The organism is Janibacter sp. RAF52, assembly GCF_052114035.1.
Lineage (GTDB): Bacteria > Actinomycetota > Actinomycetes > Actinomycetales > Dermatophilaceae > Janibacter > Janibacter hoylei.
Map to the genome: position 1 here is coordinate 1 of NZ_JBFRDY010000002.1, position 55132 is coordinate 55132.

Annotated in this window: 54 protein-coding genes and 1 tRNA gene; 28 read left to right on the top strand and 27 right to left on the bottom strand. The window is 71.0% G+C overall.

The features are described 5' to 3' along the window. Nucleotides 1-252 precede the first annotated feature (252 nt). The 5 genes from AB4Y78_RS02415 (at nucleotide 253) to AB4Y78_RS02435 (ending at nucleotide 6351) form a co-directional block, all read left to right on the top strand. Nucleotides 253-969, top strand: a complete 717-nt coding sequence (locus AB4Y78_RS02415) for a response regulator transcription factor (protein ID WP_441713890.1) — start codon at nucleotides 253-255, stop codon at nucleotides 967-969. Nucleotides 970-976: 7 nt separating this feature from the next. Then, the gene (locus tag AB4Y78_RS02420; RefSeq protein ID WP_441713889.1) at nucleotides 977-2464 is read left to right on the top strand and encodes a sensor histidine kinase; all 1488 of its coding nucleotides are present in this window, start codon (nucleotides 977-979) and stop codon (nucleotides 2462-2464) included. An 88-nt stretch (nucleotides 2465-2552) separates the two neighbouring features. Beyond that, a complete protein-coding gene (locus AB4Y78_RS02425) occupies nucleotides 2553-3800 on the top strand; it encodes a S1C family serine protease (protein WP_441713888.1) in 1248 nt (415 codons plus the stop codon). Between the two features lie 239 nt (nucleotides 3801-4039). Next, nucleotides 4040-6007: a DUF2339 domain-containing protein gene (locus AB4Y78_RS02430; RefSeq protein ID WP_441713887.1), complete on the top strand. Its 1968-nt coding sequence runs from the start codon at nucleotides 4040-4042 to the stop codon at nucleotides 6005-6007. Nucleotides 6008-6054: 47 nt separating this feature from the next. Then, complete coding sequence (locus tag AB4Y78_RS02435; RefSeq protein WP_007924757.1) at nucleotides 6055-6351, top strand: WXG100 family type VII secretion target; 297 nt, start codon at nucleotides 6055-6057, stop codon at nucleotides 6349-6351. A 54-nt stretch (nucleotides 6352-6405) separates the two neighbouring features. On the opposite strand, the gene AB4Y78_RS02440 is transcribed toward AB4Y78_RS02435, so the two are convergent. The 14 genes from AB4Y78_RS02440 to AB4Y78_RS02505 all read right to left on the bottom strand — a co-directional run bounded on the left by AB4Y78_RS02440 (nucleotide 6406) and on the right by AB4Y78_RS02505 (nucleotide 23694). Then, on the bottom strand, nucleotides 6406-8940 hold the full coding sequence (locus AB4Y78_RS02440; protein WP_441713886.1) for an ABC transporter permease: 2535 nt from the start codon (nucleotides 8938-8940) through the stop codon (nucleotides 6406-6408). Continuing rightward, nucleotides 8940-9680: an ABC transporter ATP-binding protein gene (locus AB4Y78_RS02445; protein WP_051987806.1), complete on the bottom strand. Its 741-nt coding sequence runs from the start codon at nucleotides 9678-9680 to the stop codon at nucleotides 8940-8942. The genes AB4Y78_RS02440 and AB4Y78_RS02445 overlap by 1 nt, the downstream gene beginning before the upstream one ends. A 124-nt stretch (nucleotides 9681-9804) precedes the next feature. After that, complete coding sequence (locus AB4Y78_RS02450) at nucleotides 9805-11460, bottom strand: alkaline phosphatase D family protein (RefSeq protein WP_441713885.1); 1656 nt, start codon at nucleotides 11458-11460, stop codon at nucleotides 9805-9807. A gap of 53 nt (nucleotides 11461-11513) precedes the next feature. Next, a complete protein-coding gene (locus AB4Y78_RS02455) occupies nucleotides 11514-12257 on the bottom strand; it encodes an SRPBCC family protein (RefSeq protein ID WP_441713884.1) in 744 nt (247 codons plus the stop codon). 10 nt (nucleotides 12258-12267) lie between these two features. Next, nucleotides 12268-13119 (bottom strand): FAD binding domain-containing protein, encoded by an 852-nt coding sequence (locus AB4Y78_RS02460; RefSeq protein WP_259912042.1) that lies wholly within the window; start codon nucleotides 13117-13119, stop codon nucleotides 12268-12270. Continuing rightward, nucleotides 13116-15632 carry a xanthine dehydrogenase family protein molybdopterin-binding subunit gene (locus tag AB4Y78_RS02465; RefSeq protein WP_441713883.1) on the bottom strand — a complete coding sequence of 839 codons (2517 nt, stop codon included), beginning with the start codon at nucleotides 15630-15632 and terminating at the stop codon, nucleotides 13116-13118. Before AB4Y78_RS02465 ends, AB4Y78_RS02460 begins: the two co-directional genes overlap by 4 nt. Beyond that, a complete protein-coding gene (locus AB4Y78_RS02470) occupies nucleotides 15629-16126 on the bottom strand; it encodes a (2Fe-2S)-binding protein (RefSeq protein ID WP_441713882.1) in 498 nt (165 codons plus the stop codon). The genes AB4Y78_RS02465 and AB4Y78_RS02470 overlap by 4 nt, the downstream gene beginning before the upstream one ends. A gap of 86 nt (nucleotides 16127-16212) precedes the next feature. Further along, a complete protein-coding gene (locus AB4Y78_RS02475; protein ID WP_441713881.1) occupies nucleotides 16213-17343 on the bottom strand; it encodes an XdhC family protein in 1131 nt (376 codons plus the stop codon). Then, nucleotides 17336-18466 carry a vWA domain-containing protein gene (locus tag AB4Y78_RS02480; protein WP_441713880.1) on the bottom strand — a complete coding sequence of 377 codons (1131 nt, stop codon included), beginning with the start codon at nucleotides 18464-18466 and terminating at the stop codon, nucleotides 17336-17338. Before AB4Y78_RS02480 ends, AB4Y78_RS02475 begins: the two co-directional genes overlap by 8 nt. Continuing rightward, entirely contained in the window at nucleotides 18463-19335 is an 873-nt protein-coding gene (locus AB4Y78_RS02485; RefSeq protein WP_007924775.1) for an AAA family ATPase, read from the bottom strand. The genes AB4Y78_RS02480 and AB4Y78_RS02485 overlap by 4 nt, the downstream gene beginning before the upstream one ends. Nucleotides 19336-19408: 73 nt before the next feature. After that, entirely contained in the window at nucleotides 19409-21043 is a 1635-nt protein-coding gene (groL, locus tag AB4Y78_RS02490; RefSeq protein WP_007924776.1) for a chaperonin GroEL, read from the bottom strand. 208 nt (nucleotides 21044-21251) lie between these two features. Continuing rightward, nucleotides 21252-21716 (bottom strand): hypothetical protein, encoded by a 465-nt coding sequence (locus tag AB4Y78_RS02495; protein WP_441713879.1) that lies wholly within the window; start codon nucleotides 21714-21716, stop codon nucleotides 21252-21254. Nucleotides 21717-21933: 217 nt separating this feature from the next. Beyond that, a complete protein-coding gene (locus tag AB4Y78_RS02500) occupies nucleotides 21934-22224 on the bottom strand; it encodes a DUF3263 domain-containing protein (protein WP_128277277.1) in 291 nt (96 codons plus the stop codon). Between the two features lie 111 nt (nucleotides 22225-22335). Further along, nucleotides 22336-23694: a pyridoxal phosphate-dependent decarboxylase family protein gene (locus AB4Y78_RS02505; RefSeq protein WP_007924779.1), complete on the bottom strand. Its 1359-nt coding sequence runs from the start codon at nucleotides 23692-23694 to the stop codon at nucleotides 22336-22338. Between the two features lie 145 nt (nucleotides 23695-23839). On the opposite strand from AB4Y78_RS02505, the gene AB4Y78_RS02510 reads away from it, so the two are divergent. The 7 genes from AB4Y78_RS02510 to AB4Y78_RS02540 all read left to right on the top strand — a co-directional run bounded on the left by AB4Y78_RS02510 (nucleotide 23840) and on the right by AB4Y78_RS02540 (nucleotide 28722). Further along, the gene (locus AB4Y78_RS02510) at nucleotides 23840-24073 is read left to right on the top strand and encodes a three-helix bundle dimerization domain-containing protein (protein ID WP_007924780.1); all 234 of its coding nucleotides are present in this window, start codon (nucleotides 23840-23842) and stop codon (nucleotides 24071-24073) included. Nucleotides 24074-24150: 77 nt separating this feature from the next. Beyond that, complete coding sequence (locus AB4Y78_RS02515) at nucleotides 24151-24828, top strand: uracil-DNA glycosylase (RefSeq protein WP_441713878.1); 678 nt, start codon at nucleotides 24151-24153, stop codon at nucleotides 24826-24828. Continuing rightward, nucleotides 24825-25637, top strand: a complete 813-nt coding sequence (locus AB4Y78_RS02520) for an SGNH/GDSL hydrolase family protein (RefSeq protein WP_441713877.1) — start codon at nucleotides 24825-24827, stop codon at nucleotides 25635-25637. The genes AB4Y78_RS02515 and AB4Y78_RS02520 overlap by 4 nt, the downstream gene beginning before the upstream one ends. An 85-nt stretch (nucleotides 25638-25722) precedes the next feature. Next, nucleotides 25723-26124, top strand: coding sequence for a TOBE domain-containing protein (locus AB4Y78_RS02525; protein WP_265230681.1), 402 nt, complete (start codon nucleotides 25723-25725; stop codon nucleotides 26122-26124). After that, the gene (gene modA / locus AB4Y78_RS02530) at nucleotides 26121-26891 is read left to right on the top strand and encodes a molybdate ABC transporter substrate-binding protein (protein ID WP_441713876.1); all 771 of its coding nucleotides are present in this window, start codon (nucleotides 26121-26123) and stop codon (nucleotides 26889-26891) included. The genes AB4Y78_RS02525 and modA overlap by 4 nt, the downstream gene beginning before the upstream one ends. Continuing rightward, nucleotides 26888-27664 (top strand): ABC transporter permease, encoded by a 777-nt coding sequence (locus tag AB4Y78_RS02535; RefSeq protein WP_441713875.1) that lies wholly within the window; start codon nucleotides 26888-26890, stop codon nucleotides 27662-27664. The genes modA and AB4Y78_RS02535 overlap by 4 nt, the downstream gene beginning before the upstream one ends. Then, nucleotides 27661-28722, top strand: a complete 1062-nt coding sequence (locus AB4Y78_RS02540) for a sulfate/molybdate ABC transporter ATP-binding protein (protein ID WP_441713874.1) — start codon at nucleotides 27661-27663, stop codon at nucleotides 28720-28722. The genes AB4Y78_RS02535 and AB4Y78_RS02540 overlap by 4 nt, the downstream gene beginning before the upstream one ends. A 31-nt stretch (nucleotides 28723-28753) precedes the next feature. On the opposite strand, the gene AB4Y78_RS02545 is transcribed toward AB4Y78_RS02540, so the two are convergent. Continuing rightward, a complete protein-coding gene (locus tag AB4Y78_RS02545; protein WP_441713873.1) occupies nucleotides 28754-29386 on the bottom strand; it encodes a PepSY domain-containing protein in 633 nt (210 codons plus the stop codon). Nucleotides 29387-29487: 101 nt separating this feature from the next. On the opposite strand from AB4Y78_RS02545, the gene AB4Y78_RS02550 reads away from it, so the two are divergent. After that, entirely contained in the window at nucleotides 29488-30648 is a 1161-nt protein-coding gene (locus tag AB4Y78_RS02550) for an acyl-CoA dehydrogenase family protein (RefSeq protein WP_282070633.1), read from the top strand. A gap of 13 nt (nucleotides 30649-30661) precedes the next feature. Here the strand turns inward: AB4Y78_RS02550 and AB4Y78_RS02555 are convergent, their stop codons facing one another. Further along, a complete protein-coding gene (locus tag AB4Y78_RS02555; protein ID WP_007924793.1) occupies nucleotides 30662-32002 on the bottom strand; it encodes an MFS transporter in 1341 nt (446 codons plus the stop codon). A 143-nt stretch (nucleotides 32003-32145) separates the two neighbouring features. On the opposite strand from AB4Y78_RS02555, the gene AB4Y78_RS02560 reads away from it, so the two are divergent. The 3 genes from AB4Y78_RS02560 to AB4Y78_RS02570 all read left to right on the top strand — a co-directional run bounded on the left by AB4Y78_RS02560 (nucleotide 32146) and on the right by AB4Y78_RS02570 (nucleotide 33665). Continuing rightward, nucleotides 32146-33066, top strand: coding sequence for a hypothetical protein (locus AB4Y78_RS02560; protein ID WP_441736839.1), 921 nt, complete (start codon nucleotides 32146-32148; stop codon nucleotides 33064-33066). After that, complete coding sequence (locus AB4Y78_RS02565; protein WP_238148205.1) at nucleotides 33063-33440, top strand: GntR family transcriptional regulator; 378 nt, start codon at nucleotides 33063-33065, stop codon at nucleotides 33438-33440. Before AB4Y78_RS02560 ends, AB4Y78_RS02565 begins: the two co-directional genes overlap by 4 nt. Nucleotides 33441-33566: 126 nt before the next feature. Then, the gene (locus tag AB4Y78_RS02570; RefSeq protein WP_265230665.1) at nucleotides 33567-33665 is read left to right on the top strand and encodes a GCN5-related N-acetyltransferase; all 99 of its coding nucleotides are present in this window, start codon (nucleotides 33567-33569) and stop codon (nucleotides 33663-33665) included. A 4-nt stretch (nucleotides 33666-33669) separates the two neighbouring features. On the opposite strand, the gene AB4Y78_RS02575 is transcribed toward AB4Y78_RS02570, so the two are convergent. From AB4Y78_RS02575 to AB4Y78_RS02585, 3 genes are all read right to left on the bottom strand, one after another. Then, nucleotides 33670-34329: a hypothetical protein gene (locus tag AB4Y78_RS02575; RefSeq protein ID WP_282070630.1), complete on the bottom strand. Its 660-nt coding sequence runs from the start codon at nucleotides 34327-34329 to the stop codon at nucleotides 33670-33672. Between the two features lie 74 nt (nucleotides 34330-34403). Continuing rightward, a complete protein-coding gene (gene folP / locus AB4Y78_RS02580) occupies nucleotides 34404-35264 on the bottom strand; it encodes a dihydropteroate synthase (RefSeq protein WP_007924826.1) in 861 nt (286 codons plus the stop codon). Then, on the bottom strand, nucleotides 35261-36217 hold the full coding sequence (locus AB4Y78_RS02585) for a glucosyl-3-phosphoglycerate synthase (RefSeq protein WP_441713870.1): 957 nt from the start codon (nucleotides 36215-36217) through the stop codon (nucleotides 35261-35263). Before AB4Y78_RS02585 ends, folP begins: the two co-directional genes overlap by 4 nt. Before the next feature lie 32 nt (nucleotides 36218-36249). On the opposite strand from AB4Y78_RS02585, the gene AB4Y78_RS02590 reads away from it, so the two are divergent. Continuing rightward, a complete protein-coding gene (locus AB4Y78_RS02590) occupies nucleotides 36250-36660 on the top strand; it encodes a hypothetical protein (RefSeq protein ID WP_441713869.1) in 411 nt (136 codons plus the stop codon). 479 nt (nucleotides 36661-37139) lie between these two features. On the opposite strand, the gene AB4Y78_RS02595 is transcribed toward AB4Y78_RS02590, so the two are convergent. Next, entirely contained in the window at nucleotides 37140-37442 is a 303-nt protein-coding gene (locus tag AB4Y78_RS02595) for a DF family (seleno)protein (RefSeq protein ID WP_441713868.1), read from the bottom strand. A 313-nt stretch (nucleotides 37443-37755) separates the two neighbouring features. On the opposite strand from AB4Y78_RS02595, the gene AB4Y78_RS02600 reads away from it, so the two are divergent. Then, a complete protein-coding gene (locus AB4Y78_RS02600) occupies nucleotides 37756-39558 on the top strand; it encodes an AAA family ATPase (RefSeq protein ID WP_441713867.1) in 1803 nt (600 codons plus the stop codon). A 53-nt stretch (nucleotides 39559-39611) separates the two neighbouring features. Here AB4Y78_RS02600 and AB4Y78_RS02605 read toward each other — a convergent pair whose 3' ends face one another. Next, complete coding sequence (locus AB4Y78_RS02605; protein WP_441713866.1) at nucleotides 39612-40697, bottom strand: DUF1152 domain-containing protein; 1086 nt, start codon at nucleotides 40695-40697, stop codon at nucleotides 39612-39614. A gap of 70 nt (nucleotides 40698-40767) precedes the next feature. On the opposite strand from AB4Y78_RS02605, the gene AB4Y78_RS02610 reads away from it, so the two are divergent. From AB4Y78_RS02610 to AB4Y78_RS02645, 8 genes are all read left to right on the top strand, one after another. Further along, the gene (locus AB4Y78_RS02610) at nucleotides 40768-41508 is read left to right on the top strand and encodes a GntR family transcriptional regulator (RefSeq protein ID WP_441736841.1); all 741 of its coding nucleotides are present in this window, start codon (nucleotides 40768-40770) and stop codon (nucleotides 41506-41508) included. 95 nt (nucleotides 41509-41603) lie between these two features. Continuing rightward, nucleotides 41604-42041 carry a plasmid replication, integration and excision activator gene (locus AB4Y78_RS02615; protein WP_368245196.1) on the top strand — a complete coding sequence of 146 codons (438 nt, stop codon included), beginning with the start codon at nucleotides 41604-41606 and terminating at the stop codon, nucleotides 42039-42041. A 230-nt stretch (nucleotides 42042-42271) separates the two neighbouring features. Beyond that, the gene (locus AB4Y78_RS02620; protein ID WP_441713864.1) at nucleotides 42272-43474 is read left to right on the top strand and encodes a hypothetical protein; all 1203 of its coding nucleotides are present in this window, start codon (nucleotides 42272-42274) and stop codon (nucleotides 43472-43474) included. Beyond that, complete coding sequence (locus tag AB4Y78_RS02625) at nucleotides 43461-43718, top strand: WhiB family transcriptional regulator (RefSeq protein WP_441713863.1); 258 nt, start codon at nucleotides 43461-43463, stop codon at nucleotides 43716-43718. The genes AB4Y78_RS02620 and AB4Y78_RS02625 overlap by 14 nt, the downstream gene beginning before the upstream one ends. Further along, a complete protein-coding gene (locus AB4Y78_RS02630; RefSeq protein ID WP_441713862.1) occupies nucleotides 43715-43978 on the top strand; it encodes a hypothetical protein in 264 nt (87 codons plus the stop codon). The genes AB4Y78_RS02625 and AB4Y78_RS02630 overlap by 4 nt, the downstream gene beginning before the upstream one ends. Continuing rightward, nucleotides 43978-45450, top strand: a complete 1473-nt coding sequence (locus AB4Y78_RS02635; protein ID WP_441736843.1) for a replication initiator — start codon at nucleotides 43978-43980, stop codon at nucleotides 45448-45450. Before AB4Y78_RS02630 ends, AB4Y78_RS02635 begins: the two co-directional genes overlap by 1 nt. A gap of 35 nt (nucleotides 45451-45485) precedes the next feature. Next, nucleotides 45486-45671 (top strand): helix-turn-helix transcriptional regulator, encoded by a 186-nt coding sequence (locus AB4Y78_RS02640; RefSeq protein ID WP_040880612.1) that lies wholly within the window; start codon nucleotides 45486-45488, stop codon nucleotides 45669-45671. A gap of 3 nt (nucleotides 45672-45674) precedes the next feature. After that, a complete protein-coding gene (locus AB4Y78_RS02645; protein ID WP_441736845.1) occupies nucleotides 45675-46895 on the top strand; it encodes a tyrosine-type recombinase/integrase in 1221 nt (406 codons plus the stop codon). Nucleotides 46896-46915: 20 nt separating this feature from the next. Here the strand turns inward: AB4Y78_RS02645 and AB4Y78_RS02650 are convergent. The 6 genes from AB4Y78_RS02650 to AB4Y78_RS02675 form a co-directional block, all read right to left on the bottom strand. Next, nucleotides 46916-46988 (bottom strand) — tRNA-Thr (locus tag AB4Y78_RS02650). Nucleotides 46989-47062: 74 nt separating this feature from the next. Next, nucleotides 47063-47788 carry a transglycosylase family protein gene (locus AB4Y78_RS02655; RefSeq protein WP_259921514.1) on the bottom strand — a complete coding sequence of 242 codons (726 nt, stop codon included), beginning with the start codon at nucleotides 47786-47788 and terminating at the stop codon, nucleotides 47063-47065. Between the two features lie 298 nt (nucleotides 47789-48086). Beyond that, entirely contained in the window at nucleotides 48087-48872 is a 786-nt protein-coding gene (locus AB4Y78_RS02660; protein ID WP_441714892.1) for a transglycosylase family protein, read from the bottom strand. 153 nt (nucleotides 48873-49025) lie between these two features. After that, complete coding sequence (locus tag AB4Y78_RS02665; RefSeq protein ID WP_259911298.1) at nucleotides 49026-50612, bottom strand: threonine/serine ThrE exporter family protein; 1587 nt, start codon at nucleotides 50610-50612, stop codon at nucleotides 49026-49028. Further along, on the bottom strand, nucleotides 50609-52309 hold the full coding sequence (locus tag AB4Y78_RS02670; protein ID WP_441714895.1) for a serine/threonine-protein kinase: 1701 nt from the start codon (nucleotides 52307-52309) through the stop codon (nucleotides 50609-50611). The genes AB4Y78_RS02665 and AB4Y78_RS02670 overlap by 4 nt, the downstream gene beginning before the upstream one ends. Before the next feature lie 64 nt (nucleotides 52310-52373). Further along, entirely contained in the window at nucleotides 52374-52802 is a 429-nt protein-coding gene (locus tag AB4Y78_RS02675) for a CBS domain-containing protein (protein WP_282070626.1), read from the bottom strand. Between the two features lie 102 nt (nucleotides 52803-52904). Here AB4Y78_RS02675 and AB4Y78_RS02680 point away from each other — a divergent pair, with 102 nt between their 5' ends. Continuing rightward, nucleotides 52905-54341 (top strand): alpha,alpha-trehalose-phosphate synthase (UDP-forming), encoded by a 1437-nt coding sequence (locus AB4Y78_RS02680; RefSeq protein WP_282070625.1) that lies wholly within the window; start codon nucleotides 52905-52907, stop codon nucleotides 54339-54341. 1 nt (nucleotide 54342) lies between these two features. Continuing rightward, on the top strand, nucleotides 54343-55095 hold the full coding sequence (gene otsB / locus AB4Y78_RS02685; protein ID WP_441714897.1) for a trehalose-phosphatase: 753 nt from the start codon (nucleotides 54343-54345) through the stop codon (nucleotides 55093-55095). The last annotated feature ends 37 nt before the right edge of the window (nucleotides 55096-55132 follow it).

The window sequence follows — 55132 nt, forward strand, 5'->3', positions numbered from 1 at the left end:
CGCCCACAGAGCCTGACTCGTCGAACACCGCCACGACCCGCGCGATAACCGCCGGCGTGACCACAACAGGCGAGCGTCTTCCCCTCGAAACGACCATGGTCCTCGCAACTCCTCAGATCGAGGTGTTGCGAGGACCATGTGAACCGAAGCCCCGGCGCCACCCCCTTCGTTGTCACTCCGTGACCCACGTCATGGGCACGCCGCCCAGCAGACGTCCAGCCCACACCCAGACAACGGGCGCACACTCGAAGGGTGAGCACGCACACCACCTCTGCCGAGACGACCCCCCACCTGCTCGTCGTCGAGGACGAGCCCAACATCCGCGAGCTGCTCGCGACCTCCCTGCGCTTCGCGGGTTTCGAGGTCGAGGTCGCGGGCGACGGGGAGAGCGCCATCGACGCCGTGCACCGCATGGAGCCCGACCTCATCGTCCTCGACGTCATGCTCCCCGACATCGACGGCTTCGAGGTCGCCTCTCGCCTGCGGGCCACCGAGCGGCACCAGCCGATCCTCTTCCTCACCGCCCGCGACTCGCTCGACGACAAGATCAAGGGCCTGACCGTCGGGGGCGACGACTACGTCACCAAGCCCTTCTCCCTCGAAGAAGTCATCGCGCGCATCCGCGTCATCCTGCGACGCACCCAGGACGCGCCCTCCGCCGACGCCGTCCTGCAGTTCGCCGACCTCGAGCTCGACGACGAGGCCCACGAGGTGCGCCGCGCCGGCCGCTCGATCGACGTCTCGCCCACGGAGTTCAAGCTCCTGCGCTACCTCATGCTCAATCCCAACCGCGTGCTGTCCAAGGCGCAGATCCTCGACCACGTGTGGGACTACGACTTCCGCGGCGAGATGGGCATCGTCGAGTCCTACATCTCCTACCTGCGCCGCAAGATCGACACCGAGGGGCTGCCCCCGCTCATCCACACCAAGCGCGGCTTCGGCTACGTGCTGCGCCTGCCCCCGGAGTGAGTCGCCGATGAGCCTGGAGCGGGTCACCGCCCCCGTCGTCCGCAAGCTCGAGGCGATGCCGCTCACCTGGCGGCTCGTCACCATCCTGCTCGTCCTGCTGCTCGCGGCACTGATGGCGACCTCGCTGGCGACCGCGTGGCTCGTCCAGCGCGACCTCAAGGCCAATGTCGACGACCAGCTGCGAGCCGTCGCCGTCCCCATCGCCGAGGACACCTCCGCCGTGACGATCGGAGGGGAGAGCAACGACGACTTCTACAGCCAGGACCTGCGCACCGGCCCGACCAACTTCTTCTTCGTGCGTCAGCCCGCCGACGGCTCCGCCTGGCAGTACCGCTTCCCGACCGGGGAGGCCTCCCGGCCCGACGTGCCCGTGCTCAGCCTCGACGACCCCCGGGTCCGCAGCGGGCAGCCCTTCACCGTCTCCTCCATCGACGGCACGACCCGGTGGCGCTTCATCGCCGGCCACTACACGACCCCCGACAACTCGACCTTCGCCGTCGGCATGCCGATGACGGGGGTCAACAAGATCATCAGCCGCTTCGCCATCGTCACGACGAGCCTCGGCCTGGCCGCCCTCGTCACCTGCGGCGTCCTCGGCTGGTTCGCCACCCGCCGGGCCTTCCGCCCCCTTCGTCGCATCGAGGACACCGCCGCCGGCATCGCGGCCGGCGACCTGACGCGACGGGTGCCGGTCCGCCACAGCCACGACGAGGTCGCGAGCCTCAGCGACTCGCTCAACGCGATGCTCGGTCAGGTCGAGCGCAGCTTCGCCCTCCAGGAGGCGTCCGAGACGCGGATGCGGCAGTTCGTCGCTGACGCCAGCCACGAGCTGCGCACCCCGCTGGCGACCGTCCGCGGCTACGCCGAGCTCTACCGGCAGGGGGCCGTGCAGGGCCCCGAGCACACGGCCCAGGCGATGGATCGCATCGAGGGCGAGGCCTCCCGCATGACCGGGCTGGTCGACGACCTGCTGCTGCTCGCCCGCCTCGACGACCAACGCCCCCTCGAGCTCACCGACGTCGACCTCGTCGTCCTCGCCGCCGAGACCGTGCACGACGCCCGTGCCCGGGCCCCGCACCGCCGGGTCCAGCTCGTCGGTCTCGACGGCGAGTTGAGCCCCGTCGTGCTGCGCGGCGACGACAGCCGACTGCGTCAGGTGCTGAGCAACCTCATCGGCAACGCCCTCATGCACACGGCCGACGACGTGCTCGTCGAGGTGCGCACCGGGCAGGTCGGCGACCGGGCGGTCGTCGAGGTCCGCGACCACGGTGCGGGCATCGAACCCGACGTCGCCGAGCGGGTCTTCGAGCGCTTCTTCCGGGTCGACAAGGCGCGCTCCCGGGCACGCGGGGGCAGCGGCCTCGGCCTGGCCATCGTCGCGGCGATCGTCGGGCAGCACCAGGGCCGGGTCCGGGTCCTCGAGACACCCGGAGGCGGAGCGACCTTCCGCGTCGAGCTGCCCGGGACGCCCCCCGAGCGCCCCGCCCACGTGTGATCGTCACAGCCAGCTGACAGGCAACACCGAGCCGGGCCCGAAGTTGACGGAGCAGTGTGGGTCACACAGCCTCGACAAGGAGCACCCGATGGACCACCCGACTGCGCCGTACCCGACCTATGCGACCGCCCTGTCGACGCCTCCCCCGCCGCGCCTGCGCCGGCACCGGGGTCGGCGCATCGGGGAGATGACCGCCGTCGGTCTGCTCTCCGCTGCCCTGGCCTCCGGCGGCACGTGGGGCGTCATCTCCCTCACCGACCCCGGCCCGACCGGTACCACGTCGGCGGCAAGCAGCACCGCGGTCGGCTCCGGTGCGAGCGTCGTGCCGGTGAGCAGCGCCGCCAAGACCAACCCGGACTGGAATGCCGTGACCGCGGCCGTCTCCCCGAGCGTCGTGTCGATCACCGTCGAGGGCAACGGCTCCGGCGGCCAGGGCTCTGGGGTCGCCATCGACGACTCCGGCCACGTGCTCACCAACCACCACGTCGTGAGCGGCGCCGGCGACGACGCCAAGATCACCGTGACCCTCTCCGACGGCAAGACCTATGCCGCGACGATCGCCGGCGAGGACGCGTCGACCGACCTGGCCGTCGTCAGCCTCACCGACCCTCCGGACGACCTGCGCCCGATCACCATCGGCTCGTCGCAGCAGCTGCAGGTCGGTGACCCCGTCATGGCGGTGGGCAACCCGCTCGGCCTCTCCGGGACCGTGACCACCGGCATCGTCAGCGCCCTCGACCGACCGGTGACGACGAGCTCGGCCGACGAGCAGGAGCAGCAGGGCTCTCCCTTCGGCCCGCAGCAGCAGTCCGGCTCCACGCCCGTGGTGACCTCCGCGATCCAGACCTCGGCGGCCGTCAACCCCGGCAACTCCGGCGGGGCCCTCGTCGACGCCGCCGGCCGCCTCGTCGGCATCAACTCCTCGATCGCCACCCTCGGCGGGTCCGAGGGGCAGTCGGGGAGCATCGGCATCGGCTTCGCCATCCCCGTCGACGAGGCCCAGTGGATCGCCGAGCAGCTCATCGAGGACGGCACGGCACAGCACGCCTTCCTCGGCGTCACCCCGACGGACGGCACGGCCACCGTCGGGTCGGCCACCCGGTCCGGCGCCGAGATCCGCAGCGTGACCTCGGGCAGCCCGGCCGAGGACGCCGGTCTGCGCGAGGGCGACCTCGTCGTCGGGGTCGACGACAGCCCGGTCACCTCGGCCGAGTCGCTCGTCGGGCTCGTCCACGCCCGTCGCATCGACACCCAGGTGGAGCTGACCGTCGTCCGCGACGGCCGGGAGGAGCAGGTCACCGCCACCCTCGGCACCGCCCCGACCGCCCAGGGCTGAGCAGGCTCAGCCGACTCACAGGTCGATGCCAGCGGCGTCCAAGACGGGTGTCGCAGGATGGTCCCAGGAGCACAGGACAAGGGAAGCAACGGTCACGATCGTCTCCTCCCCCGACGTGGACACCGACTTCCTCCGGCTCCCACAGGGGTGCTACCCCCGCCTTCGGGTGTGGCGTCTGAAGGCGGCGCTGAGTAGCCGAACTCATGCCCCCGGTGTGCTGATCCCAGCACACTGGGGGCATGAGCACGTCAGGAGCCCCCGCCGACCGGGTCCGCGCGATCGAGGACGACTTCGCCGACGCGATGACCCGGATGTACCGCGTCGGCAACGACCTCGCCCGGCTGCGCGCCAGCCTCGTCGCCGAGGCCGAGACCCCGGCCGAGTGGACACCCGTCGCAGCGCCCACCCCCGCACCCGCCGCAGCGCGCACCGCCGCACCCGCCGCAGCGCCCACCCCTGCACCCGTCGCCGCGCCCACCCCTGCACCCGTCGCCGCGCCCGCCCCGGCCCCAGCGCCGTCGCCGGCAGCCGCTCCGGGTGTCGTCACCCCGCCGCCGACCGCTCCCTCCGCGCCGCCCGCGGAGCCCCCGACCGCGGCCCTGCCGCCCACCGAGCCGTGGTGGCAGCGCGACGGCGTCGTCGCCAGGCTGCTCGCCGTCGTCGGCACCGGCATCACCCTCATCGGCGTCGCCTTCCTGCTCGCCCTCGCCATCCAGATGGGCTTCTTCGGCCCCCTCGCCCGCGTCATCAGCGGCGCGATCCTGGCCGCCGCACTCGTCAGCGCGGCCGTCCTCGTGCGGCGGCGACCCTCGGGCACCATCGGTGCCCTCGGGCTGGCCGCCACCGGATTCGCCACCGCCTACCTCGACGTCCTCGCCGTGACCTACGTCTACGCCTGGGTGCCCCTCCCGGTCGGGATGGCCCTCGCCGGCGCCATCGCCCTCGGCGGTGTCCTGCTCGCCCGGGCCTGGGAGAGCGAGCTGCTCGCCGTCGTCGCCGTCCTCGGGGTCGCGCTCATGGCTCCCTTCGTCGGCATCTCGCACGGTCTGCTCACCGGCGCCTTCCTCGTCGTCCTCGCCGCCGCCACGTGGCCGGCGCAGGTCGGGCGGAGCTGGTACGCCCTCGAGGTCGCACGGGTCGTGCCCGCGGCGCTCTTCCTCATGGTGCTCGCCGGATTCCACGAGCGGACCGGCATCGCCGCGACGCTCGCCGTCGTCCTCGCCGTGCTCCTCACCGCCACCGCGGCACTCGGGGCGACGGTGCGCCGGCTGCCCGAGCAGCTCGGCATCCTCCTACCGGTGGCGATCGCCCCGGCCGCCGTCGCCGCGCTCGCCGTCGACGACCGGTGGGGCGGAGCCGGGCTCTTCGTCGTCATCACCTGCCTGCTCGTCATCGTCGCCGTCCTCGCCGACCACGGCCCGCAGACACCGTGGTATTTGCGCCAGCCGGAGATCGCCCTGGTGACCGCCGGCGTCACCTCCCTCGGTGCCGCCCTGCGGGCGGGCGACGGGCAGGGGTGGACCCCCGTCATCGCCGTCGCGGTCGCGCTCGGCTGGGCCGTGGCTGCTCTCTTCCTGCGGCACCAGACCACGCTGGTCGTCGCCCTGGCCTTCGCCGCCTTGTCCCTCCTCGGCGGCATCACGCTCCTGCCCTACGTGCTCGGTCGAGGTCTGGCCGGCGACGTCGACGCCCAGCACCTCATCGCCGCGGGCGGCCTCCTCGTCCTCTACGCCGTGCTCGCCCGCGCGACCACGACGACGCTGCCGATGCTGGCGCCCGCCCTGCCCCGGGTCCTCGTCGCGCTCAGCCTCGCCTGGGCCGGAGGGGTCGTGGTCCTCGCCGGCGCACTGCTCGGGCAGCTCCTCGACGACGCACGGGGCGGCTTCATGGGCGGCCAGGCCGGCGCGACCGTCATCTGGATGGGTGTCGCCGCCGTGCTCCTCCTGCGCGGGCTGCGCGGCTCGAGCATCGCGATCCCGGCGGGCCTGACCCTCGTCGCCGTGAGCGTCGCCAAGCTGCTGCTCTTCGACCTGTCCTTCCTCTCCGGCATCGCCCGGGTGCTGTGTTTCATCGTCGCCGGCCTGCTCCTGCTCGGCATGGGCGCCGGCTATGCGCAGGCCCTCGAGCGCACCCGCCGCGAGAAGCGTCCGCCGGCCGGTCCTGTGGAAAACCCGACGGCCGCCGGGCCACTTCCTCCTACGGTCTGAAGGACACCGGGCCACACGGGCCCGGCACCGGACGAAGGGGAACGAGCATGGCCACTTTCACCGTCGACACCGACCAGGTGGCGAGCAGCGCGAGCGATGTCGCCCGCATCTCGGAGGACGTCGAGACGACCGTCGCGAGCATGATGACGCGGCTGATCTCGCTCCAGAACGACTGGCAGGGTGACGCCTCGACGTCCTTCCAGGACCTCATCAACGACTGGCGTGCGACCCAGCGCACCGTCAAGGAGAGCCTCGACGAGATCGGTCGGGCATTGCACGACGCCGGCCGGACCTACGACACCTCGGAGACCTCGGTCAAGAGCTCGATGCAGCCGGGTCGCTGACGAGACGCGCAGGGGCGGTGACCGGGTGGTCACCGCCCCTGCGCCCTCCGCGGGTCACTCCGTGGAGATCGCCTCGAGCACGTCCATCCGCGAGGCCCGGCGTGCTGGGAGCAGCGCCGCCAGGACACCGATGACACCGGCGAGGCCGACGAAGACCGCCATCTGCCCCCACGGGATCGCCAGCTCGGTGATGCCGTCGTCGACGAGGGCCCGCTGGATCGCGACACCCGCGACGACACCGAGGACGATGCCGAGCAGCGCCCCGAGGAGCGCGATGGTCACCGACTCCAGGGTGATCATGCGCCGCAGCTGACGACGGGAGAGCCCGACCGCCCGCAGCAGCCCGACCTCACGGGTGCGCTCCATGACCGACAGGCCCAGGGTGTTGACGATGCCGAGCACCGCGATGACGATCGCCAGGCCGAGCAGGGCGTAGATGAGGTAGAGCAGCTGGTTGATGCTCGAGCGCTGCTCATCGGCGTAGCCCGCCTGGTCCTTGAGGGTGACGAGCGGCTGCCTGTCGGTGATCGCCTCGATGTCCGCCTCGACCGCTGCCCTGTCGACGCCGCCGTCGACGAAGATGAAGGCCCAGTTGTCGGCCGCCGCACCGTTCATCGCGTCGACCGTCTCGACCGACATGAGCACGTCCGGCGAGCCGATCGTGCGCAGCTCGTCGTAGAAGCCGACGACCTCCAGGTCCTTGGTCTCGGACCCCATGGTCACGGTGACGGTGTCGCCGACCTTGCGGCCCCCTTCGTGCTTGGTCGACAGGACGACCGCGTCGGGGCCGATGTCCGCCGTACCGGACGTCGTCTCGATCTGCTCGACGTCGCCGAAGGACGCCGGGTCGATCGCCGTGACGAAGAGTTGCCCGCCGTCGACTTGGGCGCTGCTGAAGCGCACCGGCGAGACCTCGCGCACCCCGTCGACCTCGGCGACCTGCTCGGCGATCTTCGACGAGAAGGGCTGCCCCACCGCATTGCTCAGGATGTAGTCGGCGCGGAAGGTCTCCTCGATCTGCTGGTCGACGCTCGCCGTGGTGCTCGAGGCGACGACACCCATGAGCGCGACGAGGGTCATGCCGATCATCAGCGCCGAGGCCGTCGCCGCGGTGCGCCCGGGGCTGCGCACGGAGTTTTGCTCCGCCATCCGCCCGACCGTTCCGAAGAGGCGCCGGTAGACCCACCCGAGCCCGGAGATCACCGGCCGACCGACGAAGGGGGCGAGGAAGGCCGTGCCGAGGACGAGACCGACGATGCCGCCACCGATCCACCACAGCTGCCGTGTGTCGGCGACGAAGAGCCCGTAGAGGAAGGCGAGGGCGCCGACGGCGAGTACGGCGACCTCGAGCCCGTGGCGGACCGGGTGGTGGCCGGTGCCGGAGTCGATCGAGTCCCGCATCGCCGCCACCGGTGGCACCGAGCCGGCCCGACGGGCCGGCACCCACGCAGCGAGCATCGTGACGACGATGCCGACCGCGTAGGCGGCGATGACGGTGCGCGGGGTGAAGACCAGGCCGCTGCCCGACAGGTCGAGACCGATCGTCGCGAAGAGCGCCTTGATGCCCAGCGCGAGGACGACCCCCAGGGCCAGGCCGAGGGTCGCGCCGACGACGCCGATGATGAAGGCCTCGAGCAGCACCCCCCGGACGATCTGCCGGCGCGAGGCACCGATGGCCCGCAGCAGCGCCAGCTCGCGGCCTCGCTGGGCGACGATGATGCTGAAGGTGTTGATGATGAGGAAGGAGCCGACGAAGAGGGCGATGCCGGCGAAGACCAGCAGGAAGGTCGTGATGAAGCCGAGCGCCTGCTGCACGTCGTTCTGGTTTTCCTCGGCGAGCCCCTCACCGGTCCACCCCTTGAAGCCCTCGGGGACGAGGGGCTCGACCTGCGAGAGCAGCTCGTCCTGGCTCACGCCGTCCTTGGCCGTCACCCACACGGAGGAGTAGTCGTCCTTGCCGTCCATGAAGTACTTCTGCATGGACTTCGTGTCGAAGACGACGACCGAGGCGCCGGCCATCCCCCCTTCGCCGAAGGTCAACGTGCCGACGAGCTCGGCCTCGATCTCGGGGGTGTCGCCGGTCGTCACGAGGGTGATGTCGTCGCCCACCTCGTAGCCGGCACGCTCGGCGGTCACGGTGTCGACCATGACCTCGCCCTGGCGCTCGGGGACGCGGCCGGCATCGGTGACGAGTGGCTCCTCGCCGAGCTGGTTGGGCGCGTCGGTGTAGTTGAAGGACAGCGCGGGCGCGCCCTGCCCGCCGACGACCTTGCCGTTCTTGCCGACGACGAAGACGCCCATGGCGTCGATCGACCCGTCGGCACGCTCGGCGCCGGGCAGCTGGCCGAACTTCTCGACGTCGGCGGCGGACATCCGGCCGCCGCCCGTGCCGCCGTACTCGTCGGTCTGCTCCGGCTGGACGACGACGTCACCGACGGTGCCGTCCATGATCCCGTCGAAGGTCCGCGAGAGGGTGTCGGTGAAGATCAGCGAACCGGCGACGAAGGCCGTCCCGAGGACGATCGCCATCGCGCTCATCAGCAGGCGCGCCTTGCGCGCCAGCAGACTCTTGAAGGTGGCCTTGAGCATCAGTGGGCCCCGCCGGTCAGGGCGACCATCCGCTCGAGGACGCTCTCGCGGTCGGGCTCGTAGAGCTCGTCGACGATGCGACCGTCGGCGAGGAAGAGCACCCGGTCGGTGTGGCTCGCCGCCACCGGGTCGTGGGTGACCATGACGATCGTCTGGTCGAACTCGTCGACGCTGCGTCGCAGGAAGCCGAGCACCTCGGCGCCCGACGTCGAGTCGAGGTTGCCGGTGGGCTCGTCGGCGAAGATGATCGCCGGCTTCGACACGAGGGCCCGGGCGCAGGCGACCCGCTGCTGCTGGCCGCCCGAGAGCTCCGTGGGCCGGTGACCGAGCCGGTCACGCAGGCCGACCTTACCGATGACGAAGTCGAACCACAGGGGGTCGACCTTGCGCCCGGCGATCGCCAGGGGCAGGAGGATGTTTTCCTCGGCGGTCAGCGTGGGGATGAGGTTGAAGGCCTGGAAGATGAACCCGATCCGGTCGCGGCGCAGCCGGGTGAGGTCCTTTTCCTTGAGCCGGGTGATGTCGGTGTCCCCGATGAGGGCGCGGCCGCTGCTCGCGGCGTCCAGGCCGGCGAGGCAGTGCATGAGCGTGGACTTGCCGGAGCCGGAGGGCCCCATGATCGCGGTGAACTGCCCGGCACCGATGTCGAGGTCGATGCCGTCGAGGGCGGCGACGCTCGCCTCGCCCCTGCCGTAGACCTTGGTCAGGCCGTGCGTGCTCGCGGCCACCTGAGTGCTCATGCGCGTCTCCCCGTGCTGGATGTGGTGTCGCGCCAAATCTAGGTGCACCTCAGGCGCCGGGTCACTGGGGTTTACCCCCGACGGCCTCCTCGGGGGTGCACCCAGCCGCTGGCTGCAGGGAGCCTCAGACGGTGACCTCGGAGACGACCCGCAGCCGCGGCCGGTCGTCATCACCGTCGACGACGTCGCCCGTGACCCAGCGCAGGGTGAGGTGCCCGTCGTGCACCTCGGCGACGGCGAGGTTGTTGTCGAACCACGGCCCCTGCGTGAGCTGCCACGGGTAGCGCAGCGGCGGGACCCCCTTCGTCCTGGCGGCGAGCCAGCGCATCGGACGGACGAGCCCCTTGGCACTCTGCGACACGAGCATCCGGATCCCGCGCGGCATCGGGTTGCGGATCGGGCTGCACACCGCCTGGACGATCGAGCTGCGTGCGCCGTGCGCGGCACCGTCGGTCACCTCGGCGACGTAGGAGTGGTGGACGTCGCCGGAGAGGAAGGTGATCGTCGCGGGTGGGCGGCCGCGCTCGCCACGGGCGACCGACATGACGAGCTCGAAGACCTCGACGAAGCCGGAGCTGAAGGCACCCCAGTGCTCGAGGTCGACGGCCTGCCGGACCACCTCGGTGGCGCGACGGACCGGCCGTGACCGGCCCGGCCCGGCGAGGGCCTCGCTGATCGCCTCCGCGTCGTGCAGCCCCGGCGGCAGGAGGAAGGGCAGGGAGGTCCCGATGAAGAGGTGGTCCAGGTCGCCGGTCAGCTGCTCGCCGAGCCAGGCCAGCTCGTCGTCGTCGAGCATCGCGCGGCGCTCGGGCTCGAGGACCCGGGCGGCACGTGAGTCGAGCATGACCAGTCGGGAGCCGCCGAGCGCCCGGGTGTAGCTCCAGCGGTAGCGCTCCGGGTGCCGGTCCACCTGCTCGGCCAGGGCACGAAGGGGGCCGGTCAGGTCGACCTCGCCGGGAGCGGCCCCCTCGAGCCGACGCCAGATCTCGTCGCGGGCGAGCTCCTCGGGCGCGAGGTTGCCGATGTGCTGGTGGACCCAGTAGCTCGTCAGGCCAGCGACGAGCCGCTCGTGCCACCACGGGGTCTGGTTGATCTCCTCGTGCCAGGCCCACGAGGTGTTCCAGTCGTCGCGGATGTCGTGGTCGTCGAAGATCATCGCGCTCGGCACGACCGACAGGACCCACCGGATCGCCGGGTCGCTCCACGCGAGCTCGTAGAGGTGCGCGTACTCGGCGTAGTCCTTGATCTCCTCGCCCGGCGGCTCGTCGAGGCTGCGCCGCGAGGCGATGAAGTCACGCATCTGCGGGCTCGTCTCGTCGGCGTAGACCTGGTCACCGAGGAGGGCGAGGACGTCGGGTCGTGGGGACTCCCCCTGAGCCAGGGACAGGGCGAAGGTGCGCAGCGCGTCGACGCCGTGGCTCGCGTGGTGCTCCGCGTCGTGCGGGACGCTCGTGCGGCAGCTGCCGAAGGCGAGCAGCGTCGCACGCGTGTGGTCCAGCGTCGCGATGCTCGAGGACGGCAGGTCGGAGCCGGCCGGCGGCCACACCAGCTCGTCGTCGACGCTCACCGTGTAGTCGTAGGTGCGGCCGGGCTCGAGGTCGTCGAGTAGGACGAGGGCGTAGTGGTGGCCCTCCACGACGAAGCTCGCGGCGTGCCACGCGCGGCCGTCTGCCGCGACGGTCACCCGCGCGGGGCCGGCGGTCTCCACCCAGACGGAGGCGTCGTGCTCACCGACGAAGCGCAGGAGGGGACCGAGGACGAGCGGAGACGTGGCGGTCATCCGCTCATCGTCTCGCCCGTGGCTGTGAGTCGGCTGGCCGGGGGTGCGTCAGCTCACCCCTTGCGACGCCGCAGGGCGATGATCAGGAGGACGAGCGGGGCGAGCGCCGCGGCGATCTGGGGACCGTAAGCCCGCAGCAGCACCGGAAGGGCGGTCGCCCCGAGGTCGATCGCGTCATCGGACGAGCTCGCCGGGCGCGCGGCCGGCGAGGACACGGCCGGTGAGCTCGCGGCGGGAGCCGCAGCGGATGCGGGAGCCGTGGCCCCCGGCGTCGTGGTCGACCGGGTCGGCGTCTGCGCCGGCGATGTGGCCTCCGCCTCCTCCTCACCCGTCGGCTCCGGGGTGGCCTCGGGGGCGGCGAAGCGGCCCGCCAGGCAGTCGACGAACTGCCCGAGGAGCTTGTCGGAGACGTCCTGCATCACGCCACGGCCGAACTGCGCGGGCTTGCCCGTGATGTTGAGGTCGGTGACCACGTCCACCTTGGTGCTCGCCGCACCCTCGGGGGCCATCGTCACGACGACGTCGGCGCCCGCGGTGCCGTTGCCCCGCTTGTCCTTGCCCTTGGCGGCGATGCCCATCCGGTGAGCGGCCTCGTCCTTGTCGACGAAGTCGCCGCTGCCCTTGTACACGAGCGCGATCGGACCGAGCTTGACCTTGACCGTGCCCTCGAAGGAGTCGGCGTCGGCGTGGGTCACCTGGGCACCGGGGAAGCACCCGGCGACGGACTCGATGTCGTTGAGCGCGGTCCAGGTCTCGTCGATGCCGGCGGGAACGGTGAAACTGTGGGTCAGTTGCACGAGGGTCCTCTCATCCTGCGGCCGCGAGCACGGCACGCCTCGTCAGTACGGTGGCCAGGTGCCGGCGGTAGTCGGCATCGCCGTTGAGGTCCGACGGCGGCTCGGTGCCCTCGCCGGCCAGTTCGCAGGCCGCCCGCACGCCCTCGGCCGTCGGCTGGTTCCCGACGAGCGCGGCCTCGACTGCGCTGGCTCGGACGGGGGTCGCGCCCATGTTGGTCAGGCCGACCCGTGCCTCGGCGATCGCGCCATCCTCGACCCGCACCTGCGCGGCGACCGCGACGATGGGCCACTGGTGGGCGACCCGCACGAACTTCTCGTAGTGCGAGCCCCACCCGTCGTAGGTGGGCACCCTGACGGCGGTGAGCAGCTCGTCCTCGCCGACCGCGGTCTCGAAGAGGCCATGGAAGAAGTCGGCCGCGGGGACGACCCGCCGGCCTGACGCTCCGGTGATGACGAGCTCGGCGTCCATGGCGAGCACAGGTGCCCCGCAGTCGCCGGCGGGGTCGGCGTGGACCAAGGCCCCGCCGAGGGTGCCCCGGTGGCGGATCTGCGCGTCGGCGACCTCGCTGATCGCCTGGTGCAGGAGTCGACAGCGTCCACTCACCCGATCGTCGGCGAGGATCTCGTGGTACGGCGTCATGGCCCCGATGGTGAGCGTCCGACCGTCGTCGCTGATGCCGCGCAGCTCGGGGATCCGACCGATGTCGATGATCATCTCGGGGGCGTTGAGCCGCATCCGCAGGACCGGGAGCAGGGACTGCCCGCCGGCGAGCACCTTGGCGTCGTCGCCATGCTCGCCGAGCAGCCCGAGCGCCTCCTCCACCGACGTCGGTGCCGCGTAGTCGAACTTCGCCGGGATCATCGGACCTCTCCTTCCGTGCTCATCGCCGGTCCCGTGGGTCCGTCGGCGCCTGCCATCCGGTCGGTCTGCCCCTGGTCACCAGTCGCCTCGTCGAAGTGGGGCGCCGCGGCCCCGGTCGTGTCCTCGCCACCGGACCCGGACCGGATCGCCTGCCACACCCGCTCGGGGGTGCACGGCATCTGCACGTCGTCGACGCCGAAGATGCGCAGCGCATCGACGACACCGTTGACGATGCAGGGGGTCGAGGCGATCGTTCCCGCCTCACCCACTCCCTTGGTCCCGAGCGTGTTGCCCGTCGCCGCCGTCGTGGTGGTCGCGGTGTCGAAGCTGATGGTGTCGGCCGCGGTCGGGACGAGGTAGTCGACGAAACTGCCGCTCACGAGCGTGCCGGAGTCGTCGTAGACGGCCTCCTCCCACAGCGCCTGCGAGATGCCCTGGACGAGTCCGCCGTGGATCTGGCCCTCGACGATGAGCGGATTGATCACCTGCCCGACATCGTCGACGCAGGTGTACTTGCGCAGCCTGACCTCCCCTGTCTCGGTATCGATCTCGATGGCACTCAGGTGGGTGCCGTGCGGGTAGTTGAAGTTCACCGGGTCAAAGGTGGCCTCCGCGTCGATGCCCGGTTCGATGTCGTCCGGGTAGTCGTGCGAGGCGAAGGCCGCGGCCGCGATGTCGGTGATCCCCACGGACTGGTCCGTGCCCGCGACACCGAAACGACCGGCCGTGAACTCGAGATCGTCGGGGTTGGCCTCGAGCACGTGCGCCGCGTAGCGCCGCGCCTTGTCGATGACCTTGTCCGCGGCACGGACCACGGCCTCGCCGCCGACGACGAGCGAGCGCGAGCCGTAGGTGTCGAGTCCCTTGTGCGAGATCTGGGTGTCGCCGTGCAGGATCTCGACGTCCTCGAAGGGGACACCCAGCCGGTCGGCGACGATCTGGCTGAAGGCCGTCTCGTGCCCCTGACCGTGCGGGCTCACGCCGACGACGACCTCGACCTTGCCCGTCGCGAGCATGCGCACGCTCGCGTGCTCCCAGCCACCCGCGCCGTAGTCGAGGCTGCCGAGGACACGGCTGGGCGCGAGACCGCACATCTCGGTGAAGGTCGAGATGCCGATGCCCAGTTGCACGGGGTCCTTGGACTCGCGCCGACGACGCTGCTCCTCGCGCAGCTCGTCGTAGCCGAACATCTGCTTGGCCAGGTCCGTGGCGGCCTCGTAGTTGCCGGAGTCGTACTCGAGACCGGCAACGGAGGTGAAGGGGAACTCCTCGTGGGTGATCCAGTTGCGCTCGCGCACCACGAGCGGGTCCTCACCGAGCTCGTGTGCCAGCTCGTCCATGATCCGCTCGATCCCGAAGGTGGCCTCGGGGCGACCGGCACCCCGGTAGGCATCGGTCCAGGCCTTGTTGGTGAGGACCGACTGCATCGAGAAGTGGTAGGCCGGGAACTTGTAGATGGCGTTGAACATGAAGGCGCCCAGGACGGGAACGCCGCCGCCGATGAGGGCGACGTAGGAGCCGAGGTCCGCGAGCAGGTCGACCTTGAGCCCGGTGACCTTGCCCTGCTTGTCGGCGGCGAGCGTCAGCCGCTGCCACTGGTCACGCCCGTGGTGGGCCGCCATGAGCGACTCCGAGCGGGTCTCGGTGTACTTGACGGGCCGGCCCAGCTGGCGGGCCACCCACCAGGCCAGCCACTCCTCCGGCGTCACCTGCAGCTTGCCGCCGAAGCCGCCGCCGACGTCCGGGGCGATGACCCGGATCTTCGACTCCGGGACGCCGGTCGTGGCCGCGAGCGCGAAGCGCACGATGTGCGGGATCTGGGTCGCCGTCCACATCGTCAGCTGCTCGCCGGTCGGGTCGACGACGACGGAGCGCGGCTCCATGAAGGCGGGGATGAGTCGCTGCTGGCGGTACTCGCGCTCGATGACGATGCCGTCCTGGCGTGCGGCGGCAATGGCCTTCTCGACGTCACCCCCGGTGCCGGCCTCGGCGGAGTCGAAGGTCCACAGGGCCGACTTGTTGGTGCCGAGGTCGGGATGCGCGAGGACGGTGTCCTCCGCCGCCTCCTTGAGGTCGAGGGCGGCGGGCAGCTCCTCGTAGTCGACGTCGATCAGCTCAGCGGCGTCGCGCGCCTCCGCGGCGCTGCGGGCAACGACGAGGGCGACGATCTCCCCGGCGAAGGTCACCCGGTCGGCCGGCATCGGCGGGTGCACCGGAGTCACCTGGTCCGGACTGACCGGCCACGCGTTGATGAGGACGCCGACCGATTCGTCGAGGTCGGCGCCGGAGTAGACGGCGACGACATTGGTCGCGCTGGCCGCCTCGCTCGTGTCGACCGACGTGATCCGGGCGTGCGCGAAGGGGCTGCGGACCATCGCCATGTGCAGCATGCCCGGCAGCACGATGTTGTCGGTCCAGCGGGTGCGACCGGTGATGAGCCGCTGGTCCTCCTTGCGACGGCGGTCGCGGCCGATCTCGGTGGTGGCGGGCCGCTCGGTGACCTCCGCGGTCATGACGCACCCCCAGCGGCACCGGCGGAGGCGGCGGCCGAGGCACTCGCCGCGGTCTGCACCGCGCGGACGATGTTGTGGTAGCCGGTGCACCGGCAGAGGTTGCCCTCGAGCCCCAGGCGGATCTCCTCCTCCGAGGGATCGGGGTTGTCGCGCAGCAGGTCGGCGGACTGCATGATCATGCCGGGGGTGCAGTAGCCGCACTGGAGGGCATGGCACTCGTGGAAGGCCGCCTGCACCGGATGCAGCTCGCCATCCGTGGCCATGCCTTCGATGGTCGTCACCTCGCAGCCATCTGCCTGGACGGCGAGGACGTTGCAGGACTTCACGCTCCTGCCGTCGAGGTGGACGGTGCACGCTCCGCAGTTGGAGGTGTCGCACCCCACCACCGTGCCGGTCTTGCCGAGGGTCTCGCGCAGGTAGTGCACGAGCAGCATCCGGGGTTCGACGTCGTCCGCCACGCGGGCGCCGTCGACGACGAGCTCGATCTTGGCCATGGGGCGCTCCTGATCTCGATCACGACAGTGTGATCTGGCTCATGCTAGCCATGACCGTGCCGGAGGTCACCCCTTCGCGTGAGGATTCATCCCTCGCTCGAGTGGTGGATCCGCCCTTGGCGCTCGGCCAGCGGTCGACCGGAGCCGCCCCACCGCTCGGCGACGAACTCGGCCGCGATGCTGATGGCGGTCTCCTCGGGCGTGCGGGCCCCGAGGTCGAGCCCGATCGGGCTGCGCAGCCGGTCGAGCTCCGCCGAGCTGACCCCCACCGCGCGCAGCCGCTCCTGACGGTCCTCGTGCGTGCGACGCGAGCCCATGGCACCGACGTACCCGACCTCGGGCAGGCGCAGGGCCACCTCGAGGAGCGGCACGTCGAACTTCGGGTCGTGGGTGAGCACGGTGATGACCGTGCGCCCGTCGATCCGCCCGGCCTCCTGCTCAGCTGCCAGGTAGCGGTGCGGCCAGTCGACGACCACCTCGTCGGCCGCCGGGAAGCGGCTGTGCGTCGCGAAGACCGGCCGGGCATCGCACACGCTGACGCGGTACCCGAGGAAAGAGCCCACGCGGGCGACGGCGGCCGCGAAGTCGATGGCGCCGAAGACGAGCATGCGCGGCGGCGGAGCGAAGGCCCACACGAAGACCCGCATACCCTCCCCGCGGCGCTGCCCGTCGGCGCCGTAGCCGAGGGTGGCGTTGTGACCGAGCGCGAGCTGGCCGAGCGCGTCGTCACGGACGGCGGCGTCGACCCGCGCGGAGCCGAGGGTGCCGGTCGGCTCCTGATCGGGGCGCACGAGCATCCGCCGCCCGAGCCAGGTGGGGTCCGGGTGCTCGATGACCGTGGCGACCGCCACCGGACGGCCGTCCCGGATGTCGGCGGCCACCTCGCCGAGCTCGGGGAAGGTCTTGCGGTTCATCTGCTCGACCCACACGTCGAGGACCCCGCCGCAGGTCAGGCCGACGGCCATCGCGTCGTCGTCGGAGACGCCGTACCGCTGGAGGGCCGGGGTGCCCGACTCGAGCACCTCCTGGGCCAGCTCGTAGACCGCACCCTCGACGCACCCGCCGGAGACCGAGCCGACAGCGGTGCCGTCGGGCCCGACGAGCATCGAGGCGCCGGGCGGCCGCGGTGCGGATCGGAAGGTCGCGACGACGGTCCCGACCCCGACGGAGTGTCCCTGCTCCCACCAGTCCAGGAGCTCGGTGAGCGCCTCACGCATCGGCCAACACCTCCAGCAGGTCCTCGAACGCCCGCAGTGAGTGTCCTGCGACGAAGGCGTCGATGTGGGGCAGCGCGGCGACGATGCCCACCTGCACCGGACGGTACCCCTCCTTGCCGCGGTGGGGATTGACCCAGACCAGCAGGTGGGACATCCGGCGCAGCCTGGCCAGCTGGTCGGCGAGCTCAATGCCGTCGCCGCGCTCCCAGCCGTCGCTCACGACGACCACGACGGCGCCGCGGGCCAGGTGCCGGGTTTGCTCCCTCGTGAGGAAGACCCGCAGCACCTCACCGAGCCGCGTCCCGCCGGACCAGTCCGGTACCCGGTCACCCACGCGCACGAGCGCCCGCTCGGGGTCACGGGTGCGCAGGGCCTCGGTGACACGAGTGAGGCGTGTGCCGAGCGTGAAGACCTCGACGTCTCCTGCCGTGCCACCGGGCCGGGGCGCCCGCACGATGCCGTGGGCCAGCCGCAGCAGCGCGTCGGCGTAGGGTCGCATCGACCCCGAGACGTCGACGAGCAGCACGACCCGGCGGGTGCGCGGCCCTCGCCGCCGGTGGTGGATCCGGCTCGGCTCCCCCATCTGGCGCAGCATCGAGCGAAGGGTGGTCCGCACGTCGATCTCCCCCCGGACCCACGTGGTCCGTCGGGTCCCGCGACGCACCGGCAGCCGCGGCCGCAGGCCCGCGATCATCCCGTCGAGCACGGCCTTGTCCCGCGGACCCATCGCCGCCACGTCGCGGGAGCGGAGGACCTCGACCTCGCTCGCGGCCACGTGCAGTGCGTCAGCCTCCCCTTCCCCGTCGTCGGCACCGTCGTCCTCGGGCAAGGGGGAGACGAGCGCGCTCTGCTCCTCCCTGTCGACCCGCCAGGGCAGGTCGTCGCGCCCGGCGAACCACTCGGCGTACACCTGCTCGAAGCGCAGGAGGTCCTCCGGGCCGGCGCACAGCGTGGCCCGGCCCGCCCGACGCACGTGCTCGAGGTCGCCGACCCCGACGACCGATGCCGCTTCGAGGAAGGTCGCGGCCCGGTCGTGGGTCACCCCGACCCCGGCGGCCCTGGCCGCGTGGGCGAGCGCGAGGAGGATCTCGTCGACCTCGCCGGCGTGCGGGGGTGCCGTCATCGGGCGAGCACCCGGTCCAGTGCCTGCCTCACCCGCTCGGCGTCCTCGCGGTACTTGATGACGGCCCCGAGCGTGCGGGCGGCGGTCTCGAGGTCGAGCTCCGGCGACCCGAGACGCTGCAGGGCAGCGACCCAGTCGAGGGTCTCGGCGACACCCGGGGGCTTGACGAGGTCCTCGGTCCGCAGTCGCTGGACGGCGGTGACGACCTGGTGGGCCAGCGTCTCGCTGACGCCGGGGAGGCGGCTGCGGACGATCGCCACCTCGCGCTCCAGGCCCGGGTGGTCGATCCAGTGGTAGAGGCAGCGCCGCTTGAGTGCGTCGTGCAGGTCCCGGGTGCGGTTCGACGTGAGGATGACGGTCGGCGGCACGGCGGCCCGAACCGTCCCGAGCTCGGGGATGCTCACCGTCCAGCCCGAGAGCACCTCGAGCAGGAAGGCCTCGAACTCGTCGTCCGCCCGGTCGATCTCGTCGACGAGGAGCACGACCGGGCTGGTGCGCAGCGCCCGCAACACCGGGCGCTCCAGGAGGTAGCGCTCGTCGAAGAGTGAGCTCTCCGCCTCGCTCGGGTCGAGCTCGCCGCTGGCGGCGACCGCTTCGAGGGTGCGCAGGTGGAGGATCTGCCGCGGGAAGTCCCAGTCGTAGAGGGCCTGGGAGGCGTCGAGCCCCTCGTAGCACTGCAGCCGGATGAGGGGGGTCCCCTCGAGCTCGGCGAGGGCCTCGGCGAGGGCGGTCTTGCCCGTGCCGGGGGCTCCTTCGAGCAGCAGGGGGCGCTGCATCTCCCGCGCGAGGAAGGCCACCGTGGCCAAGTCCTCGTCGGCGAGGTAACCCGTGGCACCCAGCCGGTCCGCCAGCTCCTGCGGTGACGTCATGCAGGAAGGGTACGCCGAAGGGCGGTTCCCCGATCCGGGGGAACCGCCCTTCGTGCGTGGTGCAGGAGTGGGCTCAGAAGCCCATGCCCCCCATGCCACCCATGTCGTCGCCACCGGGCATGGCCGGAGCGGCCTTCTCCGGCTTGTCGGCGACGACGGCCTCGGTGGTGAGGAAGAGCGCCGCGATGGAGGCGGCGTTCTGCAGCGCGCTGCGGGTGACCTTGGCCGGGTCGATGATGCCCTGGGCGATCATGTCGACGTACTCGCCGGTCGCCGCGTTGAGGCCCTCACCCGCGGGGAGGTTCTCGACCTTCTCGGTCACGACGCCGCCGTTGAGGCCGGCGTTGGTCGCGATCTGCTTGAGCGGGGCACCCGCCGCGACGCGCACGATGTTGGCGCCGGTCGCCTCGTCACCCTCGAGGGTGAGCTTGTCGAAGGCGGCCTTGGTCGCCTGCAGGAGCGCGACGCCACCACCGGCGACGATGCCCTCCTCGACGGCAGCCTTGGCGTTGCGCACGGCGTCCTCGATGCGGTGCTTGCGCTCCTTGAGCTCCACCTCGGTGGCCGCACCCGCGCGGATGACGGCGACGCCGCCGGCGAGCTTGGCGAGGCGCTCCTGGAGCTTCTCGCGGTCGTAGTCCGAGTCGGAGTTGCTGATCTCGGCCTTGATCTGGTTGACGCGACCGGCGATCTGGTCCTGGTCGCCAGCACCCTCGACGATGGTCGTCTCGTCCTTGGTGACGACGACCTTGCGCGCACGACCGAGCAGGTCGAGCTCGGCGGTGTCGAGCGAGAGGCCGACCTCCTCGGAGATGACCTGGCCACCGGTGAGGATGGCGATGTCGGCGAGCATGGCCTTGCGGCGGTCACCGAAGCCCGGAGCCTTGACGGCGACGGACTTGAAGGTGCCCTTGAGCTTGTTGACGACGAGCGTCGACAGGGCCTCGCCCTCGACGTCCTCGGCGATGATGAGCAGCGGCTTGCCGGCCTGCATGACCTTCTCGAGGAGGGGCAGCAGGTCCTTGATCGAGCCGATCTTGGAGTTGGCGATGAGGACGTAGGGGTCCTCGAGCACGGTCTCCATGCGCTCGGTGTCGGTGACGAAGTAGCCGGAGATGTAACCCTTGTCGAAGCGCATGCCCTCGGTGAGCTCGAGCTCGAGCCCGAAGGTGTTGCTCTCCTCGACGGTGATGACGCCTTCCTTGCCGACCTTGTCCATGGCCTCGGCGATCTTGGCGCCGATCTCCTGGTCAGCAGCGGAGATGGAGGCCGTGGCAGCGATCTGCTCCTTGGTCTCGATCTCCTTGGCCATCGCGAGCAGCTCGTCGGACACCGCAGCGGTGGCCTTCTCGATGCCGCGCTTGAGGGCCATGGGGTTGGCGCCGGCCGCGACATTGCGCAGCCCCTCGCGGACGAGGGCCTGGGCGAGGACGGTGGCCGTCGTCGTGCCGTCACCGGCGACGTCGTCGGTCTTCTTCGCGACCTCCTTGACGAGCTCGGCCCCGATCTTCTCGTAGGGGTCGTCGAGCTCGATCTCCTTGGCGATGGACACGCCGTCGTTGGTGATCGTGGGGGCGCCCCACTTCTTCTCCAGGACGACGTTGCGGCCCTTGGGGCCGAGGGTGACCTTGACGGCGTCGGCGAGGGTGTTCATGCCCCGCTCGAGGCCGCGACGGGCCTCCTCGTCAAAAGCAATGAGCTTTGCCATTCGGGTGGTTCCTCCACGCGAATCGAAGGGTGCGACCGGGGGTGCCCGCGACGGACGGAGAGCGACCACCCGGCTCACGTCACCGTGCGATCGCGCCCCTCACCTGACCGGTCAGGACTGTCACTCTCACGAGGAGAGTGCTAACGCCATTATTGGCACTCTCCTCCGTCGAGTGCAAACGAGGCCGGCCCGGGCCGCCGCCTCGGCCTCAGACCGCCGGGTGGTGGTGCTCGAAGCTCGCCCTCATGGCTCCGTCGACGTCGGAGGAGATCGGGTCGTCGAGGTCCGCGACGAAGACGGCGACGAGCTCTCGGGCCGGGTTGTCGCGGGCGGCGGCGAGCAGCCCCTGCCAGGCCGCGAGGTTGGGGTGCTCGAGCTGCTCGCAGGCCCGGGCCGGCGCGAGGGCCTCGACGGCGGCGGCGAGCTGGTCGGTCGACACGCCGAGGGTGGCGGTCGACCCGTCGTGCCGCAGCACCGTGGCGAGGACCACGGCCGCCAGGCCGTGGCGACCGCCGGGGAGGTTGACGTGCGGCAGCTCCCACTCCGGGTCGCTGCTGGCGGGCGAGATCGCCACGGCCCACGCGGTCGGCCGCGTCCAGCCGTCGACCTGTGCTGCCAGGTGGTCGGCGATCGCCGCCAGCCCGTCGGGGGTGCTCCAGTCGAGGTCGGTCATGGTCCCCACTGTGCCAACGAGTGGGCGGCTCCGGTACCCCCTGCGGACCGGAGCCGCCCACCTGCCCCTCCACCCCTGCACCGTGAGACGCGAGAGCACGACGGCGGGTTCGGCCCGGGCACGATCCGTGACGCTTCCGTGACCCTCGGGCGCCCGGTGCACGCACGAGGGCCCCGCCCGACCGGTGGTCGTGCGGGGCCCTCGTGGCGGCGTGCGCTCAGATCTCGATGCCGAGCCGCCGCGCGCTGCGGGTGCGCTGGCGCTGGTCGCGCAGGCGGCGCAGCCGCTTGATGAGCATGGGGTCCTCGGAGAGGGCGGCCGGGTTGTTGATGAGCCCGTTGAGCACCTGGTAGTAGCGGGTGGAGCTCATGTCGAAGAGCTCCTTGATCGCCTGCTCCTTGGAGCCGGCGTACTTCCACCACTGGCGCTCGAAGGCGAGGATCTCGCGGTCGCGGTCCGTGAGCGGGACCGAGGGGGTCGGCGCGGCGGTCTGGTCTGCGAGGTTCACGTCGAGCACTGTACCGGCGAAATCACACGCCTGTCATTACCTCGGCGTGTCGGCTGGACAGGCGGGGCGAAGGGGGTCACTCACGCCCCCTTAGCCCCACCCGTCACAGGCTCAGCCCATCGAGTCGAGGATGGCGACGATGTCGTCGGTCGTCGTCTGGGGGTTGACGATCGCGAAGCGCGCGAGGGTCTCGCCGTCGTGGTTGGTCGGCACGACGAAGGCGAACTCCTCGTCGAGGATGCGGTCGGACCAGGCCTGGTAGTCCGCGGCCGTCCAGCCCGTGCGCCGGAAGACGAGGACGGACAGGAAGCGCTCGCCGACGAGCTCGAAGCCCTCGCGGCGGGCGATCTCGGCCTCGGCGAAGGCGGCGACGGTCAGCGTCTTCTCGACCGAGTCGGTGTAGGCCTGCGTGCCGTGCGTGGCCAGGGAGAACCAGAAGGGCAGACCCCGGGCCCGTCGCGTCAGACCGACGGAGTAGTCGGTCGGGTTCCAGTCGGTCGCCTCGGTGAGCACGTCGAGGTAGCCCGCGTGCTGGGTGTGGGCCCGGCGCCCCGCCTCGGGGTCGCGGTAGAGCAGCGCGCAGCAGTCGAAGGGGGCGAAGAGCCACTTGTGCGGGTCGACGATGAAGGAGTCGCAGTGCTCGATGCCCGCGTACAGGTCGCGCACCGAGGGCGCGGCCAGACCGGCGCCACCGTAGGCGCCGTCGACGTGGAACCAGATGCCGAGCTCGCGGCACACCTCGGCCACGGAGGTCAGGTCGTCGATGATGCCGAAGTTCGTCGTGCCCGCCGTCGCGACGACGGCGAAGAAGGTCTCCGGCCCCTCGGCGAGGAGGACCTCGCGCAGCCGCTCGCCGGTGAGCCGACCCCGCTCGTCGGGCTCCACGGTGACGAGCTCGGCGTCCATGACGTCGCAGGCGGACTGGATCGACGAGTGGGCTCCGCGGGTGGTCGCGACCCGGAAGGGACGCTGACCGGCGGGTGCGGTGCGGCGCGCCTCGGCACGGGCTGCGACGAGGGCCGAGAGGTTGCCGATCGTGCCGCCGGGGACGAAGACGCCGCCCGCGGACTCGGGGAGGCCGACGAGGTCAGCGATCCACCGGAGCGCCTGGTTTTCGGCATAGACCGCGCCGGACCCCTCGAGCCAGGAGCCGGCGTAGATCGAGCTCGCGCCGACCACGAGGTCGAACATCGCGGCGGCCTCGGTGGGCGCGCACGGGATGAAGGAGAGGTAGCGCGGGTGGTCGACGGACAGGCAGGCGGGTGCGAGCACCTCGGCGAAGAGGTCCATCGCCGACTGCCCGCCGAGCCCCTCGGCGGTGATCGTCTGACCGGCACGCTCCTGCAGCTGCGCCGGCGTGAGGGGCCGGTCGAGCGGGACCGGGTCGAGCTCGAGGCGCTCCTTCGAGTAGTCGAGGACGATCCGAGCCAGCTCGGCCAGGGAGGTGTTGTCGTCAGCGAATCCGTGCACGGAGGCACTCTAGGGGCCAGCCGGCGCGGCGCGAGGCCCTCACGCGACGGCAGGGACACGCCCGAAGGTGCCCTCCCGGCAAACACTTCGGCAGCGCCGTCCACATGGTGTTAACCTTGTGTTCATCTTGAGCCGAGGAGGACCCATGATCACCATCCACGTGGACCACGTCATGACCAACATGGCCGCGGACCTGTGCGTCCGCTACCCCCAGGTCGCCTGCGAGCGCATCGAGGCCATGGTCGCGAGCGCCCGGGAGCGCATCGAGCCGACCAACCAGCACCCCGAGTTCCTCGCCCCGCTCGTCGAGCACGCCGTGAAGATCGAGTTGCACGAGCTCGCCGGCGCCCCGGTGCCGCCCACGAGCGCCACCTGCTGACGACCCCCGATCCACGAACCCCCCGGGCCCCTGCACCGGGGGGTTCGTCGTCCCCGCGGCAGGCATAGGTTGGGCGGGTGCCAGCACACCCCCTGACCGAGCTCGTCCACCCCTCTTGGGCCCAGGCCCTCGAGCCCGTCGCCGAGACGATCGCGGCCATGGGCGAGTACCTGCGCGCCGAGGTCGCCGCCGGCCACGGCTACCTTCCCGCTGGCGAGCACGTGCTGCGAGCCTTCACCATCCCGCTCGACGAGGTCCGGGTGCTCGTCGTCGGCCAGGACCCCTACCCCACCCCCGGCCACGCCATCGGGCTCTCCTTCGCGGTGGCGCCGGACGTGCGGCCGCTGCCCCGGTCCCTGCTCAACATCCACCGCGAGCTCGTCGACGACCTCGGCGTCGCCACCCCCGGCAACGGCGACCTCACACCGTGGGCACAGCAGGGCGTCATGCTGCTCAACCGCTGCCTCACCGTGCGCCCCGGCGCACCGGCCAGCCACCAGGGCCGCGGCTGGGAGCAGGTCACCGACCGCGCGATCGAGGTCCTCGCCCGCCGCGGCGGCCCACTCGTCGCGATCCTCTGGGGTCGGCAGGCGCGCAACCTGGCCCCTGCGCTCGGCGACGTGCCACGCATCGAGAGCGCCCACCCCTCCCCCTTGTCCGCCCGCAACGGGTTCTTCGGCTCGCGGCCCTTCAGCCGGACCAACGAGCTGCTGACCCGTCAGGGAGCCGACCCGATCGACTGGAGCCTGCCGTGACCGAGCCGACCACCCCCGCCCAGCACCCCTGGCGCCGCTACGTCGCGATCGGCGACTCCTTCACCGAGGGCATGGTCGACGTCGACCCTCGGCACGAGGGCCGCTTCATCGGGTGGGCCGACCGCCTCGCCGCGGAGCTCGCCGGGCGCACCGGCGGCGAGAAGCTGCACTACGCCAACCTCGCCATCCGCGGCCGCAAGCTCGCCGACGTCGTCGGCCGGCAGCTCGACGAGGCGCTGACGATGGCCCCGGACCTCGTCTCGGTGGTCGGCGGTGGCAACGACATCCTGCGCCCCCGGGTCGACCTCGACGCGATCGCCGCCCGACTCGAGGACGCCGTCGCGCGGATCCGTGAGGCCGGCGCCGACGTGCTCCTCGCGACGCCGACGGACCCGCGCGGAGCAGGCCTCTTCTCCGCCCTTCGCTCGCGGCACGCGGTGCACACGGCCAACCTCCACTCCATCGCCGCCCGCCACGGCGCGCACGTCCTCGACCTGTGGGGCATGCGCTCGGTCAAGGACGCGCGCATGTGGGGCGAGGACCGGATCCACCTGAGCACACCGGGGCACGAGCGGGTGGCCCAGGCGGCGCTGACGGCGCTCGGCCTGCCGACGCGGGCGGGCTGGGACACTCCTCTCGACCCGGCGCCGTCGCGACCGGCCACCCAGCGTCGGGCCGAGCGCGCCCGGTGGGCGGTCACCTACGCCGGACCGTGGGTGCAGCGCCGGCTCACCGGCCGCTCCTCCGGCGACACAGTGACGGCGAAGATCGGCGAGCCCGCCCCCTTCGGCCCGCTCGACCTGCCCTGAGGTCGCGACGACCACAGCGCTCTTTGTCCATTACGGCTGCACTTTCCTGTGATTTTGCCGCAGATGCGGTGATACTTTGCGCAACATGGCGCAGATTCGAATTTCAGAGGCGGCGGAGCTGCTGGCCGTCTCCCCGGACACCGTCCGACGCTGGATCGACGCTGGCCGCCTCACCGCGACGAAGGGAGCCGGCCCGGCCCACGTCGACGGCACCGACCTGGCGCGGCTCGCAGAGGAGATCGCCCACCCGGCCCCCGTCGGCACGGTGACCGACGAGTCCGCCCGCAACCGGATGCGCGGCATCGTCACCGAGGTCAAGAGGGACGGGGTCATGGCGCAGGTGAGCCTGCAGGCCGGACCCTTCCGGATCGTCTCCCTCATGTCCCGCGAGGCCGCCGACGAGCTCGGCCTGGAGCCCGGCGCCGTCGCCGTCGCCTCCATCAAGTCCACCAATGTCGTCATCGGCACGCCCGGGAGTCCCGCATGAAGCGCGTCGTCGCCACCACCGCCACCGCCGCACTCGCCCTGGCCCTCACGGCCTGCGGCTCCGACTCGGACTCCTCCGCGTCGGGCGGCGACGGGGGCACCACGACCCTCAACGTCGCAGCGGCCGCCTCGCTCACGGCCTCCTTCGAGGAGATCGAGGCCGCCTTCGAGGAGGAGCACGAGGGCGTCGACATCCAGCTCCAGTTCGCCGGGTCCTCCGACCTCGCCTCGCAGATCACCAACGGCGCCGACCTCGACGTCTTCGCCTCCGCCGACGAGGCCAACATGGACAAGGTCAAGGACGCTGTCGAGGGCGAGCCCACGGTCTTCGCGACCAATGTCCTGACGATCATCACCGAGCCGGGCAACCCGCAGAAGATCACCGGGCTGGAGGACCTCGAGGACTCCGACCTGGCCGTCGTCGTCTGCGCCGAGCAGGTCCCCTGCGGCGCCGCGACCGCGACCCTCACCGAGCAGCAGGGCGCCACGCTCGAGCCGGCGAGCGAGGAGACCAAGGTGACCGACGTGCTGAGCAAGGTGACCACGGGCGAGGCCGACGCCGGCCTCGTCTACGTCACCGACGCGACCGGCGCGGGCGACAAGGTCGAGATGGTCGAGACGAAGGGCGCCGACACGGTCGTCAACAGCTACCCCATCGCCGCGCTCAAGGACTCGGAGCACGCCGAGGACGCCCGGGCCTTCGTCGACTACGTCACCGGCCCGGAGGGTCAGAAGGTGCTCAAGGGCAAGGGCTTCGGCACCCCGTGAGGCCCCCCGGCTGGCTGTGGATCCCGGCCGCGGGGGCCATCCTCGTCGTCGTGGTCCCGCTGCTCGGGCTGCTGACCTCCGTGGACGTCGGCAGCCTCTGGCCACTGCTGACGTCGCAGGCCTCGGTGACCGCGCTCCTGCTGTCGCTGCGCACCGCGGTCATCGCCACGGCGCTCTGCCTGGTCCTCGGGGCCCCGCTCGCCCTGCTGCTCGCCCGCGGGCAGTGGTGGGGGCAGTCGGTGCTGCGGGCGCTCGTCCTGGTGCCCCTCGTCCTGCCGCCGGTCGTGGGCGGCTTGGCGCTGCTGACGACCTTCGGTCGGCGCGGGCTGCTCGGCGAGCACCTCGTCGCCGCGGGCATTTCGATCTCCTACACGACCACCGCGGTGGTCCTCGCGCAGACCTTCGTCGCGCTCCCCTTCCTCGTCCTGTCCCTGGAGGGGGCGGTGCGGGGTCTCGACCGGCGTCACGAGGAGGCCGCCGCCACCCTCGGCGCCGGACCGTGGCGCCGGCTCACGCGCGTCACGCTCCCGCTCGTGGGGCCGGGGCTCGTGTCGGGCTCCGTGCTCGCCTTCGCCCGGGCCCTCGGCGAGTTCGGGGCGACGCTCACCTTCGCCGGGTCCGCGCAGGGGCGGACCCGGACCCTCCCCCTGGAGATCTACCTGCAGCGAGAGGTCGACCAGGACGCCGCCATCGCGCTCTCGCTCGTGCTCGTCGTGCTCGCCACGGTGATCGTCGGGTCCGTCTACGCGCGCACGACCAGGGCCGCAGCATGAGCCTGCAGGTGCGCGCCCGGTGGGCGCAGCGCGGCCTCGACGTCGACCTCGACGTGCCCGCCGGTCGGCACGCGATCACCGGGCCCAACGGCGCGGGCAAGTCCTCGCTGCTCGCCGTCGTCGCCGGACTGGCCCGCCCCGACGAGAGCCGGGTCGTGCTCGGCGGTCGCCCGCTCGACGGGCTGCCGCCGCACCGCCGTCGGGTCGTGCTCATGTCGCAGGCCGGGCAGCTCTTCCCCCACCTCGGGGTCCGCGACAACGTCGCCTTCGGCCCGCGCAGCCAGGGCAGGGGGCGGCGGGAGTCCCGCGCCGCTGCCGAGCACTGGCTCGAGGTCGTCGGGATGAGCAGCTTCGCCGACCGACGCCCCGCCCAGCTCTCCGGTGGTCAGGCCGCGCGCGTCGCCCTCGCCCGGGCGCTTGCCGCCGAGCCGGCCGCGCTCCTGCTCGACGAGCCGCTCGCCGCGCTCGACGTCGAGGCCACCCCCGCGATGCGGGCGGTCCTGTCACAGGTCACCCACGAGCGCGAGGACCTCGTCGTCCTCCTGGTCACCCACGACGTCCTCGACGTGCTCACCGTCGCCGACGGGCCGCGCGACACGCTCACCGTCCTCGGCGAGCAGGTCGAGCACGGCCGCGTCCGCGAGGTGCTCGAGCGACCGCGCAGCGCCTTCACGGCGGGGCTGGCGGGGGTCAACCTGCTCCGGGCCGAAGGGCGCGCCGGCGGCGGTGCCATCGCCGGAGAGGTCGAGATCGCCACCGGACCGCACCAGATCGCCGGGCCGTGCTGGGTGACCTTCGCCCCCGACGCGGTCTCGCTGCACGATGACCACCCGGAGGGATCGCCGCGCAATGTCTGGCGCTCTCGGGTCACGCGCGTCGAAGCGCACGCCGGGCGGGTGCGGGTCCGGTTGGACTCCCCCTTCGCGATGAGTGCGGAGGTGACGCCTGCGGCGCTGGCGGCACTCCCCCTTCGTCCCGGGGACCGGGTGTGGGCCTCGGTCAAGGCGACCCAGGTGCGCGTGCACCCAGCCACCGTCACCGCTGACGACCGTCCCTGACGGCCGGCTGTCGCGACCGGCCGCGAGGAGATCAGTCGTCGTCCGTGGCGACCGTGGCCTGGCCCGACTCGACGTCGACGTCGACCTCGACGCCACCACGGTCCGTCGTGTCGATGGTGACCTGCCAGACGTGACGGCCGCCCTGCTCCTCGAGCTCGGCGTCGTCGAGGGTGCCGTCGACCTGCTTCAGCGCGGTGGTGATGGCATCGCCGAGCGAGATCTTCGCGGCCTCGATCGCGGCCCGGTCCTCGTCGTCGAGGTCGTCCGTGTCGTCGTCGACCGTGGCGGTGCCGTCAGCCGTCACCGTGACCTCGGTGCTCGTGCTGCCCTCGGCGACGTCGATCTCCCAGCTGCCGTCGTCGTCCTGGTCGTCGATCTCGTAGGCGGTGCCGCCCGCCTCCTCCTCGGCCGCCGAGATGGCCGCGAGGACGTCGTCGGTGCTCGCACCGCCTGCCGCGGAGGTGCTGGAGCTGCTCGTGTCGTCGGCGGAGGAGCTGCCGTCCGACGGGCTGTCGGAGCCGCTCTCGCTCGTGGTGGCCGACGGCGCCGCGGAGCTGCTCGTCGTCGACCCGGCACCATCGGCACCGGTGTCCGACCCGCAGGCGGTGACGCCGAGAGAGACGGCGGCGGCGAGGGCGATGAGGGCGGTGCGTGAGGTCGTCATGGCTCCCACCATGGCGGCCCGGATCGCCGATATCCAGCCGGATCGGCCTGGGTGAAGGCACTCTCATCGAGGCCTCATACCGGTCTCATAGAGTGGCACCCATGGCAGCAACGAGGCTCATGCCCACGGAGATCGGTGACGACCTCATCGCCCTCACGCGGGAGATCTGCGACAAGTCCCTGCGACCCCAGGTCGACGACGTCGAGGCGCGCGCGGCGACCGAGGAGGTCTTCCCGCGGGAGGTCTTCCGCACCCTCGGGCGGGCGGGTCTGCTCTCGCTGCCCTACCCCGAGGAGCTCGGTGGGGGTGGACAGCCCTACGAGGTCTACCTGCAGGTGGTCGAGGAGATCGCGAGCGCCTGGGCGGCCGTGGCCGTCGGGGTCTCGGTGCACTCCCTGACCGCCTACGCCGTGCACACCTACGGCAGCCCCGAGCAGCAGCAGGCGCTCCTGCCCGACATGCTCTCCGGCGAGACCCTCGGCGCCTACGCCCTCTCCGAGCCCCTGGCTGGCTCCGACATCGGGGCGATGACGACCCGGGCCACCGCCGACGGCGACGACTGGCGCATCCGCGGGCGCAAGGCGTGGATCTCGCACGCCGGCCACGCCGACTACTACACGACCTTCGCCCGCACCAGCGACGACGGCGGTCGGGGCGTCAGCTGCTTCGTCGTGCCGGCCGACGCGCCGGGCCTGTCCTTCGGCACCCCGGAGAAGAAGATGGGCCTGCACGGCGACACCGTGCGCGAGGTGATCTTCGAGGACGCGCCGGTGAGCGGTGACCGCCAGATCGGTGAGCTCGGGCGCGGTGTGCCCATGGCGCTGGCCGGCCTCGACGCCGGACGGCTCGGCATCGCCGCGGTCGCGACCGGCCTGGCCCAGTCCGCCCTCGACGTCGCGGCCCGCTACGCGACCGAGCGCGAGCAGTTCGGCCGGGCCATCGCGAGCAACCAGGGGTTGGCCTTCCTGCTCGCCGACATGGAGGCCGCGGTGACGAGCGCCCGCGCCACCTACCTGCACGCCGCGCGGCTGCGTGACGCGGGCCGCGCCTTCGGCAAGGAGGCCGCCGTGGCCAAGCTCGTCGCGACCGACGCGGCGATGCGGGTGACGACCGACGCGATCCAGGTCCTCGGTGGCGCCGGCTTCACCCAGGACTTCCCCGTGGAGCGCTACTTCCGCGAGGCCAAGGTGACGCAGATCTTCGAGGGGACCAACCAGATCCAGCGGCTCGTCATCTCGCGCCAGCTGCTCGCGGGGCTCTGACCCCCTTCGGCCGTCAGTCCTCGTGGTCCCGGGAGATGCCGGGCAGGAGGGCCTCGCCGGAGCGCAGGGCGTCCAAGGCGCCGGGGCTCTGCGCGATGCGATCGAGGCTGCGCCGGCGGTAGCGCCAGATCATCCACGCGCCGAAGCCCCACAGGAGGAACTGGACGCTCATCGCGATGCGGAAGTCGTCGAGCGTGTAGGTGTCCGGACCGCCGGGGGCCAGGCGGTCGAGGACGAGGCCGATGAGCGCCATCGTCACGAGCGAGGCGACGAAGCCGCCCATGTTGACCACGCCCGAGGCCCGGCCGAGCCGGTCGCTGCGGTGGAAGCTGCGGGCGAGGTCGAAGGCGATCATCGAGCCGGGTCCACCCACCGCGGTGACGGCGACGAGCACGACGAGCAGCCACAGCGGCGAACGGCCGGGAAGGGCCAGGACGACCGCCCACACCAGGGCGATCGACCCGACGACGCCCAGGGCAACCACCGAGCGGTAGTAGGGGTTGCGGCCCGTCCAGCGACCGATCGTCGGGCCGGCCACGAGCGCGACGAAGGTCATCAGGGTGAGCAGGGCCGATGCGGTCGTCGGGCTCAGCCCCTGGCCGGAGACGAGGAAGGGGTAGCCCCACAGCAGCGCGAAGACCGTGGGCGCGAACTGCGAGGTGAAGTGCACCGACAGACCGAGCCGGGTGCCCGGGTCACGCCAGACCTCGGTGAGGCTGTGCCGCAGGGCGCGCAGCTTGATCCGCTCGACCTCGCCGCGCTCGTAGGGCGAGTCCTTGATGACCGCGAAGGCGCCGAACAGGAGGATGACGCCGAGCGAGGCGGCGAGGGTATAGGTGCGGGTCCAGCCCAAGCCGTGCAGCGCGGCACTCAGCGGGACGGCTGCGGCCACGGCGCCCATCTGGCCGACCATGCCGGTGAGCTGGGTGATGACCGGCGCCTGCCGCACGAGGAACCACAGCGCGACGAGGCGCAGCACGGCGGTGAAGACCATCGCGTCGCCGGCGCCGATGAGGGCCCGGGCTCCCAGACCCATGGCGAAGCTGTCGGCGGCGGCGAACCACAGCTGGCCAGCGGTCATGCAAACCAGCCCGCTGATGATGAGGATGCGCGAGCCGAAGCGGTCGAGCGCCACCCCGACGGGCACCTGCATCCCGGCGTAGACGGCGAGCTGGAGGACCGTGAAGGTCGCCAGCTGGCTGGCGTTGATGTCGAAGCGGTCGGCCGCGAGCAGCCCTGCGACCCCGAGCGAGGTGCGGTGGAAGACGGCGAGGACGTAGACGGCGAGGCCGGCGCCCCAGATGGCGTAGGCGCGACGCCGCCCGATGTCGTGCAGCTGTCGGGTCCCGGTCACTGGATAGATGATACGAATCCGTGCGCGATGCAGGCCATTGCGTCCACGGATCGGCAGGCGACGACTTGTCACACACGCTTGACACAAGCCGAAGGGAGGACGAATCTTTCTTTGTCACACTCACCTGATACAAGGAACTGGCCATGGCCATCGCGCTCGTCCTCCCCTTCCTCCTGGTGGCGGCGCTCGGCGTCGCCCTCGTCGGGTGGCTGCTCATCCGCACGCGCGCTCCGCTCACGGTGCCGCAGCACGCGGCCGCGATGCAGGTGCACCGACGCTCGACCCGGTGGTTCGCCTGGGGCGTCGCCCTCGCGCTCGTCGTGACGGTCGCGCTCTTCGCCCTCGCCGGCGTCTCGCTGGGGCGGGTCGCCGCCCTCGCTCCGGCGGTCGGCGGCATGACCCTGCTCCTGGTCATGTGCGTCGGCGAGCTGCGCAGCCCGCGGCAGACGACGCTCACGCGCACCGCGGTGGCCCGTCCCCGACGGGTGCGCGACCTCGTCGGCGCCGGCCCCCTCGCCCTCGCGACGATCGCGGTCGCCGCGCTCACCACGACCCTCGTCGTCGGCACGGCCATGGGCTCGCCCGACGACCTCGGCCGGGCCGGGCGCGCGCTGACGACGGTGTGCGGGGACGCCACGACGGTCCGCAGCCCGTGGCCCGGGAGCTACTACGCCATCCCGATCGCCGCCGCACTGGTCGTCGGCCTGGTGGCCGCCGCGGTCACCTGCCGCACGATCGTCGTCCGCCCCGCCCGGGGGGCCGAGGGAGCCGACGTCGACGACGCCCTGCGACGCTGGTCGACGCGGTCGGTGCTGCTCACCGTCGCGCTCGTGTGCTGGGCGACCCTCGTACCGCTGCTTCTGCTCATGACGGTTGCGCACTCCGGCGGCACCTGCGCGACCTCGTCGACGCGAGCCCTCCAGCTCACCTTCGGCGCGGGCGCGCTCGTGTCGGCGGTGGCGGCGATCGGGACCTTCTCCGCGCTGTGCACCGGCCCGCGACTGCGGCCGGGTCAGGCGCCGCCGGGCAGCTCCGACCGCTCGCCCGTGGGGGTGCCGCTGTGAGCGACGTCGTGACGATCGACCTCGTCGACCCGACTCCCCCCTTCGAGCAGGTGCGCCGCCAGCTGACCCTGCTCATCGAGACCGGCCAGCTCGTCACCGGCGAGCGCCTGCCGTCCGTGCGGCAGCTCGCCGGTGACCTCGGCCTGGCGACCGGCACGGTCGCGCGCGCCTATCGGGAGCTCGAGTCCGCCGGGCTCGTCGTCACCCGGCGCGGGGGCGGCACCCGGGTGGCCGACCGGCCGAGTTCCGCGAGCGCGGCCGCGACGTCGCTGCTCGAGGACGCCGCCCGCGAGTACCTCGCCCGGGCCAAGGCCCTGGGCGCGGGGCCCGACCGCGCCATCCAGGTCGTCGAGATCGTCTCGCGCCGCCACTGACGGCACCACCGAGGAGACCCATGGACCGCATCACCAGGGCGCGCCGGTGGGGACGCTGCAGCTGACCTTCGTGCCCGGCCTGAGCCGCGGCGGTGCGATGCGGCCCGGGCCCGCGGCGTGACGCTCGTGCGGCTGACGAGCGACAAGCGGCGCCCCGAGGCGCACCGCTTCTACGAGCGGCTCGGCTACGTTGCGACGCACGAGGGCTTCAAGCTCGAGGTATGACGCCTCAGGCCCAGCGGGCAAGCAGGTACTGCACGCCGAAGGGGGACTCCTCGGCGACGAGCTCCCCGGCCAGACCGTCGGTCGCGGCGGCGAGGACCTGCAGGGCGGCCCGACCGCGCATCCACAGCCGGTCGCACGTCGCGGGGTCGAGGGCGGCCAGGGCGGTGGTGTCGGCGGCGGCGAGCGCGCGCGCCAGCCCCTCGGCGAAGGGAGCCGCGTCCGGCTGCAGATGGCCCGGTGCCTTGTCGGTGAGCGTCGCCGGGCCGTCGGCGACGACGACCAGCAGCGTCGACGGGCAGGCGGCGAGGGTGGTGCCCAGGGCTGCGCACTCCTGAGGCGACGCGTCGGCGGCGACCGAGTGCAGCAAGGTCTCGCCCCCTCCAGAGGGGGCGAGCAGACGTCCGATCTCGAGGTCGGTGGGAAGCGCCCCGTCGGGGACGCGGCCGCTCGTGAAGCGCGCAGCACCCGAGGGCGCGTCGCCGGGCCACACACGGGTGGTCGTACCCGAGCCGACGACGACGAGACGGTCGGCCCCCTTCGCCGTGGCGGTGTCGGCGACGAGGGCTGCGGCCCGCTCACGCAGGTCGGCGAGCGGGTCGGCGGTGCCGCCGATGCCGGGCAGCAGGGCCGGGGCGGCCGGGACGACGACGGCTGCCGTGATCATGCTGGTCGACCGCGAAGGGTCCCTCCCTGCGGGCGCGGCTCGTCCCTCGCTCGTGCCCTCGCTCCTCACCCCGCTCATGCGAGCCCTCGGATCGTGCGGGCCGGCGGACGCTCGCCGCGCAGGGTGGCGACCATGTCGAGGACCTGGCGGGTCTCGGCGACCTCATGCACGCGGTAGATCCGCGCGCCGAGCCACGCGGAGACGGCGGTCGTCGCGAGCGTGCCGATGAGTCGCTCGTCGACGGGGCGATCGAGGGTCTCGCCGACGAAGTCCTTGTTGGACAACGACACGAGCACCGGCCAGCCGGTCTCGACCATCTCGTCGAGGCGGCGGGTGACCTCGAGGGTGTGGTGGGTGTTCTTGCCGAAGTCGTGTGCCGGGTCGATGACCACCGACTCCCGTGCGACGCCGGCCACGACCGCCCGCTCGGCGTAGCCGAGGACCCCGTCGAGCACGTCGGCGACGACGTCGCGCTCGAAGCCGGTGCGGAAGGGCCGCGTCCGCGGCTCGACCCCGCCGGTGTGCGTGCAGATGATCGCGACGTCGTGCGCGGCGGCGACGTCGACGAGGCCCGGGTCGGCTCCGCCCCACGCGTCGTTGAGCACGTCCGCGCCTGCGGCGCAGACGGCTTCGCCGACCTCCGCTCGCCACGTGTCGACGGAGATGACGAGCTGCGGATGCGCCGCGCGGACCCGGGCGACGAGCCCGGCGACCCGATCGATCTCCTCGGCGACATCGACGTCCCCGCCCGGCGCGGCCTTGACCCCGCCGATGTCGACGATGTCGGTGCCCTGCTCGACGACGAGGTCGACTCGCTCCATCGCCTTGTCCTCGGCGAAGGTCGCGCCCTTGTCGTAGAAGGAGTCGGGCGTGCGGTTGACGATCGCCATGACGAGCATCGCGTCGTCGGCGAAGGTGTGGCGGCCGAGTCTCATCGGGCTCCTGCGGGGTAGCCGGGCTGGGTGGCCGCCGGTGGTCGCTGACGAAGGGGGAGCGCCCGGGTCCGCCAGCCGCCCTCGCGGGTGAACTGCTCGAGCGTCTCGCTCGCGACGGTGACGTCAACCGGCTCGCCGTGGCGGCGGGCGTGGACGACGACGAGCAGCTCGGCAGCCATGACGGCCAGGTCGTGGTCGCGCTGGTGGCGGTGGGCCCGGCAGCCGAGGTCGACCTGGGCGATCGCGTCGAGACCGTGGCGGGTGTGGGTGTCGAGCAGCGAGGCGATCTCGACGCCGTAGCCGGTCGGCACGGTCAGCGACTCCATGAGCGAGCGGCGGGCGGCCCACTCCCCCGCCAGGGGCTGGACGACGCCGGCGAGATCGGGCCACCACAGGTCGATGACGGGGCGGGCGACGAGCTCGGTGACCCGGCCCCCTTCGGTGCTGGGTGCCCGGCCGGGCACGTCCATGACCCGGTCGTACCAGCCCTTGACGAGCTGGGTGCGGGGGTCGGCGGTGAGGGTCCCGACGAGACCGGTGACGAAGTGCGGCCCCCACTGCGTGAGGTCGGCGTCGACGAAGACGAGCAGGTCGGCGGAGGTGACGAAGAGCGACTTCCACAGCGCCTCGCCCTTGCCCGGGTGGGCGCCGAGGTGGGGCGCGATGTCGGCGGCCCGGTGCACAGTCGCACCGGCGTCGGCGGCGACGGCCGCGGTGTCGTCCGTCGAGTCGGAGTCGACGACGACCAGCTCCGAGACGAGTGGCACCTGCTCGACGAGCTCGCGGCGCAGGCCGGTGACGACGTCGCCGACGGTGGCGGACTCGTCGCGGGCGGGGATGACGACGGTGACGGTCTCCCCCTTCGCCCGGAGGTGCTCGACCAGGGTCGTCGCGTCGAAGTCCGTGTGGACGTGGCTGTGCGCCCTGAGCCACTGCCGGGTCGACGCACGCACGTCGCCCATCGTAGGCAGGCATCATGGGGGCCATGCGCCGACTGCTCGCGATGGCCCTGCTGCCGCTGCTCCTCGTGGCCGGCTGCTCCGACCCCGGCTCCGCCCTCGACCGTGCCGAGAGCACGGGGGTCCTCACCGTCGGTGTCGTCGCCAACCCCCCGCTCGCCGTGCCGGAGGACAGCGGTGAGGTGAGCGGGCCGGCGGCCGAGGCCGTCGGCGACTACGCCGAGTCGATCGGCGCGCACCCGAGCTGGCAGGTCGGCGAGCTCGACGCCCTGGCCGCCGCGGTCGACCGCGGCGAGGTCGACGTCATCATCGGTGCCGACGGCGGGGCGAAGGGAGTCACCGCCACCTCGTCGACGGGCGAGGGCGGGGTCATCCTCGTCGGCGAGCAGGAGGGCCCGCTGAAGGACTCGATCAACGCCTGGCTGGCCGGCCGCTGATCCTCCGGCAGGTCACGCGCCAGTGGAGCTGGCGAAGGGACTCGAACCCTCAACCACCTGTTTCCCTGCGGGGCTCCTCGGTTGGGTACTGCTGGGACTCGGATTCCCTGTATTTCCAACGGTCTTCGCGTGCATGTGCGGAGCCGACTCGGGCTGGATCGGTCCTTCTCTGGACGAAAGAGGAGGCGTAAGTGGAGGGCTGGCCGGATCTAGCCACCGACCCTGTAGCGGAGCAGAGGAGCCTGCCGGAGTGGCCGGGTCAAGGGTGGACGGAGTCCATCACGCAGTGACGCGGAGCGCCCTTGATGCGGTCCGGAGGTGGGCGGAGAGTGAAGCGGAGGGTCGGAGGCGTGAAGGTGACGTATTCGCGCGGCGGCGTGTCCGCCCAACTTCACTTCTGGACCACCGACCTTGCTCACGTCATTGCTCCGAGCCAGCAAGGCCATCTCGGCTGCAGTTCCGTCGATGTTTCGTTGGCGCTATGTCCCAGATAGGACCTGGACTAGCTGTTCAACTGTGGGAGAACCCTCCACGCCATCTGGTGTCCGATACAGCCGACACGACAGCCCGACCGGCGCGCCTGGCTCGGCGAAGTGGTCCTCACCGTCGACAAGGATCGACGGCGAGCCACGAAAGCTCCACTCGTCAGCTTGCTCCGGTGTGGTCACCAGGATCTTCTCTACGTCGACGTCGACGCCCAGGGCTTCAAGCGCCTCACCGAGGCGGCCGTCGGCCAGCTCCCAGTGCGGGCAGCCATCGAAGTAGAGGAGTTGGACGCGCATGCCGCCACTTTAGGTGCCACGCGACAGCAGTGACGTAGCCGTCTCGGCGAAGGGAGCGACGCTCGGGATGAGGTCCTGGCCGTCGCTCCCTTTGTTGTGCCGGTGGGGTCGAGGTCCGCCGCCGCGCCCGGAACGGCCGCAGGCCGCACGCCCGGCACGGCGGCGGGCCGAAGGCCCGCCGGCTCGCGCCGGAGGCGCGCTTGAGTCAGTAGAGAAAATTCTCACCGGCGCTCGTGCACGGCCGCGTCAGGTGAGTGCGTCCCAGAAGTAGATAGGGTCTGATGAGGATGCGGAGGGCAACGAGAGGGGCGACATGTATCTGCACGAATTGCGTATAGTAAATGATGGGCCTATCGAAGATCTGGCCATGAACTTTGCGTTTCAGGATTCCGGCCTCCCCAAGCCTCTTATTGTGGTTGGGGAAAATGGAAGCGGAAAGACCAACTTTCTATCTATAGTTGCTGACGCACTGGTCGAGGGCGCAGCACAACATCATTCCGACGTCGTGGCTCCATCGCCGGGAAGCGCCCGACACTTTCTTCGCCTAGTTGGGGGAACTAATCTTCGTCGAGGCACTAAGGGGGGATTCGCGCTCCTTCGTTTCCTGGACAATGGAGAGGAGTTCATCTACGCGCAAAAAGCCGGGACGTACCCGCCCGCGAGCCTGCCCGACGACTTAAGTCCGGGTCTTCAGCCTGGGGCCACGTGGGCACCCGAAGGTGGGAGCAAGAACTTCGGGATTAGCGAGCAGCAGAGTCGTCGAATTTTTCGCTCTGGAAGCTATTCCTATTTTCCCGCAAGTAGATCCGAGAGGCCGCACTGGCTGAACCAAGAAAGCCTGTCCCGCGCTAGCGCCTTCACCCCAAAAGTTCGCATTGATGGGCGGCTCGGTAAACAAATGTACGTCGAAAATGGGCTTTCAGCCGTGGCCGAGTGGCTCCCTGGGCTCATACTGGACAGTCGACCACACGTGCGCCCGGCCACTGACGGAGAGTTTGGAACGGCGCAGTGGCGAATTGACGACACTTCTTTTCAAGTGTTCAAGTCCACACTCGCCAAGGCCGACAGAATTCTTCAGATCGTCCTAGCCGACCCTGGCGCAAGGTTTGTTTGGCGCAATCGATTTGAAGGTCTACAGCTGGAGACCACTTCCGTTTCTGGAACGCTACCCCTGGATGCGTTGTCGTCGGGGCAGGCCACACTTTTGAGCGTATTTGAGACGCTGCTCATGCATGGCGATGCTACGGGTGGACCCACCGAGGGCGCCGAAGGGATATGTGTGATCGATGAGATCGATGCTCACGTCCACATAGATCTCGCCTATAGGGCCATTCCAGCGTTGATGTCAGAGTTTCAGCACATTCAGTTCATCCTTTCTGCGCACTCTCCATTGTTTGTCCTAGGCGCCGAGGACCATTACGGGGCGGATGGCGTCCAGATCGTTGAGATGCCTTCGGGCAACGCGGTCCCGGCCGAGGGGTATCGTGAGTTCAAGAATGCGCTGACGGTCCTGAAGGACACGCGAGGATTTGACTCTGAAGTGACACTAAGGGTGAGCGCCCAGCAGACGCCCTTGATCCTATGTGAGGGGAAAACGGATCCGGATTATCTTCGGACTGCGGCTACTCTTTTGGGGCGTTCGGGATCAATCGAGGGCGCAGAGCTGGATTGGATCGGTTCGATGGAGCCATCTGGGGCGAGGGGTTCGGGAAAGGATGCCCTTGAGCGCGCCTGGCGCCTACTTAAAGCGAACCCGTCTCTCCAGAGCCGGCCGGTACTTATGCTCTTCGATAACGACGTTCGCCTACAAGCCGCGGATTCTGGTCGCGTGTCGATCCGCGTAGCACCGAGCAACCTCGACAACAAGAGGATGAAGAAGGGCATCGAGAACCTCTTGAATGAGCAAGTTTTTGAGGAAAGGTTTTGGTCTGAGACAACTCGCGATTACGGGAATGGGAAGGTGAATACTGACAAGAACCTAGACAAGGCCAAGCTCTGTGAGTATCTCTGCACCGAGAAGCGCGATCCGGCTGATTTCCATGGATTCGGCCCGCTCCTCTCCATCGTTGAGGAATGGTTGACGGCCAAGCGCGCCGCTCCGCCAGCTGCTGAATAGTCAAGCCGAGATCAAGGATCCGACCCCCGGCAAGTATTGATCCAGCAGAACGCCTACTCCTGGCCTCTTTGGCACCAATCTCTGAGCCATTCGAGTGGCCACAGACTATTGGGGGGTGGATTGAAGTCCTTCGCCAGTTGTGACAAAACCTCAGGACCCACGGAATCGGCGAGGTGACGAGTCGTGGTTAGGTTAGCTCCTATGGCCGACATGGTGGAAACAAGTTGACGCAAATCGCCGACAGACCGGCTTCGGCGAGGAGTCTGAGCAACCGACCGCTCAAAGTCAATCTCATTAACGGCAAAATCGCGCATGATTTTTTCAGCATCGTGCAAAGTTGTGGATCCTTGCAGCATCCGAGCAAGGGGGAACGAATCGATGGTGGCTTCGTTAACTGCCCAGACTTCGGGCGAATGATTCGTGATTGGGACGGGGGAACGGAGACGACGCATGGCGACAGTCCCCCGCATCCCTGCTGCCCCGGCTGCGACGAGTGCCGTTGCTTCCGTCGGGTGCCATGCAAGGACGGCGTCAAGGTCGCGAATGTCTTCCGCGCTGATAACGCCGACGACCGAAGCCTCGACTCGACCAAGGAGGATGCTGATCACCGTCTCCTCGGTTAGTTCGGCGTCGACACCAGGGCCCAATACCACCACCGTCGTAGGAAGACCCACCCTGAGCGCAGCCGCCAAAGTGAGTGAGTCGGCGAGCGGACTCCGCAACTCTGACTCAGGGCCACGCGCAACGATGTCTCCGCCGACGTCGACCACGACCAACTCGTCCACGTCTAGCGAGGATGCAAGTCGCTGGAACTGACCAGTCAGCCCGACCGCTCCCCCGTCGAAGTCGTGCAAGAAGATCCTTGCGCCGCTTGTCTCGGCCAGTCGGGGTAGAACGGACCGCCCAGATGGAGTCGTGTCCGACGAAGGCAGCACCTCGCACAGCTCACCGCCCACGAGCCCCAAACCCTTGAAGTCACTGCGGGCACGCGGACCCGGCACGGGGTCGATCCTGAGTCGCTCCCATGCGCACGTCGTGACGAGAGGTGGACGCTCATCCGTGTCTCCGAGGGCACGCCGAGCGAGGAGCGCGCCGACTGCATCGCCGCCACCTCCTGCTGCCACGTAGAGCGTCCTCATGGACCGATTGTGTCTCGCCGCCCCTGCAACCTCTACCCTGAAGTGGTATTAGCCAGATGGAGAGTGAGTGATGAGCGGCCAGCCCCCTGCGAAGTTCCGGCGCATTGCCGACGACTTTCGCACGCGCATCCTCAGTGGCGAACTCCGTGCCGGCGACGAGGTTCCGAGCGAGCGTGTACTTGCGGCTCAGTACGAGGTCTCACGCCCCACCGCCACCAAGGCCTTGGCGCTCCTGCGGACCGAGGGCTTCCTCCACTCGGTACAGGGGTCCGGCACCTTCGTTGCGGACCTCAACGTCCATCGGCGCCCGGTCGACCGCTACGCCCGCGCCAAGCGCTCCGGCCGGATCTATAGCGGCAACGAACGGGCCGAGATCGTGTCGGCCGAGATGATTGAGCAGCCTCCGGAGCACATTGCCCGCGGCCTGGCGCTAGGCGGCGGCACTGCCGCTATCCGGCGTCGCCGCATCACCTGGGACGGGGACGAGCGCATCGAGTCATCCACGTCTTGGTTCAGCGCGGAGCTTGCCGCGCAGGCTCCCCGGCTGCTCTCAACGGAGCGCATCCGCACGGGCACAGTTGGCTACGTCGAAGAGCAGACCGGCCGGATCGCACGCTACGCACGAGATCGCATGACAGCACGCGCCGCAGGCGAAGAGGACTGTGCCGCACTGGGATTGAGCGACCCCAACGCACCGGTCCTGCTGGTCGAGCACATCGTCTACGACGCTGCGGACTCCCCCATCGAGTTCGCTGAGGCTATCTACCCGCCTGGTCGCTTCACTGCCGAGCAGCGGTACGAGCTCTCCTAGCCCGCCGTCCACAACAGATCTCACTCCCGCTTGCATGACCAAGTGGTATATGCCACCTTGTAATGACTGGCATATACCACTTAGGAGTGAGTCACATGGCAATGCAGCGTCGGTTCCCGGTCGGTCACGCGGACGTCTTCCCCGCGGGTGCGTTCTTGAAGGGGGGTGTGGAGCCGGTGGCGGACTTCGATGCGGACAAGCGGCCGGATGGTTCGCGGCCGCAGCAGTTGGACAAGGACTCGGGGTTGCCGTTATGGCAGGTGACGGTCCTGGACGCGGACGAGGAGGCCGGCAAGAAGGAGACGGCCCTGTCGATCAAGATCGCGGCGAAGGTGCAGCCGGTGCCTCCGGACAACGGGACGCCGTTCCCGTGGACTCCGGTGGAGTTTGTGGGGTTGACGGCTCTGCCTTACGTCGATGACAACGGGGTGCGTCCTCGGTTGGCGTGGTCCTTCCGGGCGGAGGGGATGACCGCTCCGGGCAAGGGGGCGAAGCCCTCGGTCTCGGGTCGCTCGGAGTCGGCGGCTGCGTGATGCGTGCCGTCAGGGTTCGTCGTCTGGTCCGTGGGGGTGTCCTCGCGGTCCAGGCGGCTGGCCCGGTCTTGTGGCGGCTGTTGGCGGTGTGCGTGGCGTTGCTCGGTGCGGGCTGGTTCGCCGGTCGCGCTCCTGAGCGGACGTCGTGGGGGCTGCCGACCGGTCCGTCTGACACCTCGTGGGTCGCGGTCCTTGGGTCGCAGCTCCAGATGCTCGGGGCCGTGGTGGGCGTGGCTGCGCTGCTCGTCTTCGTCGCGGCCTTCGTGGTCGCGCTTCGGTACCCCAATCAGGTCGTGGCGTGGTTCTACCGGCGCTATGTGCGTGGAGACTTCGCGCATGTCGCTCGGGCTGCTGGCCTGTCGAAGGAGATCCAGACCAAGGACGGTCGCGGATGGGTCGATCCGGCGCTACTGGGTGTGACCTCGTGCGGCGGTGTCGTCGTGGCGCGCATCCGGGCTCGCCGGGGGCAGTCCTCGTCGGAGATCGCTGCCGTGGCGGAGAAGTTCGCGGCTGACTTCGGTGCTGCGAGTTTTCGTGTCTCGACGCCTTCGGCTGCGGTCGCGGAGCTGCGGTTGACGATGGGTGACGCGCTGGCGGGTGCGACGACGGCGAGGATCCCTGCGGATCGTGCGCCGGGTGCCGCCCTGGAGCCGGTCGAGGTTGGTCGGGAAGAGTCGGGCGACCCGTGGCGGCTCTCGCTGGTGGGTCGGCACACGTTGGTCGCTGGTCGGTCGGGCTCGGGGAAGGGCTCGATCCTGTGGGGCTCGGTGGCCTCCTTGGGTCCGTGGATCAGGCAGGACACGGTGCGGGTGCACGGCGTGGATCTCAAGCGTGGTGTGGAGATCGCGATGGGCGATGGCCTGATGTATCGCACGGCGTACAAGCCGGAGCAGGCCGTGGAGGTGCTGCGGGATCTGCTGGCAATCATCGATGAGCGTGCGGTCCGCATGGTCGGGCAGTCGCGGCTTCATGAGCCGATGCCGGGCGATCCGCTGCACGTCCTGGTCATTGACGAGCTGGCGGCGTTGACGGCCTATGCGGATGCGGGAGTGAAGAAGGAGGGCAATCGCCTCCTGTCGGAGATCTTGACGCAGGGGCGGGCGATGGGGGTTGTCGTCGTCGCCTTCGTGCAGGACCCGAAGAAGGAGACGGTCCCGATGCGGGGGCTGTTCACGCAGACGGTGGCGCTGCGTCTCCAGAGCGTCGAGGAGGTCCAGATGGTCCTCGGGTCGGGTCTGAGTGATGAGGCTCCGGCCCATCGCATCCCGGATGACATGCGGGGTGCTGGCTATCTCGTCACGGAGCAGGGCGAGGTGGCGCGGGTGCGGGCGCACTTCTGGCCGGACTCGCTCATCAAGGCCACAGCGGCGCACTACCCGGCGGCGAAGCGCTGGGAGTCATCTCGGGAAGGGGTTCGTCATGATGCCGAATGAGCGCTCTCGCGCTGCCACGCGGACGCTGGCAACGCTCAATCTCCACGGGGCGTGCGTGCGCCATCCGCACCCGGATTGGTGGTTTCCGGAGCGTGGCCGTGACGACACGGACAAGGCGCTGGAGGTGTGCGCGTCGTGTCCGGTGCGGGTGATGTGTCTGGACTACGCGCTGGCGTGGGACGACCAGGGCGTGTGGGGCGGCACGTTGGATCACGAGCGGTTCGGGCTGGGTGAGACGGCATGAGCTGGATGCTGGCGGCGGCTCCGTCTGAGGTGCTCCCCCTTCGCTCGACGCTGGGTCGCGGTGCTGCGGTCGCGTGCGATGAGTGCGGGGTGGTCTTCGTGCGGCGCTTCGATGCGCGGACGATCTTCCCGACGACCTCGGACGCCATCGCGGCGGCGACGACGTTCTGCGAGGGCTGGGCCTACGTGATCGACCACGGCCGCGATCACCTCGTGTGCCTCGACTGCGTGTGCGCGAGCGGGGCGGCGGGCGAGCTCTGATGGATGACCGCAGCGCCCCCTTCGGGTTCCCCGGCTACAGCGACGATGCGCCCCTGGATCTGGGGAGCCTCGGGGCGGCTGCTCGGCAGAGCGCGCTGGATCGCCTCGTGGGCGGCACCTTCGATGCCTGGGCGGATGCTGCGGCGCGGGTCGGCCATTGCGCGCACCCGATCCGGCTGGTCGGGTCCTCCCGTCGCGTCGACCGGGCCACGGGTGAGGTGCTGAGCAGCTATTCGTCTGCTCACGAGCCCTTCGGCGTGACCTACGTGCGGTGCGGCAATCGGCGGGCAAGTGTGTGCCCGGCCTGCTCACGGATCTATGCGCGCGACACCTTCGAGATGATCCGGGCCGGTGTGGTCGGGGGCAAGAGTGTGCCGGAGGAGGTCAGCGGCAATCCGTTGGTCTTCCTGACGTTGACGGCTCCGTCCTTTGGTTCGGTGCATGCGGCGAAGGGAGGGCAGCGGTGCCGTCCTCGTGATGGGCACGGGGTGTGCGAGCACGGTCGTGCGGTGGCGTGCTGGCGGGCTCATGAGGATGGTGACCTCGACGTGGGGACGCCGATCTGCTCGGACTGCTATGACTACGTGGGGCACGCGATCTGGCAGTGGTGGGCTCCAGAGTTGTGGCGGCGGTTCACGATCGCGGCTCGTCGGGTCATCGCTCGTGCGCTGGGTGTGCCGGACTCTCGGCTGCGGGAGGTGGCGACGTTGCAGTACGCGAAGGTCGCTGAGTACCAGGCGCGGGGTGTGGTCCACTTCCACGCGCTGGTTCGGCTGGACGGCCCGAAGACGCCCGAGGGGTACGCGGCGGCTCCTGACTCGATCTCTGCCGGGGTGCTCGCGGGGCTCCTCGAGGACGCGGTGGCGCGGGTCCACTTCGACGCTCCGTCGTGTGGCGGTCAGGGCGGGGGCCGGCTGCGGTTCGGCGCTCAGGTCGATGCCCGGACGGTGACCGGCTCGCGGGGCGATGATCCGGACGCACCACTGGTGGGTGAGCAGGTCGCCGGCTATCTGGCGAAGTACGCGACCAAGGCCGCGTCGGACACGACCGATCCGCGAAGGGAGTCGGTCCACTACCGGCGTCTTCGGGCGACTCTGGATGACCTTGCGGACCAGCGGACGTCGGGCGATGACTACGAGCTGCTGGGCAAGTGGGTGCACATGCTCGGGTTCCGGGGGCATTTCTCCAGCAAGTCGCGCAAGTACTCGATCACGCTCGGGGCTTTGCGTCGGGCGCGGCAGCGGTGGCAGCGGATCGCCGCCGACTGTGCTCGTGATGGTCGTGAGGTGCCGGTCCTCGACTTCGCGGACCTGATCGCGGATGACGAGGAGGAGACGACCCTCGTCGTGGGCTCCTGGAGGTACGTGGGCACCGGGTGGGACAACGACGGTGACACGGCGCTGGCTCTGGCGGCTGCGGACCGCGCTCGGGCCTACGACCAGTGGCGTGCCGAGAGGGCACGGGCGAACTGAGAAGACACGACAGACAAGGGAGAGAAGGGATTCAGATGTGCAATCGACATGACCCGCTGTGGACGGTGCAGGACGTCGCGACGTTTCTCGGGGTGCCCGTGGGGGCGCTCTACGACTGGCGGTGCCAGGGCGAGGGGCCTCCGGCGTTGAAGATCGGTCGTCGCCTGCGCTACCGGGAGAGTGACGTCTTCGCGTGGCTCGACGAGCAGACGGCAGCGTGAGCGATGGGACGGCAGGGGTTGGCTCCGGGCGAGTGGGGTGCCATCTCGACGGTGCGCGTGGCCACGGACTCCGGGGCGACGTACAAGGCTCGGGCATGGTTCCGGGGCTTCGACGGTCGCAAGCGTCGGGTGGAGAGGTGGGGGTCGTCGCAGGCTGCGGCTCAACGGGCACTGACCACGGCTCTGGAGGATGCCGCCACGACCGGCGTCGGTGGGCTGACGGCCCGGGACACCTTGGACGAGGCGGTGCGGCAGTGGTTGGCCGACCTCGACCAGCTCGTGCGGATGGGTGAGCGGTCGCCCGGGACGGTGCAGACCTATCGCTACCAGTGGCAGCGGCACGTCTCCCCCGCGTTGGGCAACCTGCGGTTGGGTGAGGTGACGACGCCCATCGTGGACCGCTTCCTCGTGGACCTTCACGAGCGGGTCGGGTCGGCCACCTCGCGCACGTCGCGGGCGGTGATCTCGGGTGCGATGGGTCGGGCGGTGCGTGAGGGTGCGGTGCGGTTCAACCCGACTCGTGAGGTGCGTCGGCTCAGTGCCGGCCCTCGTCGTCGGCCGCGTGCGTTGACCGAGCAGGAGCGGGCGGCGTGGTTCCTGGCCGTGACCCGTGATCCCCGGGCCGTCGAGCACGACCTGCCGGACCTGTGCGCCTTCATGCTGGCGACGGGCCTGCGGATCGGTGAGGTCGTCGCGGTGCTGTGGTCGGAGATCGACCTGGAGGCCGGCACGGTCGTGGTGACCTCGACCCTCATCCGGGTGACGGGTCAGGGGTTGATCCGCAAGCCCACGAAGTCGGCGGCCGGGCAGCGTCTCCTGCCCCTTCCTCAGTGGTGCGTGGCGATGTTGCGGCGGCGCGCTGAGGTCGGGGTGGGGCCGGAGGAGCCGGTCTTCGGCACGGTCGATGGTGGCTTCCGGGAGCCGCGCACGGTGAGTCGGTGGCTCTACGAGGTCCGTCTGGACAGCGATCTGGAGTGGGTGACGTCGCACGCCTGGCGCAAGACGACGGCGAGCATCCTCGACGGGTCCGGGGTCACGGCGCGGATCATCGCGGACCAGCTCGGCCACTCGCGGGTGTCGATGACGCAGGACGTCTATCTGGGCCGTGGCGAGCAAGATCCTCGGGTGCTCGCGGCACTCGAAGCGGCCGACCCGCGGCCTCCTTCGCCGGGGCAAAGTGGAGGCGAAAGTGGAGGCTTCGGCCTCCCGGAGGGTGGGGAGTGAGGTGTTTCCCTTGATTTCAGAGCTGGCGAAGGGACTCGAACCCTCAACCACCTGTTTACAAGACAGGTGCGCTACCAATTGCGCCACGCCAGCGGGCCCGGACGACGAAGACCGGGACCGCGGCATCGTAGCCCGCGGGCCCGGTCGTCACCGAGTCGTGGCGCCCGTCAGAGGACGTTGTTGTTGAGCCAGGACTGCAGGCGCGAGGTGGTCTGCGGGCCCCACTTGCCGTCGACGTCCGCGCCGACCTTGCGCTGCAGCGCCTTGGTCGTCTGCGGGCCGATGACGCCGTCGGGCGACGCGCCGACCTTGCGCTGCAGGGCCTGCTTGTCCTGGGAGTCGAGGTAGCCGTTCATCGGGCGGCCGCCCCACTTCTCGATGCCGGCATTGGTCTTCGGGCCCTGGACGCCGTCGACGGCGAGCTTGCCGCCGGTGGAGGTGGCCGGCGGGCGGGTCGTGTCGCGTGAGGGCCGCTCACCGCTGCCGTAGGGGTTGACGGCCAGGCCATTGGCGACGGTCAGGCCCGCCTTGCGCGAGCACACCGGCCAGGCGCCGGGGCCCTGGACCTTGAGCACCTCCTGGGCGATCTCGATCTGCTGCGCGCGGGAGGCGCGGTCGGCGGTGTAGGCGTACTTCTGGCCGCCGAAGCCCTTCCACGTCTGGAAGGAGAACTGCAGGCCGCCGTAGTAGCCGTTGCCCGTGTTGATGCTCCAGTTGTTCGTCGACTCGCAGGCGGCGACCCGGTCCCAGACCGTGTCGGCGGCACCGGCGTTGGAGGCGACCACGAGGCCACCGGCCACGAGCGAGCCGGCGGCGACGACGCCACCTGCGACGCGCAGGCGACGACCGCGTCGGGAGGCCGGCTGATCCGGGAAGTCATTGGTGCTGAACATGTGGTGTCCTCATCTCGGCTGAGCACGGGCAGGGGTACCCCGCGCAGGTCCGAGAGCGACGCTAAGGACACTCCAGTCACACAGACAACACTCGTCACGTAAATACAGACCTGTAACTCAGGCACCTCGGACACCATCCACACCACGCCTCCGAAACGGTGGTGAGGCGCGAGCGGCGATGCCTGGGCCGCCCGGCGTCACGACCCCGGGCACGACGAAGGGGGGTCCGCACCGTTGGTGCGGACCCCCCTTCGCGGAGTGCTGCGTCACGCCTGACGGCGGGACGGGCTCAGCTCACTCAGCGACCGTTGAGGTAGGTCTGGAGGGCCTTGGTGGTCTGCGGACCCCAGATGCCATCCTGGTCGGCGCCGACGACCTGCTGCAGGGCAGCGGTGGTCTTCGGGCCGATGACGCCGTCCTGGCCCGAGCCGACCTTGGCCTGGAGGGCCTTCACGTCGGTGGCGCTCAGGGCGCCGTCCTGGGTGGCGCCGACCCACTTCTCGATGGCGGCGTTGGTCTTCGGGCCGCGGATGCCGTCGACCACGAGGGCGCCGGCGGCGGCCGGGGTGCGGACCTCGGAGCGCGAGGGCGCCTGCTGCTGCGGAGCCTGCTGCTGCGGGGCAGCCTGCGTCTTGGGGGCCTCGGCCTTCGGGGCCGGGGCGGGGGCGGTCGAGCCGCCGGCGGAGGCGCCGCCGTTGGCCTTGGTCAGACCGGCCTTCTGCGAGCAGACGGGCCAGGCGCCGGGGCCCTGGGTCTGCAGGACCTTCTGCGCGATCTCGATCTGCTGCGACTTGGTGGCCTGGTGGGCGTTGGGGGCGTACTTGCCACCGCCGAAACCGTTCCAGGTCTGGTTGGTGAACTGCAGGCCGCCGTAGAAGCCGTTGCCCGTGTTGATGGACCAGTTGCCACCGCTCTCGCAGGCGGCGACGCGGTCCCAGACGGAGGAGTTCGTGGAGGCGGACGCGCTCTGGGCGGTCGCCATGGAGCCGACGGCCACTGAGGCCCCAGCCACGGCAACACCGGCGATGCGGCGGCGGGCGGGCGAGGCCTTCGCAGCCTGAGCGTGCTTCGGGGAGTAGAACATGGGGTGGTGATTCCTTCCACGAGGTTCAGGGGGCTTCGTGGTGAAGCTGCCAGAAGGTCTGGCGTCGGTCGCGGACTTCGCGAACGTTACCTTCCCGTGATCTAGCGAGTCAAACTTGTGACCTTCGGGGCGCGGCCCCGCCCCGCCAGCGTCTCAGACGATGTCCCACCCGTCCTCGGCCCGCCGGTCGCCCTCCTGCTCGACGGTGGCCCGGCGGCGTTGTGCCACAGGCGCGTCGAAGGGAGCGGCCAGCCGGTCACCCAGGGTGTTGCCCGTCGCGATCGCCATGATGACGCCGAAGGCACCGAGCACGTTGAAGAGACCGGCCGTGGAGTTGGCGCCGTCGGCCACCGTGGCGGGGCTGCTCATGTGGTACAGACCGATGAAGATCCCGAGACCGGGGTAGAGGCCGAAGGACGCGGGGACCGAGATCGTGAGCGCCGGGGCGTCCATCCGCAGGGCGATGTAGCGGGCGAGGAAGCCGATGACGGCCGCAGCCAGCCCGGTCGACGTCACCCGGCCGATGCCGAGCGAGCTCAGCCCGACGGCGACCGCCACGCCGGAGACGCAGAGCAGGCTCGCGGGCAGGAGCATCCGGCGGCTGTCCTGGAGCGTGATGGCGCCGGTCAAGCCGATGACGACAGCGCCGATGATGACCATGGGCAGCGGGCCCGACGCCCAGGCGAGCTTGTCGAGCGGCGGCGGCGTGAGCTCGATGCCGAGGAGGCCACCGGCCTGCAGGCACAGCCCCAGGCCGGAGGCGACACCGACGATGAGCCCGAAGGTGTGGAGCATGACCGCGAAGAGGCGGGCCGTCCCGGTGACGGGGAAGCCGGAGAGGACGTCCTCCATCGCCGAGATCAGCGTGCGCGAGGGCAGCAGGGCGACGATGCCACCGGCGACGATGAAGGCGAAGTCCGCCGGCGAGATCGGGATGATCCCGTAGGTGCCGAGCACGTAGGCGAAGAAGGCGATCAGCGTGGCCGTCGCGCCGCCGAGCGCCCCGAGGTAGAAGTCCGGCAGGCTCAGCCGGTCGACGAGACCGGAGAGCAGGATCGTCACGCAGGCCGCAGCGGCGGCGACGAGCACACCGGGCAGGCTCGCCCCGAGCAGGAGGGCGACGCCACCGGCCACCCCGCCCTCGGCGAGCGTGACGAACCACCGCGACCACATGCGGGGGGCCCGGCTGATCTCGCGGAGCTGCGAGTCGGCCTGCTCGAGGTCGATGTCACCCGAGACGAGGTCGTCGACGAGCGCGTGGACCATCGCCAGCCGGGCGAAGTCGAGGCGGGGCTGCCGCACGACTCGCAGCCGCGAGATCGTCTGCCCCGACGGGGTGCGGCACTGCAGGTGCATCGACTGCATCGTCAGGTCGACGTCGAGGTCGTCGAGGCCGGCTGCCACACCGACGGCGATCGTCGCCGACTCGACACCCGCGGCACTCGAGCCCGAGCGCAGCATGATCTCGGCGACCCGCAGCGCGAGGTCCATCGCGTGCGCGGCGGCCCGCTCTTCGGCGACCGCCCTCGTGACACGGGGGTCGCGGTAGGGCGTGCCGCGCAGCGAGCCACGCAGCGGGATCGTCTCGGTCGGCTGCTCGCCGCGCAGGCTGGGTCGACGGCGCGGCTTGGGCTGCGGGTGCTGCGGGATGGCTCCGGTCTGGGGCTCGGTGCGACGTCCGGGCCGGCGCCGCGGGCCCTTGGCGGGCTCGTGGGGTGGTGGGGGCGGCGGCGTCGTCATCGTGAGGGCAGCTGCTCCGGGGAGGGCATGGGCGACTGGACGTCAGGCCACCACGAGACCTCGAGGGCGCCGACGGCGAGCGCACCGAGCACGCCGACGGCGAAGACGACGAGGCAAGCGGTGATGACCACCCGCGCGACGGGGACTCCCGTCACGCTGCGCACGAGGCTGCGGCTGCCCCGGCGCAGGCTCGGGCCCCCGGGACCCCACCAGCCGATGAGCAGGGCGAGCAGAGCCGCGACGGCCAGGGGCACGGGCGCATCGAGCCGCACCCCTCGGCCGTCGACCGCGTCCTGCGCCACGGCGGTGACGACGAGGCCCGCGGCACCCACCGCGGCGGGCAGGAGCGCCGCCACGACGGTCGTCAGGGCGGCGCCGAGGAGGTGCAGGGGCGACGCGGCCAGGGCCGCGACGCCGTCGCTGCGACGACGTCCGTACCGGTGCCGTCGCCGCACGGTGGCCGTCATCGAGCGGTCGACGGTGCGCGCCAACCAGGACCAGCCGATCGCCAGTGCGAAGCCTGCCCACGGCACGGCCGCGCCGAAGGCGACCGCGGCTGCGAGCAGCGCGGCGAGGACGTCGCTGCGCCGCGGGCGGCCGATGCGGGGGTCGCCGGGGCGGTCGGGCGTCGCCGGACCGGCGCCGGGCCACGGCGTCGGCGCGACCTGGGCCGGAGCGGGGGCCGCGGGTGCAGGCGTGGACGTGGGTCGCGGGTCGGTCCAGTCACCACGACCCCAGGGGGCCGGCGGCTCCGCGCGGGGCGCGGGCGCCGACACCGGCGGGAAGGTGCGGGTTGCTTCGGGCTGGAGGGCCCGGGTGCGCTGGGGCAGCACGTCGGTCACGGGTCGCCCACGGGCCCAGGTCTCGAGGGCCATGAGGACCCCGTCGGCATCGGGGCGCCGGCTCGGGTCCGGGGTGAGGGCGGCGTGCAGCAGCGGCGCCAGCTGCGGGTCGACGTCACGCAGGTCGGCATCTCCGCGGCAGACCCGGGCGAGCACCGCCTCCATGCCGCCACGGCCGAAGGGAGAGCGCCCCGTCGCCGCGAAGACGAGGGTCGCCGCCCAGCCCCACCAGTCGGTGGCCGGGGTGACGTCGCCGCCCTCGATGAGCTCCGGCGACAGGTAGCCGGGGGTCCCCATGACGAGACCGGTCATCGTCATGCGCGAGCTCTCGGCGACGTGGGCGATGCCGAAGTCGATGACGACCGGGTCGTCGTCGAGCATGAGGACGTTGCCGGGCTTGAGGTCGCGGTGGACCACGTCGACCTCGTGGATGGCGCGCAGTGCCTCGGCGAGCCCGCGGGCGAGCCGCAGCAGGGCCTCGGCGCCGAGCGGGCCCTGCTCGCGCACGTGCTGCTCGAGGCTCGGGCCGGGGACGTAGCGGGTGACGATGTAGGGCTGCTCGCCCTCGAGGTCGGCGTCGAAGACCGGGGCGATGCGTTGCGAGCGGACCCGGGCCAGGGTGTCGACCTCGCGCGCCAGCCGGGCACGGGCCTCCTCGTCGTGGGCGACATGGGAGCGCAGCACCTTGATCGCCACGGCGCGGCCGCGCTCGTCGAGGGCCAGGTGGACGATGCCCATGCCACCCTGCCCCAGCTGCTGGAGCACGCGGTAGGGCCCGATCGTGTCGTAGTCCGCCACACCGGCCTCTCCGGGCTCGTCCGGGGCCGGGTCGCCCCCGAGCAGCTGCGTCGTCATGCCCCCCAGCGTAGAAGGCCGAGCTTGTGAGGTGTCGGAGCGCTCGCTGTGTGCCGCCTGTAGGTCACTGGGTGATGTAGGCCTCGAGCTGGTCGCGCTCGGCGGCGAGGTCACGGATGCGGTGCTTGACGACGTCTCCGATGCTCACGATCGCGACGAGACCCCTGTCGCCCACGACCGGCACGTGACGGATGCGGCGCTCGGTCATCTGCGCCTCGAGCGCGGTGAGGTCGTCCCCCTCGCCGCAGGTGTGCACCTTCGCGGTCATGATCGCGCTCACCGGACCCTCGAGGACGCCGACGCCACCGCTGTGGAGGTGACGGACGACGTCCCGCTCGGAGACGATCCCGTCGACGGATCCCTCCCCCACGGAGACGACGACGGCACCGATGCGGTGCTCGGCGAGGAGGGCGAGCAGCTCGCCGACCGTCGCGTCGGGGGTGATGGTCACGACATCGTGGCCCTTGCTGCGCAGCACGTCCGAGATCTTCATGTACCGACGGTAGTGGCCCCGACCGCTCCGTGGAAGGGGTCACAGGAGGGCCCACGCTGGCCCGTAGGCTGGGGACCACCCACTCCTCGGAGGTGCACTGCAGTGCCACGTCAGCACACGTACGACCTCGTCATCGCCGCCAACCGACTGCCCGTCGACCGCGTCGTCGGCCCGGACGGCAGCAGCGAGTGGCACCGCTCCCCCGGGGGACTGGTCACCGCGATGGAGTCGGTGATGCGAGGGCGCGAGGGCGCCTGGGTCGGGTGGGCCGGCGAGGCCGGCGAGGCTCCCGCCCCCTTCGCCGAGGCCGGCATGTGGCTACACCCCGTGCCGCTCTCCGAGGACGAGCTGCAGACCTACTACGAGGGCTTCAGCAACGACACACTGTGGCCGATCTACCACGACGTCATCGTCCCCGCGCACTTCCACCGCGAGTGGTGGCAGGACTACCAGCGGGTCAACGAGCGCTTCGCCGAGGCGGTGTGCGAGGTGGCGGCACCGGGGGCCAGGGTCTGGATCCACGACTACCAGCTGCAGCTCGTGCCCGCCCTCGTGCGTCGGCTGCGACCGGACCTGCGGATCGGGTGGTTCAACCACATCCCCTTCCCGCCCGTCGAGCTCTTCGCGCAGCTGCCGTGGCGCTCGCAGATCATCGAGGGACTCCTCGGTGCCGACTACCTCGGCTTCCAGCGCTCCGCCGACGCCGCCAACTTCGTGCGGGCCGCCCGCCAGCTCGACGGGCGCAGCACGCGCGGCGAGACGGTGACGACGACCGACCCCGACGGGCGCGAGCGGGTGGTCCGCGCGTCCTCGGTGCCCATCAGCATCGACTACGCCGGGCTGGAGCAGCTCGCCCGCAGCCCCGAGGTGCTCGCCCGCGCCGAGCAGATCCGCACCTCGCTCGGCGACCCCGAGATCGTCATGCTCGGCGTCGACCGACTCGACTACACCAAGGGCATCCGTCACCGCCTCAAGGCCTACGAAGAACTGCTCTCGGAGGGTGCCTTCCGCCCCCCCGAGGTGACCTTTGTCCAGGTCGCCACGCCGAGCCGCGAGCGCGTCGAGGCCTACAAGCGGCTGCGCACCGAGGTCGAGACGACAGTGGGGCGGATCAACGGCACCTACGGCACCCTCGGCAGCCCGGCCGTCCACTACCTGCACCAGAGCTACCCGCGCGAGGAGATGGCCGCGCTCTTCCAGGTCGCCGACGTCATGCTCGTCACCCCGCTGCGCGACGGGATGAACCTCGTCGCCAAGGAGTACGTCACCTGCCGCCACGACCTCGGCGGCGCCCTCGTCCTCAGCGAGTTCACCGGGGCCTGGCACGAGTTGCACCAGTCCTTCGTCTGCAACCCGCACGACATCGAGGGCCTCAAGCAGACGATGCTGCGCGCCATCGAGACCGACCCCAAGGACCGCCGCCGGCTCATGCGCGCCTCCCGCCGCCGGGTCAGCGAGCACGACGTCCAACGGTGGGCCGATCGCTTCCTCGACAACCTCGCCTCCGCCCCCGAGCGTCCCACGCCGAAGAGGGCCTGACGTGCCCCTGCCAGAGCCGGTCACCGCCGCCCTCGCCGAGGTCGCGGCCGCGCCCCGGCTGCTCGTCGCCACGGACTTCGACGGGGTGCTCGCCCCCTTCGTCCTCGACCCCGGCGACGCACGGGCCCAGCCGGGCACCCTCGAGTCGCTGCGCACGCTGGCCGCCGCGCCCGCGACGTGGGCGGCCGTCGTCTCCGGGCGGGACCTCGCCACCCTCGACCGCCTCACCGGGCTCGACGGGTCAGCCCTGACCCGCATCGGCAGCCACGGCGCGGAGTCGAGCGCGGGCCCGACCCTGCCCGAGGGCACGCAGGCTGCCGTCACCGCGCTGCGCGGCCACGTCGCGGCGGCCGTCGCCGCCCGTGACCCGCGGATCCGGCTCGAGCAGAAGCCGACCGCCGTCGTCCTGCACACCCGCGGCCTGCCCGACGACGCCCTGCCGGTCGCCCGGGCCATCGCGGAGGAGGCTGCCGCCCACGCGGACGTCACCCACCTCGCGGGCAAGGGGGTGCACGAGCTGAGCGTGCTGCGCGCCGACAAGGGCACCGCCCTGCGAGCCCTGGCCACCACCCTCGGGGTCGACGCGAGCGTCTACCTCGGCGACGACGTCACCGACGAGCACGCCTTCGCCGTGCTCGGGCCGCACGACCTGGGCATCAAGGTCGGCGCCGGTGAGACCGCCGCCCGCGCCCGCATCGACGCCTGCACCGACGTGCCCGAGGTGCTCGCCCTGCTCGCCCGGCGACGGGGGTGAGGCTGCGCCCCCTTCGTCGACGTCGGCTGCGCCACAC

Bases quoted from the DNA above. Each gene is read 5' to 3' on its own strand.
- AB4Y78_RS02440 (WP_441713886.1), bottom strand. From the start codon at position 8,940: ATGCTCAAGGCCACCTTCAAGAGTCTGCTGGCGCGCAAGGCGCGCCTG.
- AB4Y78_RS02610 (WP_441736841.1), top strand. From the start codon at position 40,768: ATGAGCGGCCAGCCCCCTGCGAAGTTCCGGCGCATTGCCGACGACTTT.
- AB4Y78_RS02485 (WP_007924775.1), bottom strand. From the start codon at position 19,335: ATGACGTCACCGCAGGAGCTGGCGGACCGGCTGGGTGCCACGGGTTAC.
- AB4Y78_RS02480 (WP_441713880.1), bottom strand. From the start codon at position 18,466: ATGACGGCACCCCCGCACGCCGGCGAGGTCGACGAGATCCTCCTCGCG.
- AB4Y78_RS02575 (WP_282070630.1), bottom strand. From the start codon at position 34,329: ATGATCACGGCAGCCGTCGTCGTCCCGGCCGCCCCGGCCCTGCTGCCC.
- AB4Y78_RS02645 (WP_441736845.1), top strand. From the start codon at position 45,675: ATGGGACGGCAGGGGTTGGCTCCGGGCGAGTGGGGTGCCATCTCGACG.
- AB4Y78_RS02495 (WP_441713879.1), bottom strand. From the start codon at position 21,716: ATGACCGACCTCGACTGGAGCACCCCCGACGGGCTGGCGGCGATCGCC.
- AB4Y78_RS02590 (WP_441713869.1), top strand. From the start codon at position 36,250: ATGCGCCGACTGCTCGCGATGGCCCTGCTGCCGCTGCTCCTCGTGGCC.
- AB4Y78_RS02605 (WP_441713866.1), bottom strand. From the start codon at position 40,697: ATGAGGACGCTCTACGTGGCAGCAGGAGGTGGCGGCGATGCAGTCGGC.
- AB4Y78_RS02540 (WP_441713874.1), top strand. From the start codon at position 27,661: ATGAGCCTGCAGGTGCGCGCCCGGTGGGCGCAGCGCGGCCTCGACGTC.
- AB4Y78_RS02445 (WP_051987806.1), bottom strand. From the start codon at position 9,680: ATGAGCACTCAGGTGGCCGCGAGCACGCACGGCCTGACCAAGGTCTAC.
- folP (WP_007924826.1), bottom strand. From the start codon at position 35,264: ATGAGACTCGGCCGCCACACCTTCGCCGACGACGCGATGCTCGTCATG.
- AB4Y78_RS02525 (WP_265230681.1), top strand. From the start codon at position 25,723: ATGGCGCAGATTCGAATTTCAGAGGCGGCGGAGCTGCTGGCCGTCTCC.
- AB4Y78_RS02545 (WP_441713873.1), bottom strand. From the start codon at position 29,386: ATGACGACCTCACGCACCGCCCTCATCGCCCTCGCCGCCGCCGTCTCT.
- AB4Y78_RS02435 (WP_007924757.1), top strand. From the start codon at position 6,055: ATGGCCACTTTCACCGTCGACACCGACCAGGTGGCGAGCAGCGCGAGC.
- AB4Y78_RS02640 (WP_040880612.1), top strand. From the start codon at position 45,486: ATGTGCAATCGACATGACCCGCTGTGGACGGTGCAGGACGTCGCGACG.
- AB4Y78_RS02635 (WP_441736843.1), top strand. From the start codon at position 43,978: ATGGATGACCGCAGCGCCCCCTTCGGGTTCCCCGGCTACAGCGACGAT.
- AB4Y78_RS02430 (WP_441713887.1), top strand. From the start codon at position 4,040: ATGAGCACGTCAGGAGCCCCCGCCGACCGGGTCCGCGCGATCGAGGAC.
- AB4Y78_RS02670 (WP_441714895.1), bottom strand. From the start codon at position 52,309: ATGACGACGCAGCTGCTCGGGGGCGACCCGGCCCCGGACGAGCCCGGA.
- AB4Y78_RS02625 (WP_441713863.1), top strand. From the start codon at position 43,461: ATGATGCCGAATGAGCGCTCTCGCGCTGCCACGCGGACGCTGGCAACG.
- AB4Y78_RS02450 (WP_441713885.1), bottom strand. From the start codon at position 11,460: ATGACCGCCACGTCTCCGCTCGTCCTCGGTCCCCTCCTGCGCTTCGTC.
- AB4Y78_RS02655 (WP_259921514.1), bottom strand. From the start codon at position 47,788: ATGTTCAGCACCAATGACTTCCCGGATCAGCCGGCCTCCCGACGCGGT.
- AB4Y78_RS02615 (WP_368245196.1), top strand. From the start codon at position 41,604: ATGGCAATGCAGCGTCGGTTCCCGGTCGGTCACGCGGACGTCTTCCCC.
- groL (WP_007924776.1), bottom strand. From the start codon at position 21,043: ATGGCAAAGCTCATTGCTTTTGACGAGGAGGCCCGTCGCGGCCTCGAG.
- AB4Y78_RS02630 (WP_441713862.1), top strand. From the start codon at position 43,715: ATGAGCTGGATGCTGGCGGCGGCTCCGTCTGAGGTGCTCCCCCTTCGC.
- AB4Y78_RS02470 (WP_441713882.1), bottom strand. From the start codon at position 16,126: ATGGCCAAGATCGAGCTCGTCGTCGACGGCGCCCGCGTGGCGGACGAC.
- AB4Y78_RS02460 (WP_259912042.1), bottom strand. From the start codon at position 13,119: ATGATCCCGGCGAAGTTCGACTACGCGGCACCGACGTCGGTGGAGGAG.
- AB4Y78_RS02660 (WP_441714892.1), bottom strand. From the start codon at position 48,872: ATGTTCTACTCCCCGAAGCACGCTCAGGCTGCGAAGGCCTCGCCCGCC.
- AB4Y78_RS02665 (WP_259911298.1), bottom strand. From the start codon at position 50,612: ATGACGACGCCGCCGCCCCCACCACCCCACGAGCCCGCCAAGGGCCCG.
- AB4Y78_RS02550 (WP_282070633.1), top strand. From the start codon at position 29,488: ATGGCAGCAACGAGGCTCATGCCCACGGAGATCGGTGACGACCTCATC.
- AB4Y78_RS02675 (WP_282070626.1), bottom strand. From the start codon at position 52,802: ATGAAGATCTCGGACGTGCTGCGCAGCAAGGGCCACGATGTCGTGACC.
- AB4Y78_RS02420 (WP_441713889.1), top strand. From the start codon at position 977: ATGAGCCTGGAGCGGGTCACCGCCCCCGTCGTCCGCAAGCTCGAGGCG.
- AB4Y78_RS02475 (WP_441713881.1), bottom strand. From the start codon at position 17,343: ATGCGTGAGGCGCTCACCGAGCTCCTGGACTGGTGGGAGCAGGGACAC.
- AB4Y78_RS02560 (WP_441736839.1), top strand. From the start codon at position 32,146: ATGGCCATCGCGCTCGTCCTCCCCTTCCTCCTGGTGGCGGCGCTCGGC.
- AB4Y78_RS02595 (WP_441713868.1), bottom strand. From the start codon at position 37,442: ATGCGCGTCCAACTCCTCTACTTCGATGGCTGCCCGCACTGGGAGCTG.
- AB4Y78_RS02510 (WP_007924780.1), top strand. From the start codon at position 23,840: ATGATCACCATCCACGTGGACCACGTCATGACCAACATGGCCGCGGAC.
- AB4Y78_RS02465 (WP_441713883.1), bottom strand. From the start codon at position 15,632: ATGACCGCGGAGGTCACCGAGCGGCCCGCCACCACCGAGATCGGCCGC.
- modA (WP_441713876.1), top strand. From the start codon at position 26,121: ATGAAGCGCGTCGTCGCCACCACCGCCACCGCCGCACTCGCCCTGGCC.
- AB4Y78_RS02425 (WP_441713888.1), top strand. From the start codon at position 2,553: ATGGACCACCCGACTGCGCCGTACCCGACCTATGCGACCGCCCTGTCG.
- AB4Y78_RS02600 (WP_441713867.1), top strand. From the start codon at position 37,756: ATGTATCTGCACGAATTGCGTATAGTAAATGATGGGCCTATCGAAGAT.